Annotated in this window: 42 protein-coding genes; 16 read left to right on the top strand and 26 right to left on the bottom strand. The window is 63.0% G+C overall.

From position 1 onward, the window contains the following. Positions 1–100 precede the first annotated feature (100 nt). Positions 101–1,255: a radical SAM family heme chaperone HemW gene (hemW, locus tag DEVEQU_RS04090; protein WP_126149301.1), complete on the top strand. Its 1,155-nt coding sequence runs from the start codon at positions 101–103 to the stop codon at positions 1,253–1,255. On the opposite strand, the gene DEVEQU_RS04085 is transcribed toward hemW, so the two are convergent. Further along, entirely contained in the window at positions 1,252–2,448 is a 1,197-nt protein-coding gene (locus DEVEQU_RS04085) for a penicillin-binding protein activator (RefSeq protein WP_164550238.1), read from the bottom strand. The genes hemW and DEVEQU_RS04085 overlap by 4 nt on opposite strands. Positions 2,449–2,576: 128 nt before the next feature. Here DEVEQU_RS04085 and rsmI point away from each other — a divergent pair, with 128 nt between their 5' ends. The 4 genes from rsmI (at position 2,577) to DEVEQU_RS04065 (ending at position 5,665) form a co-directional block, all read left to right on the top strand. After that, positions 2,577–3,464 carry a 16S rRNA (cytidine(1402)-2'-O)-methyltransferase gene (gene rsmI / locus DEVEQU_RS04080; protein ID WP_126149299.1) on the top strand — a complete coding sequence of 296 codons (888 nt, stop codon included), beginning with the start codon at positions 2,577–2,579 and terminating at the stop codon, positions 3,462–3,464. Then, positions 3,433–3,819 (top strand): YraN family protein, encoded by a 387-nt coding sequence (locus DEVEQU_RS04075; protein WP_223214096.1) that lies wholly within the window; start codon positions 3,433–3,435, stop codon positions 3,817–3,819. The genes rsmI and DEVEQU_RS04075 overlap by 32 nt, the downstream gene beginning before the upstream one ends. A gap of 8 nt (positions 3,820–3,827) precedes the next feature. Further along, positions 3,828–4,772, top strand: coding sequence for a glutathione synthase (gene gshB / locus DEVEQU_RS04070; protein ID WP_126149297.1), 945 nt, complete (start codon positions 3,828–3,830; stop codon positions 4,770–4,772). Positions 4,773–5,038: 266 nt separating this feature from the next. After that, positions 5,039–5,665 (top strand): MarC family protein, encoded by a 627-nt coding sequence (locus tag DEVEQU_RS04065; RefSeq protein WP_126149296.1) that lies wholly within the window; start codon positions 5,039–5,041, stop codon positions 5,663–5,665. A gap of 2 nt (positions 5,666–5,667) precedes the next feature. Here DEVEQU_RS04065 and DEVEQU_RS04060 read toward each other — a convergent pair whose 3' ends face one another. The 3 genes from DEVEQU_RS04060 to galE all read right to left on the bottom strand — a co-directional run bounded on the left by DEVEQU_RS04060 (position 5,668) and on the right by galE (position 9,103). Beyond that, the gene (locus DEVEQU_RS04060) at positions 5,668–6,831 is read right to left on the bottom strand and encodes an SGNH/GDSL hydrolase family protein (protein ID WP_126149295.1); all 1,164 of its coding nucleotides are present in this window, start codon (positions 6,829–6,831) and stop codon (positions 5,668–5,670) included. Between the two features lie 71 nt (positions 6,832–6,902). Next, a complete protein-coding gene (locus DEVEQU_RS04055) occupies positions 6,903–8,105 on the bottom strand; it encodes a lytic murein transglycosylase (RefSeq protein WP_164550237.1) in 1,203 nt (400 codons plus the stop codon). Positions 8,106–8,116: 11 nt separating this feature from the next. Continuing rightward, positions 8,117–9,103, bottom strand: coding sequence for a UDP-glucose 4-epimerase GalE (gene galE, locus DEVEQU_RS04050; protein ID WP_126149293.1), 987 nt, complete (start codon positions 9,101–9,103; stop codon positions 8,117–8,119). 103 nt (positions 9,104–9,206) lie between these two features. Here galE and galU point away from each other — a divergent pair, with 103 nt between their 5' ends. Continuing rightward, positions 9,207–10,091: a UTP--glucose-1-phosphate uridylyltransferase GalU gene (gene galU, locus DEVEQU_RS04045; protein WP_126149292.1), complete on the top strand. Its 885-nt coding sequence runs from the start codon at positions 9,207–9,209 to the stop codon at positions 10,089–10,091. A 323-nt stretch (positions 10,092–10,414) separates the two neighbouring features. On the opposite strand, the gene DEVEQU_RS04040 is transcribed toward galU, so the two are convergent. The 4 genes from DEVEQU_RS04040 to DEVEQU_RS04025 all read right to left on the bottom strand — a co-directional run bounded on the left by DEVEQU_RS04040 (position 10,415) and on the right by DEVEQU_RS04025 (position 14,236). Continuing rightward, positions 10,415–11,710: an outer membrane beta-barrel protein gene (locus DEVEQU_RS04040; protein WP_126149291.1), complete on the bottom strand. Its 1,296-nt coding sequence runs from the start codon at positions 11,708–11,710 to the stop codon at positions 10,415–10,417. Between the two features lie 91 nt (positions 11,711–11,801). Further along, positions 11,802–12,254 carry an NfeD family protein gene (locus DEVEQU_RS04035; protein WP_126149290.1) on the bottom strand — a complete coding sequence of 151 codons (453 nt, stop codon included), beginning with the start codon at positions 12,252–12,254 and terminating at the stop codon, positions 11,802–11,804. Between the two features lie 15 nt (positions 12,255–12,269). Then, positions 12,270–13,289 (bottom strand): SPFH domain-containing protein, encoded by a 1,020-nt coding sequence (locus DEVEQU_RS04030; RefSeq protein WP_126149289.1) that lies wholly within the window; start codon positions 13,287–13,289, stop codon positions 12,270–12,272. A gap of 110 nt (positions 13,290–13,399) precedes the next feature. Beyond that, positions 13,400–14,236 carry a glycoside hydrolase family 25 protein gene (locus DEVEQU_RS04025; protein WP_126149288.1) on the bottom strand — a complete coding sequence of 279 codons (837 nt, stop codon included), beginning with the start codon at positions 14,234–14,236 and terminating at the stop codon, positions 13,400–13,402. A gap of 186 nt (positions 14,237–14,422) precedes the next feature. On the opposite strand from DEVEQU_RS04025, the gene DEVEQU_RS04020 reads away from it, so the two are divergent. Next, positions 14,423–15,949 (top strand): YifB family Mg chelatase-like AAA ATPase, encoded by a 1,527-nt coding sequence (locus DEVEQU_RS04020; protein ID WP_126149287.1) that lies wholly within the window; start codon positions 14,423–14,425, stop codon positions 15,947–15,949. A gap of 45 nt (positions 15,950–15,994) precedes the next feature. Here DEVEQU_RS04020 and pheT read toward each other — a convergent pair whose 3' ends face one another. The 7 genes from pheT to rpmI all read right to left on the bottom strand — a co-directional run bounded on the left by pheT (position 15,995) and on the right by rpmI (position 22,000). Then, on the bottom strand, positions 15,995–18,418 hold the full coding sequence (gene pheT, locus DEVEQU_RS04015) for a phenylalanine--tRNA ligase subunit beta (RefSeq protein ID WP_126149286.1): 2,424 nt from the start codon (positions 18,416–18,418) through the stop codon (positions 15,995–15,997). 11 nt (positions 18,419–18,429) lie between these two features. After that, positions 18,430–19,470, bottom strand: coding sequence for an ASCH domain-containing protein (locus DEVEQU_RS20255; protein ID WP_126149285.1), 1,041 nt, complete (start codon positions 19,468–19,470; stop codon positions 18,430–18,432). Further along, a complete protein-coding gene (locus tag DEVEQU_RS04005; RefSeq protein ID WP_164550236.1) occupies positions 19,467–19,730 on the bottom strand; it encodes a DUF2442 domain-containing protein in 264 nt (87 codons plus the stop codon). Before DEVEQU_RS04005 ends, DEVEQU_RS20255 begins: the two co-directional genes overlap by 4 nt. Beyond that, positions 19,711–19,947 carry a DUF4160 domain-containing protein gene (locus tag DEVEQU_RS04000; protein ID WP_126149284.1) on the bottom strand — a complete coding sequence of 79 codons (237 nt, stop codon included), beginning with the start codon at positions 19,945–19,947 and terminating at the stop codon, positions 19,711–19,713. Before DEVEQU_RS04000 ends, DEVEQU_RS04005 begins: the two co-directional genes overlap by 20 nt. Before the next feature lies 1 nt (position 19,948). Further along, positions 19,949–21,079: a phenylalanine--tRNA ligase subunit alpha gene (pheS, locus tag DEVEQU_RS03995; protein ID WP_126149283.1), complete on the bottom strand. Its 1,131-nt coding sequence runs from the start codon at positions 21,077–21,079 to the stop codon at positions 19,949–19,951. A 299-nt stretch (positions 21,080–21,378) separates the two neighbouring features. Beyond that, on the bottom strand, positions 21,379–21,780 hold the full coding sequence (gene rplT / locus DEVEQU_RS03990) for a 50S ribosomal protein L20 (protein ID WP_126149282.1): 402 nt from the start codon (positions 21,778–21,780) through the stop codon (positions 21,379–21,381). 19 nt (positions 21,781–21,799) lie between these two features. Further along, positions 21,800–22,000 carry a 50S ribosomal protein L35 gene (gene rpmI, locus DEVEQU_RS03985; protein WP_046105910.1) on the bottom strand — a complete coding sequence of 67 codons (201 nt, stop codon included), beginning with the start codon at positions 21,998–22,000 and terminating at the stop codon, positions 21,800–21,802. 288 nt (positions 22,001–22,288) lie between these two features. On the opposite strand from rpmI, the gene DEVEQU_RS03980 reads away from it, so the two are divergent. Then, positions 22,289–22,600 carry a hypothetical protein gene (locus tag DEVEQU_RS03980; protein ID WP_126149281.1) on the top strand — a complete coding sequence of 104 codons (312 nt, stop codon included), beginning with the start codon at positions 22,289–22,291 and terminating at the stop codon, positions 22,598–22,600. A gap of 49 nt (positions 22,601–22,649) precedes the next feature. On the opposite strand, the gene DEVEQU_RS03975 is transcribed toward DEVEQU_RS03980, so the two are convergent. Further along, on the bottom strand, positions 22,650–23,498 hold the full coding sequence (locus DEVEQU_RS03975; RefSeq protein ID WP_126149280.1) for a glycosyltransferase family 2 protein: 849 nt from the start codon (positions 23,496–23,498) through the stop codon (positions 22,650–22,652). 137 nt (positions 23,499–23,635) lie between these two features. Here DEVEQU_RS03975 and DEVEQU_RS03970 point away from each other — a divergent pair, with 137 nt between their 5' ends. Both DEVEQU_RS03970 and DEVEQU_RS03965 read left to right on the top strand, forming a co-directional pair. Continuing rightward, positions 23,636–24,055, top strand: a complete 420-nt coding sequence (locus DEVEQU_RS03970; protein ID WP_126149279.1) for an Hsp20 family protein — start codon at positions 23,636–23,638, stop codon at positions 24,053–24,055. A gap of 24 nt (positions 24,056–24,079) precedes the next feature. Continuing rightward, on the top strand, positions 24,080–24,364 hold the full coding sequence (locus DEVEQU_RS03965) for a DUF1150 family protein (RefSeq protein ID WP_126149278.1): 285 nt from the start codon (positions 24,080–24,082) through the stop codon (positions 24,362–24,364). A 79-nt stretch (positions 24,365–24,443) separates the two neighbouring features. Here DEVEQU_RS03965 and DEVEQU_RS03960 read toward each other — a convergent pair whose 3' ends face one another. Together DEVEQU_RS03960 and DEVEQU_RS03955 are read right to left on the bottom strand one after the other, a co-directional pair. Then, a complete protein-coding gene (locus DEVEQU_RS03960; protein ID WP_126149277.1) occupies positions 24,444–24,911 on the bottom strand; it encodes a PTS sugar transporter subunit IIA in 468 nt (155 codons plus the stop codon). 48 nt (positions 24,912–24,959) lie between these two features. Then, positions 24,960–25,538 (bottom strand): ribosome hibernation promotion factor, encoded by a 579-nt coding sequence (locus DEVEQU_RS03955; protein ID WP_126149276.1) that lies wholly within the window; start codon positions 25,536–25,538, stop codon positions 24,960–24,962. Between the two features lie 236 nt (positions 25,539–25,774). Between DEVEQU_RS03955 and DEVEQU_RS03950 the strand changes: the two genes are divergently transcribed. Next, positions 25,775–26,098 (top strand): hypothetical protein, encoded by a 324-nt coding sequence (locus tag DEVEQU_RS03950; RefSeq protein WP_126149275.1) that lies wholly within the window; start codon positions 25,775–25,777, stop codon positions 26,096–26,098. Between the two features lie 75 nt (positions 26,099–26,173). On the opposite strand, the gene DEVEQU_RS03945 is transcribed toward DEVEQU_RS03950, so the two are convergent. Together DEVEQU_RS03945 and DEVEQU_RS03940 are read right to left on the bottom strand one after the other, a co-directional pair. Next, a complete protein-coding gene (locus DEVEQU_RS03945; protein WP_126149274.1) occupies positions 26,174–26,740 on the bottom strand; it encodes a NifU family protein in 567 nt (188 codons plus the stop codon). A gap of 304 nt (positions 26,741–27,044) precedes the next feature. Continuing rightward, complete coding sequence (locus DEVEQU_RS03940) at positions 27,045–28,655, bottom strand: glycoside hydrolase family 43 protein (protein ID WP_126149273.1); 1,611 nt, start codon at positions 28,653–28,655, stop codon at positions 27,045–27,047. A gap of 153 nt (positions 28,656–28,808) precedes the next feature. On the opposite strand from DEVEQU_RS03940, the gene DEVEQU_RS03935 reads away from it, so the two are divergent. After that, positions 28,809–29,891: a PAS domain-containing protein gene (locus DEVEQU_RS03935; RefSeq protein ID WP_126149272.1), complete on the top strand. Its 1,083-nt coding sequence runs from the start codon at positions 28,809–28,811 to the stop codon at positions 29,889–29,891. 195 nt (positions 29,892–30,086) lie between these two features. On the opposite strand, the gene xylA is transcribed toward DEVEQU_RS03935, so the two are convergent. The 3 genes from xylA to DEVEQU_RS03920 all read right to left on the bottom strand — a co-directional run bounded on the left by xylA (position 30,087) and on the right by DEVEQU_RS03920 (position 34,476). Beyond that, the gene (gene xylA, locus DEVEQU_RS03930) at positions 30,087–31,394 is read right to left on the bottom strand and encodes a xylose isomerase (RefSeq protein WP_126149271.1); all 1,308 of its coding nucleotides are present in this window, start codon (positions 31,392–31,394) and stop codon (positions 30,087–30,089) included. After that, positions 31,391–32,854, bottom strand: a complete 1,464-nt coding sequence (gene xylB / locus DEVEQU_RS03925) for a xylulokinase (RefSeq protein ID WP_126149270.1) — start codon at positions 32,852–32,854, stop codon at positions 31,391–31,393. Before xylB ends, xylA begins: the two co-directional genes overlap by 4 nt. A 578-nt stretch (positions 32,855–33,432) precedes the next feature. After that, positions 33,433–34,476, bottom strand: coding sequence for a LacI family DNA-binding transcriptional regulator (locus DEVEQU_RS03920; protein ID WP_223214095.1), 1,044 nt, complete (start codon positions 34,474–34,476; stop codon positions 33,433–33,435). A 135-nt stretch (positions 34,477–34,611) separates the two neighbouring features. Between DEVEQU_RS03920 and DEVEQU_RS03915 the strand changes: the two genes are divergently transcribed. Both DEVEQU_RS03915 and DEVEQU_RS03910 read left to right on the top strand, forming a co-directional pair. Next, positions 34,612–35,622, top strand: coding sequence for an aldose epimerase family protein (locus tag DEVEQU_RS03915; RefSeq protein WP_126149269.1), 1,011 nt, complete (start codon positions 34,612–34,614; stop codon positions 35,620–35,622). A gap of 108 nt (positions 35,623–35,730) precedes the next feature. Then, on the top strand, positions 35,731–36,414 hold the full coding sequence (locus DEVEQU_RS03910) for a helix-turn-helix transcriptional regulator (RefSeq protein ID WP_126149268.1): 684 nt from the start codon (positions 35,731–35,733) through the stop codon (positions 36,412–36,414). A 200-nt stretch (positions 36,415–36,614) separates the two neighbouring features. On the opposite strand, the gene pnp is transcribed toward DEVEQU_RS03910, so the two are convergent. The 3 genes from pnp to DEVEQU_RS03895 form a co-directional block, all read right to left on the bottom strand. Beyond that, complete coding sequence (gene pnp, locus DEVEQU_RS03905; RefSeq protein ID WP_126149267.1) at positions 36,615–38,759, bottom strand: polyribonucleotide nucleotidyltransferase; 2,145 nt, start codon at positions 38,757–38,759, stop codon at positions 36,615–36,617. Positions 38,760–39,070: 311 nt separating this feature from the next. Then, positions 39,071–39,340, bottom strand: coding sequence for a 30S ribosomal protein S15 (gene rpsO / locus DEVEQU_RS03900; RefSeq protein ID WP_126149266.1), 270 nt, complete (start codon positions 39,338–39,340; stop codon positions 39,071–39,073). A 144-nt stretch (positions 39,341–39,484) separates the two neighbouring features. Further along, positions 39,485–41,203, bottom strand: coding sequence for a sensor histidine kinase (locus DEVEQU_RS03895; protein WP_126149265.1), 1,719 nt, complete (start codon positions 41,201–41,203; stop codon positions 39,485–39,487). A gap of 112 nt (positions 41,204–41,315) precedes the next feature. Here DEVEQU_RS03895 and miaB point away from each other — a divergent pair, with 112 nt between their 5' ends. Both miaB and DEVEQU_RS03885 read left to right on the top strand, forming a co-directional pair. After that, on the top strand, positions 41,316–42,725 hold the full coding sequence (miaB, locus tag DEVEQU_RS03890; protein ID WP_126149264.1) for a tRNA (N6-isopentenyl adenosine(37)-C2)-methylthiotransferase MiaB: 1,410 nt from the start codon (positions 41,316–41,318) through the stop codon (positions 42,723–42,725). Between the two features lie 16 nt (positions 42,726–42,741). Further along, on the top strand, positions 42,742–44,745 hold the full coding sequence (locus tag DEVEQU_RS03885) for an acyltransferase family protein (protein ID WP_126149263.1): 2,004 nt from the start codon (positions 42,742–42,744) through the stop codon (positions 44,743–44,745). Positions 44,746–45,151: the final 406 nt, after the last annotated feature.

Raw genomic sequence — 45,151 nt, 5'->3', positions numbered from 1 at the left:
GAGGGACCGAGGGAGGGGGTCCATCAGTGGATCACTGAACCACCCCCCACCCCAACCCTCCCCCTCAAGGGGGGAGGGAGCCAGAAAGCGGGGCTTGCCCATGACCAATCCCAACGACCTCTTCGGCGTCTATGTGCATTGGCCCTTCTGCGCCGCCAAATGCCCCTATTGCGACTTTAATTCCCACGTGCATCGCGGCGCCTTTGACGAGGATGCTTTCGTCGAGGGCTATATTCGCGAAATTTCCTATATGGCGGCGCTGTCGCCGGGCCGGCTGGTGCAGTCGGTGTTTTTCGGCGGCGGCACGCCCTCGCTGATGAGCCCCAGGGCCGTCGGCACGATTCTCGACGTCATCGCCAGCAAATGGCAGGTGGCCAACAATGCCGAGATCACGCTGGAGGCCAACCCGACCAGCGTCGAGGTCGACCGCTTCCGCGGCTTCCGCACCGCCGGGATCAATCGGGTGTCGCTGGGGGTTCAGTCGCTGCGCGAAAAGCCGCTGGCCGAGCTGGGCCGCCGCCACAGCGTGGACGAGGCCATCGCCGCCGTGCGCATCGCCCAATCGATATTCGATCGCTCGAGCTTTGATCTCATCTATGCCCGCCCCGGCCAGACGCTGGAAGATTGGGAAGACGAGCTCAAGGAAGCCTTGTGGATGGCGCGCGGCCATATCAGCCTCTACCAGCTGACCATCGAACAGGGCACGCGCTATTTCGACCTGTTCAATGCCGGCAAGCTGAAGATGCCCAACGAGGACCTGGCGGCCGATTTCTACGAGATAACGCAGGAACTGACCGCGCAAGCAGGCATGCCGGCCTATGAGATTTCCAACCATGCGGTGCCCGGCCAGGAAAGCCGGCACAACATGCTTTACTGGCGCTATGGCGAATATGCCGGCATCGGCCCGGGTGCCCATGGACGACTGGTCATCAACCACCAGCGCCACGCCACCGCCACCGAAAAAATGCCGTTCGACTGGCTGTCCCGCGTCAACCAGAACGGCCATGGCATGGTCACTGACGATATCCTCACCTGGGAAGAACAGGGCGATGAATTCCTGGTCATGGGCCTCCGGCTCAAGGAAGGCATTTCCCCCAGCCGCTTTATGGCGCTGTCGGGCCGCGGCATCACCGAAAAGCAGATCGACGCCCTCAAGGGTTATGGCTTCGTCGAGACCCTGCCCAACGGCAATATCCGCGTCACCGAAAAAGGCTTTCCGGTGCTCGACGCCGTAGTGGCCGACTTGGCGGCCTAGAGCTTCGGCCCTTCGACTGTTACCACCCCGCTTGGTCCGATCTGCTTGATCGCCAGCGCATATTCCGAGCGGCCATCGGTGCCGAAGCGGAACAGGCCATCGCGGCCATTGAAGCCGGTGGGATTGGTCATCAGGCTGGGATTATAGGGCGGCGTGGCCAGCGACAGCGTATTCACATTGGCGAGAATCGTCGCCGTATAGGCCAGGGTTGCCAGCGGATGTGGCCGCCCACCGAATCGGGCCTGATAGTCCGGGGTGATGGCATTGAGCCCGGCCTCGTCCACCGCCGGATAAATGGCCCCTCGCAGGCCCGGTGAGGCCAGGATCGCCGGATCGCCCGCCCATTCGGCCGAACCAGCCAGTTGCAGCAGATCCGGCGTTACCCCCGCCTGGGCCAGGGCCTGCCCGAAGGCCGGGGCGGCACTGCGCTCGGGCAGGAACAGCGTGTCGATCATGCCGCGATCGATCAGCGGCTTGGCCTGCGCCACGATTCCGGCAATCTCGCTGGGCGAGGAATACATATAGACCGCATTGGGTGGGGCGCCGGAGGCGGTCGCCTGCTGGCGGAAGGCCAGCGCCTGGGCTTCGCCATAGGGCGTCGTCGGAAAGGCCCCGGCCAGCCCGCGCCGGCCCTGGGCGCGCAGATAGGAGACGGCGCGCTTCATTTCCATGTCAGGGGTGACCGAGAGCAGGTAGATGCCGGGTCCGGCCGACGAAACGGTGTTGGAAAAGCCGATCAGCGGCACGCCCGAGGCCCGCGCCACCGCCCCGGCGGCGCTCACCTGCTCGGCCTGCAGCGGCCCCAGAATCAGCTTGGCCCCCTCCGCCACCGCCGCATTGGCGGCATGGGTAGCGCCGGCGACAGAAGTGCCGCTATCGCGCAGGGTAATGGTGATGTTCTCGCCGATATTGGGATTGGCGTCGATAAAGGCGATGGCGAGGCGCGAGGCATTGGCGAGCGAAGTGCCGATTTGGACCATGCCGGGCTCGCCGGTCAGCGGCAGCAACAGCGTAACCGGCACCGGACCGCGCCCGAACCGGTCGGCCGCGGCATTGGTGCTGGTCGGGATGGGCATGCCGCTCGGGCCGCCATTGCCGCCGCCCTGGGGAGCGGGAAAGGAGAGGGTGCGCGAACCGAATTGCCATTCGCCGGGTGAACAGGAGGCGAGAAGGGCGGCAAGCCCGAAAGCCACCAGCCCGCGTGTCCAGACCTGCCGTCGCCATAGCCTCAGCATCGTTTCGCCCGAAATGCTCACATTGGGTTAACCAAGCTCACGCGATATGGTTAATCAAAAGTCAAAGTTACCGGGAAGTCTGCCGCATGAGTGCCGAAACCAGAGATTATTTCATCGCCGGCACCAAGTTCAGCGCGCCGCCCCTCGCGGCGGGACTCTATGTGGTGGCGACGCCCATCGGCAATCTGCGCGACATTACCCTGCGGGCGCTCGAAACCCTGGCCTCGGCCGATGCTGTCCTCTGCGAGGATACCCGCACCTCGGCGCGCCTGCTCGATCACTATGGCATCAAGGGGCGGCGCCAGGCCCTGCACGAGCACAATGAGCGCGACAAGGCCGCCTCTATCGTGGCCCGCATCGCAGGCGGCGAAGCCATTGCCCTGATCTCGGATGCCGGCACCCCCCTGCTCTCCGATCCAGGCTTTCCGCTGATTCGCGCGCTGGCGGAGGCCAATCTTCCGGTCTTTCCCATTCCCGGCGCATCGGCCCTGCTCTCGGCTTTGGTGGTCGCTGGCCTGCCCACCGATGCCTTTGTCTTTCATGGTTTCCTGCCGCCCAAGGCCGGCGCACGCGCCAATGCGCTATCTCGGCTCAAGGATTCACGTGAAACCATGGTCTTCTACGAATCGCCGCGCCGGCTCGCCGATACGCTCGCGGCCATGGCCGATGTTTTCGGCTCTCGCGCCGCCGCCGTTTCGCTGGAGCTGACCAAGCGCTTCGAGCGCACACGGCGCGGGTCCCTTGCCGACCTCGCCGCGTCATTCGCCGAAGAGGAAACCAAGGGCGAGGCGGTGATCGTCGTTGCTGGTGCCGAGGCCCCCAGCGCCCCGGCTGAAGCTGACTGGCAGGCGGCTTTGGCCACCGAGATGGCCGACCAGCCGCTGCGCGCCGCCGTCGATGCCATCGCCGCCCGTTTCGGGCTCAAGCGCAAGGAGGTCTATGATGCCGCGCTCGCCCTCAAGGCCCAAGGCTGATCGCCGCATCGCCGCCCAACGTTCTGGTCAGCGCGGCGAGGCGCTGGCGGCGCTCTACCTGCAAGCCAGCCTGCACCGCATTCGCGACCGCCGCTTCAAGACGCCGATGGGCGAGATCGACCTCGTGGCCGAGCGCTCCGGCACCATCATCTTCGTCGAAGTGAAAATGCGCAGCCGCGGCGATGCGGAGGAAGAGGCGTTCAAGGCCGTCAATCGCGAGCGCATCGTGCGCGCCGCCCAATATTGGCTGGCGCGGCACCCCGCCGAATCGGGCAAGGATTTCCGCTTCGATGTGATTTTTCTTGCGCGCGGGCGCTGGCCGCGCCATCTCATCAATGCCTTTCCCGCCTTCTGAGTATTGCCATGAGCCTCAAAGTCGCCGTCCAGATGGACCATGTCGCCACCATCAACCCCAAGGGCGACTCCACCTTCGCCATGATGCTGGAGGCACAGGCGCGCGGCCACGAGCTGCTGCATTACACACCCGACAGCCTGGCGTTGCGTGGCCACACGGTGAGTGCCCTGTGCCAGCCGATCACGGTCGTGGATCAGCCAAAGGGCGAGCATTTCACCCTGGGCGAGGCGCGCCGCGTCGATCTCTCCACTCAGGACGTGATCCTCATGCGCCAGGATCCGCCCTTCGACATGAACTACATCACCATCACCCATATCCTCGAGCGCCTGCACCCCAAGACGCTGGTGGTCAATCCGCCGGCCGCGGTGCGCAATGCGCCCGAAAAGATCCTGGTCACCGATTTCCCCGAACTGATGCCGCCGACCTTGGTGACCCGCGACCGCGCCGAGATCCATGCCTTTCGCAAGGAGCATGGCAACATCATCGTCAAGCCACTCTACGGCAATGGCGGCGCCGGCGTGTTCTTCATCCAGGAGGGCGACCACAATCTCGCCAGCCTCCTGGAATTGTTCGAGAGCAATTACCGCGAACCCTTCATGATCCAGAAATACCTGCCCGACGTGCGCAAGGGCGACAAGCGGATCATCATCATCGACGGCGAACCGGTGGCCGGGCTTAACCGCATCCCCGCCGACGGCGAGGCGCGCTCCAACATGCATGTCGGCGGCCGTCCCGAACTCTCGGAACTGACGGCGCGCGAGCGTGAAATCTGTGCCGCCATCGGCCCGGCCCTCAAAGAGCGCGACATGATCTTCGTCGGCATCGACGTGATCGGCGACTACCTCACCGAGATCAACGTCACCTCCCCCACCGGCATCCGCGAAATCAAACGCTTCGGCGGCCCCGACATCGCCGTCATGATCTGGAACGCCATCGAAAAGCGGCGCGGCTGAGGGGCAGTCTCGCCAGCCTTTCTATGGCGTTGTGCGCCGGTTGCCGCCTTATCGTCATCACCCGGCTTGACCGGGTGATCCATTCTTTAGAGCGTTTCACGTTCTGGTTGATGCAGCTTCATCGCGCCCAGCATCCACCTCGGTTTGAATTGATCTAGGTCCCGAGGCGAACCGGATAGCCGGGCGCTGGCGATGCAATAGTGCTCACTGCGCTTGGCGCGGCGGAGCAAATGCCCTAGTCCTTGGCTTTGGGTCCGGGGACGAACATGAACACATTCCTTGTCGCATTCGCCACCTTGTTCGCCACCGTGGGCGTTGCCGATATCGCCTTCATCTTTGCGGCGCTGACCAAGGATAATACGCCGGCGCAGCGGCGGCAGTTCGCCACGCGCGGCGTGCTGGTGGCGCTGGCCATCCTCCTGTTCTTCGCCGTTCTGGGCAATCTCATCCTCGACGTCTTCGGGATCACCATCGCGGCGCTGCGCACGGCGGGCGGCGTGCTGTTGCTGCTTATCGCCATCGACATGGTGTTCGCGCGCCATTCCGGCGGCACCGGCACCACCGATGAGGAAGAGATGGAGGCTCGCCGCAGCCACGATATCTCCGTCTTTCCGCTGGCCATGCCGCTGATGGCGGGACCGGGCGCCATCAGCGCGGTGATTCTGCTGACCACCGGCGCTCAAACCGATCTCGAATTCTGGCTGGTGCTGGCCGCCATCGTCGTCATTCTGGCTTTGGCCTGGCTGACGCTGCTGATCGCCATTCCGATCCAGAAACTGCTGGGGCTGACCGGCCTGTCGGTGGTGTCGCGCGTGGTCGGTATTCTGCTGGCGGCGCTGGCGGTGCAATTCGTCTTCGACGGCATCAAGGCCAGCGGCCTGCTCGGTGGCTGAGCCTATCGCCCACCCGCATTCTGAACAGCTGGAGCATTGGGGTCGATTCCCACGCCGAAGGCGTCGACCCGGCCGATCGGCGCCTGCATGAGCTGTTCGAGGCTGAAGGCCGGGGCGGCGGCGGGGGCGGAATTGGCGGTGATCAGATCGGCCGCCCGCTGCGGTGCGCGGCTCAGCGGCATGACCGCGCCGGCCACTTCCAGCAGCCGCACCTGGCCCAGGCCCTGATAGGGCGGGCGCAGCATGGCGGCGGCATCGGTGCCGGCCAGGGGATCGGCCACGGCCATGGTCACGGTGCCGCCGCGGTAGATATTGCGCAGCGACTGGCTGATATAGAAGGCGAGCTTGTCGGCGCCGGCGGCCGAGAAATGGATGCCGTCATCCTTGCGCATGCGGGCATTCTGCCCGTTCACGTCGGGGCCATAGGACGAATATTTGCCGTCCTCGCCGATGAAGCGGTCATAGATGTCCAAAAACTCCACCCCGCCCGAAAAGGCCGCCATTTTCTGTAGCGCGCTGATCTGGCTCATGGCGGTAGAATATTCGCTGCGCGACATGGGCGGCAGCCCCACCCAGATCACCGGTTTGCGGGCGGCCCGGAGCTGGCTCAAAAACGTATTGAGCCGCGCCTGGTAGGCCGTGGTCCAGCTTTCGCTCAGCGCCGGAAAAGTCTGGCCGTTGACCTTGATCTCCTGCCGGTCATTGACGCCGATAACAACCACCGCCACGTCGAAACTGTCGGCGGCGATCTGGTCTGCTACCGTCTTGTTCCAGTCGAAATAATCGTCGCGCACGAAGCCCGATGAGCTGACCCCCTGCCCGATCACCACGAGATTGGCGTCTTCGGCATAAAAGCGCTCCAGCGCCCGGCTGAGATCGACCGCCATGGAATCGCCGAAGACGGCGAGTCTTGTAGCATTGGGAGCTTTTTCCACCTGCGGCTTGGGCGGCGGCAAGGCTGCGGTGGGCGCCTGCTGGCGCGGCTGGGTCTGCTGTTGCTGCGGCGGTGGCGCCTGCTTGGGCTCCTCGCCGAAGAGCAGGTCGAACAGGGTGCGGCGGCGCTGTTCCTGGGCCACGAGAATACGGTCCTGCGTCTGGGCATAGGCCGCCGACACGTCGAGCGTCACCAGCATCGCCATCATCAGCAGCAGGAAAAACCGCTTCATTGCATCCGTCCGATCTTCTCGTCCGCTTCTACCAGAACCCGGGCAACCGGGCCAAGGCGCTCGCCTTTGCTTTACCGGCTCGCCGCCATCAGCGCCTCATAGCTGGCGCGGGTGATGAACCCGTCGGCCGCCTGCCCCTGGGCCGCCTGGAAGCGCGCATAGGCAGCCTGGCTGACCGGGCCGATGCGGCCATCGACGAGGCCGTCATAATAACCCAGCTGCTTGAGCGCCTGCTGAATACTCTGCCGCTGCGCCAGATTGGGTAGCGTTGCCTGGCGCGGCCAGGGCGCCACGAAAGCGCCGCCGCCCTTGAGTCGATCCGTCAGATGGGCCACGGCCAGCGCATAGCTGTCGGAGAAGTTGTAGCCCTTGAGCACCAGGTAGTTGCCGGTCATCAGGAATTTCGGCCCGTCCTTGCCGGCGGGCACATAGAGGAAGACGGGGATATCGAGATCGGCGAATTGTCGCCCGGACACCCGCGTCACGCCGCGTTCTGCAAAGAAGCGCAATGGCCGCAATTGGTCGCGGGTGGCGAGGAGATAATCGAAGCCCGGAGGGACCGACACCTCAAAACCCCAGTCGAGCCCCGGCTGATAGCCCAGCTTGCGCAGAAAGACGCCGCTGGTGGCCAGGGCGTCGGCCAGCGAATTGTGAAGGTCCAGCCGCCCGTCGCCATCCCCATCGGTGCCATGGGCGACCACATTGGCGGGATTGACCTGCAGATGCCCGATGGCCCCGGCCCAGGAGCCGAGCGGTGACACTCCGCCATTGGCTTCCGCAAGAAGCAAGGCAGCGAAGAAATCCATCTTGTCCTCGGTAAAGCGGGTGCGCCGCTGCCAGGCGACGGTCGCCAGCGAGCGCACGATGGGGCGAATGAGGCTGTCATTGCCCAAGACGCCGCCATAATCGGTCTCGATGCCCCAGATAGCGCCTAATATATAGGGATCGACCCCATACTGGCCGCCGATCCGGGCAAAGAGGTCGCTATTGCGCCCCAAAGCCGTCTTGCCGCGCTCGATGCGCGATGCCGAAACGCGGGCGTCGAGATAGTCCCAGATCGGGGTGGTGAATTCGGGCTGGGTCTCGACCAGATTGGGCACGCGCGGATCGGGCGTCAGCCCCTTGGTCAGCGTGTCGTAGCTGGCTGGGCTGATGCCCTGCCCCCGGGCTTCCTCCTTAAGGCCGGCCAGGAAGTCGGAAAAGCTGTCGACCGGCTGCGCCGCGACCGGCGTCGCCATCAGTAACAGAAACATCAGGACGCCGCGAAGACTCATGCTCATCGCTCCTAGCGATTGCGGGTCATCAAATGCCGTTCCCAGGCATAGGCGGTTTCGACGATTTCCTTGAGGTCGTCATGCTGGGGCACCCAGCCGAGCAGCTTGCGCACCTTTTCGCCGGTGGCGGTGATCGAGGCCGGGTCCCCTGCCCGGCGCGGCCCCTCATCGGCGCGCAGATGCACACCCGAAACCTCGCGCACGGTCTCGACCACTTCGCGCACCGAATAGCCGCGGCCATAGGCGCAATTGAGCGTGGTGCTGTCCCCGCCCTTGCGCAGGTGATTGAGCAGCAGGCCATGGGCGGCAATCAGGTCGGTGACGTGGATATAGTCGCGCACGCAGGTGCCATCGGGCGTTTCGTAATCGGTGCCGAAAATGTCCATCTTGTCGCGCTGGCCGAGCGCGGTCTGGCAGGCCACCTTGATCAGATGCGTCGCCTGCGGCGTCGACTGGCCGGAGCGCTTCTGCGGATCGGCGCCCGCGACGTTGAAGTAGCGCAAGACGCCATAGGTCATGGGATGGGCGGCAGCGACATCGGCCAGCATCCACTCGGTCATCAGCTTGGACCGCCCATAGGGCGACATGGGATTGAGCGGCGTGGTCTCGACCACCGGCGCCAGACCGGTCATGCCGTAGACGGCGGCGGTGGAGGAAAAGATGAAGTGCCTGACCCCGCCTTTCACCGCTGCTTCGATCAGATTGCGCGAGGTGGCGGTATTGTTGGCGTAATATTTGAGCGGATTGGTCACCGATTCCGGCACCACGATCGAGCCGGCGAAATGCACGATTTCCTTGATGTCGTGGCTCTTGATCAGCGCCAGCACGAAATCCACATTGCCGGCATCGCCGGCAACGAAATTGGCACGGCCATCAATGGCCCAGTCGAAGCCGGTCACCAGGTTGTCGAGAACCACGACCTCTTCGCCCCGATCGGCCAGTTCCAGCACCATATGGCTGCCAATATATCCCGCACCGCCGGTAACCAGGACCGCCATCGAACTCTCCAACTCGGTAGAAATGCAAATTCCTGGCAACGATATGTTGGAGATATTGATTTAGCTTTACATCAACGAAATGGCCACCAGGGAGAATTGATCCGTGTCCAAACGCGTCCGTACCGCCGTCTTTCCCGTTGCCGGGCTTGGCACCCGTTTCCTGCCCGCCACCAAGGCAATGCCAAAGGAAATGCTGACGGTGGTGGATCGTCCACTGATTCAATATGCGGTGGACGAGGCGCGCGAAGCCGGCATCGAGCACTTCGTTTTCGTCACCGGCCGCAACAAGGGCGTTATCGAGGACCACTTCGATCGCCAGTTCGAGCTGGAAACCACGCTCGAAACCCGCGGCAAGAACCAGGCGCTGGAGGAATTGCGCAAGGACCTGCCCTCGGCCGGCCGCACCTCCTTTACCCGCCAGCAGGAGCCGCTGGGCCTGGGCCACGCCGTCTGGTGCGCCCGCGATATCGTGGGCGACAATCCCTTTGCCCTGCTGCTGCCCGACATGCTGTTCAAGGGCGAGCCCGGCGTGCTCAAGCAGATGATGGATGCCTATGAAGAGCGCGGCGGCAATGTGATCGCCGTCGAAGAGGTGCCGGAAAGCGAAATCTCCTCCTATGGCGTGGTGGCGCGCGGTGATGGCCCCGATAGCGGTTTTCCCATTACCGGCATGGTCGAAAAGCCCAAACGCGAAGAGGCCCCCTCCAACCTCATCATCTCCGGCCGTTATATTCTGCAGCCAGAGCTGTTTTCACTCCTGGCTGACCAGCCGCGCGGTGCCGGCGGGGAAATCCAGCTGACCGATGCCATGCAGACGCTGATGCACAACCAGCGCTTCACCGGCGTCAAATATCGCGGCCAGAGCTTCGACTGCGGCTCCAAGATCGGCTTTTTGACCGCCAATGTGGTTTATGCGCTGGAGCGCGACGACATCCGTCCCGGCTTCGTGCGCGAATTGCGCAAGCTCGATCTCGAAGACCAGCTCTAAGAGCGTTTTACGCGCCGGCTGATGCGCTCCGGCACCCCCTCCCCCTTGAGGGCTCTGAACTGTCCCGAAGGGCAAATCTCTCCAGCGGAGAGATTTGGATGATGACGCCGGGGTGGGGGTGGTTCAGTGATCCACTGATGGACCCCCCACCCTCATTCCTTCCCCTCAATGGGCAAGGAGGCGAAAGGGCCCAAAGTCTAACTCAGTTTGAAATAATCTAGAGCGCCCTACGCTTCAGGCTTCGCTTGAGTCGGCCGACAAATTCCTGTCGCCTCTCTCACCAGCTGTCACCCCAGACTTCGCCGAGATGACGTCACGCGGTCCTACCTCTGCACGGTCACGCCGAGGCTGACCCTGTGGCTGTCCAGCAGGCCGGTAGTGGAATTGTCGCGCTTGGCGAAAGCATAATCGGCCGAGAGCGCGGTGTGCGAATTGATGCGGTAATCGGCGCCGGCCGAAACGCCCCAGCGATTTTCCGTCTCGCCGCTGCCGGCGGTGAGGGCGCGGCTCCAGTCGGCAGAGGCGCGCAGCCGCAGCCAGCTATTGACCGTATAGTCGATATTGGCGGTGGCCGCATGGGTAATGCGGGCCGTGCCGGTGCTGTCGGCCCCCGGCGGGGTGATCGTGGTCGACAGACCCGCCGACAGCGCCAATGTCGGATCGGGCCGGAAGGTCAGATTGGCCTCGTAGAGCTCGGTGCGGATATCGGCGAGCGCGGCATTGTCGAAGTCATAGTCGCCCACGCCCACGGCAGCGCTGGCCGACAGCACCTCGTTCCATTGCCCGGCAATGCCGCCGCGCACCGTGCGCTCGGTCGCATTGCGATAGATGGTGGTGCCGGTGCCCGGCAGGTCGAACAGCGTGCGGCTGATGCCGCCCTGCCCGTAAATCTCGAAGATCGGGGTGATCTGATAGCCGACGCGCAGGCTGGAATTGGTGGTCCAGGTGTTTTGCGTATCGTTGTTGGTCAGCCCGGTATCGCTGCGCAGGGTGGGGCCGTAGAGGGTGCGCACGGCGCCGGCATTGAGCCCGACATTGAAGAGCCCGAATTGCCGCGTCAGCCCGGCGCCCAGCGTGCCGGTGGTGATCTCGGGCGGCACGACCACGCCCCCGGCCAGGCCCGGGGTGCCGGCCAGTTCCTGGGTCATGCCTATGGCGCCATTGGCAGTGAAGCTGGTGAGACTGTCGAGCGGCGCGGTGACCGAAAAGCCGAGATTGAGCCCGGTAATGTCGGCGTCGCGCCCGCCACCGGGCTTGGCGATTTCGGCACTGCCATTCACAACCACATCGGCACGACGGCCATCATGGGTGGCGGTGAATTGCGGATTGAGGGTGGTGACGAAGGTTTCGCCGACATTGGTCTGCGTGAAGGTGCCCCGCAGCCCCACCGACCAGTCGATATCGAAAGGCGGGTGGCCCGGTTCGGCCGGGACGGCGAATTCGAGCGGCACCGGAGCGGCAGGATAGACGCCGGGGCGCAGGCGCTCTTCCTTGAGGTTCGCCAGCGGATCGGCAAGCGCCGGCGTGGCCAGGGCGGAACCGGCCATCACAGCGACAAAAAGGGAATTGAACAGCCTTCCGGCCACGCCATGCTCCGCCACTGATGCCGGCAGAATCATGAAGATACCGGCCCATGACCCCTCAGGGCCTTTGGGCCGATCCTTTCAGCTTATGGTTAATGAAACCTTGCTGCTTGCCGTTTATGCGCCATCAGGCAACCGGCTCGACCTTGAGCACGGCGCCCTCCGCCGCCACGATGCGCACCCTTTGGCCCACCGGCAGATCGGGCCCGGAAATACGCCAGATACTGTCGCCCAGCGCCAGGCGCCCGAAGCCGCCAGAGATCGGCTGGTCCAACACCCCTTCCACTCCGACATAGCTTTCGGCGCGGCGGTTGAGGAAAGGGTTGTCGGTGCTGGTCTGTCGCCGCCGCTGCCAGCGCACCCAGATGAGGATGCTGACCAGCGACAATGTGCCGAAGATCAGCCATTGCAGCGGCCAGGCCAGCGGCTGGACCATGACGATGAGACCGGTCAGCACCCCGGCAATGCCCATCCAGAGCAGATAGCCGCCGGGGACCACCAGTTCGAGCGCCAAAAGCACCAGCCCGCCGATGATCCAGCTCCAGGAGATATTGGCACCAATGAACTCGACCAGGGTCATGTCGGGCTCCCGCTATCAGGCGTCGCTGCTGGGGCCGGCCGAAAAGCCGGCGCTGGGCGGACGGCTGGTGGAGCGCGCCGCTGGATTCGTCGGCTTTTCACCGCCAAAGGTCTCGCGCGCGATCTCGGCGATACCGCCAATGGCGCCGATGACGCTGGAGGCCTCGACCGGCAGCATCAACAGCTTCTGGTTGGGCGAGGTGGCAATGCCTTCGAGCGCCTTGATATAGTTGTTGGCGACGAAATAGTTGATCGCCTGCACATTGCCCGAGGCAATAGCGTCCGACACCAGCTGGGTCGCCTTGGCTTCAGCCTCGGCGGCGCGTTCGCGCGCTTCGGCGTCGCGGAAGGCGGCTTCCTTGCGGCCCTCGGCTTCAAGCACCTGGGCCTGCTTTTCGCCTTCGGCCTTGAGAATGGCGGCCTGGCGGCGGCCTTCGGCTTCGAGAATAGTGGCGCGCTTCTCGCGTTCCGCCTTCATCTGCCGGCCCATGGACTCCACCAGATCCTTGGGCGGATCGATGTCCTTGATCTCGATGCGGGTGATCTTGATGCCCCAGGGCGAGACGGCGGTGTCGACGACGCGCAGCAGGCGCTCGTTGATTTCGTCGCGATGGCTCAACAGCTCGTCGAGATCCATCGAGCCCATGACCGTACGGATATTGGTCATGGTGAGGTTAAGGACGGCGTTTTCGAGATTGGCGACTTCATAGGCCGCCGCGGCAGCGTCGAGCACCTGATAGAAGGTGACGCCGTTCGCGGTGATCGAGGCGTTGTCGCGGGTGATGACTTCCTGGTGCGGAACGTCGAGCACCTGCTCCATGACATTGATCTTCTTGCCGATCGTGTCGATGAACGGGACAATGATATTGAGGCCGGGCTTGAGGGTGCGCGTATATTTGCCGAAGCGTTCCACAGTATAGTTATAGCCCTGCGGAATGGTCTTGGCGCCGGCGAACAGCACCAATACGAACAACAGGCCCAGCACAAGCAGCGTCAGGCCCAGGCCGTCCAGCACGAAGCCATCAAAAATCGTCATCTCGAAATATCTCCCAGAGCCATAGCGCGACGGCACAATAATCCATTGTGCCGTCGGCTGGATACTCGTCTTTGCTGGGCTTTAATATGGCAGGCAAGCGCTCGCTGCAGCTATTTTGCGAAGGCGCAGCGGCCGGTTGGCGCCAGGGCGGCAATGGCCCGCGGATCGCAGCCGGTGGACAGGAACATCAGCCAGTCGCTCTGGTTGCCGTAGAAGACGTTACGGTCCACTTCGCCGCGCACGCCCGGCACGACCCCGGTCTGGGTATATTGCCAGAAGGTCCAGGGGCGGTTTTCGTAGCGCTCATGCGGTTCGGCGGCAGTCGAGCGCAGCCAGAAAGTATTGGGGAAATATTCGCCGGCCAGAATATCGCGGTGGAAATTCATGTCGGTATAGATGATCGGCAGCTTGCCGGTATGGCGCTCCATGACCTCAAGCATCAGCCGGATCTTTTCCAGCGCATCGGCCTTGGACGGCTTGGCCTTGCAGCTCGAATGGTTGTTCCATTCGAGATCGAGCACCGGCGGCAGGGCACTGGGATCGGCCGGCACGTTCTGGGTGAACCAGGCCGCCTGCTCGGAGGCCAGCGAGCACCAGGTCATGAAGTGGTAGGCGCCGCGCGGCATGCCGGCGTCACGGGCGCGAACCCAGTTCCGCTGGAAATCGGGATCGACATAGTCTTTCCCCTCGGTTGCCTTCATGAAGACGAAATGGATGCCGGCGCCGCGCGCCTTGGCGAAATCGACATTCTCCTGATAGCGGGCCACGTCGATGCCCTGGATGGGCATGGTGCGGGCGCGGTCGACCTTGGCATGGGGGCGATTGTCGCCGGGTATGGCGCCATAAAGACCCCCGCCACTGGCGCAGGCGGCCAAAGCCGCGAGGGCCAGGCTCAGAACGGCGCCACGAACAATGGCGGAGACGGAGCGGGGAAGGGCAATCGCCATGGGCAAAAAGCTCGGTATCAGAGGACTACAATGAGCCTTTGATTCAACATAGACAGGTTAAGACAAGTTTAGGTTAACTATTGTGGCGGTGCGCATGGTTAACACGACATGATCTGTTCGCTTTACGTTCTTGTTAACCTTGTCTGGCTCTGCTAGTTTGTGCTCTTGCTGGGGGCGAAGATCGACATGGTGACCCGTGTTGCGACGATAGCATTTCAGGGCATCGAAGCGGTGCCGGTCGATGTCCAGGCGCAGATTGCGCCGGGTTTTCCCGGCTTCATCCTGGTCGGATTGCCCGATAAGGCGGTGCGCGAAAGCGGCGAGCGGGTGCGCGCGGCCCTTGCCGCCTCTGGCCTGGGCCTGCCACCCAAGCGCATCACCATCAATCTGGCGCCGGCCGACCTGCCCAAGGAAGGCAGCCATTACGATCTGCCCCTCGCCCTGGCGCTGATGGGCGCGCTGGGCGCCATTCCCCAGGATGCGCTCGACAGTTTCATGGCTTTGGGCGAGCTCGGCCTCGATGGCCGGCTGGCCCATGTCGGCGGGGTGCTGCCGGCGGCCATTGCCGCACAGGCCCGGGGGCTGGGCATGATCTGCCCGGCAGCGAGCGGGCCGGAAGCGGCCTGGGCGGGCGAGGATATCGACATCATTGCCGCCGACAGTCTTCTGGCGCTGGCCAATCATTTGACCGGTCATCAGCTGCAGGCGCGGCCGCAGCCCCGCAAGCTGACAGCGGCGCCGGGCGACCTGCCCGATCTGGCCGATGTGCGGGGCCAGGCCATTGCCCGCCGGGCTTTGGAGATCGCCGCCGCCGGCAATCATAATCTGCTGATGATCGGCCCTCCGGGATCAGGCAAATCCATGCTGGCGGCGCGCCTGCCCTCCATCCTGCCACCGCTCTCCCCGCGCGAACTGCTCGATGTGTCGATGATCCAGTCGATCGCTGGCGAGCTTTCCGGCGGTGCCCTGTCCGACCGGCGGCCATTTCGCGCGCCGCACCATTCGGCCTCCATGGCGGCGCTGGTCGGGGGCGGGCTCCGGGTGCGGCCGGGCGAAGCGAGCCTGGCGCATAACGGCGTGCTGTTTCTCGACGAATTGCCTGAGTTTTCGCCCGGCGTGCTCGACAGCCTGCGGCAGCCGCTCGAAAGCGGCGAAACCGTCATCGCGCGCGCCAATGCGCGGGTCTCCTATCCGAGCCGTTTTCAATTGGTAGCGGCGATGAACCCGTGCAAATGCGGATTGGCGGGCACCCCTGGCCATACCTGCAAGCGCGGCGTGGCCTGCGCCGCCGACTATCAGGCGCGCGTCTCGGGGCCCTTTCTCGATCGCATCGATATCCGCATCGACGTCCCTGCCCTGTCGGCGGCCGAGATGATTGCCCCCGCAGGCGAAGCCGAAGCATCGGTCAGCGTGGCGGCGCGGGTGGCGGCGGCCCGCGAGCGACAGCGCCAGCGTTACGAGGCGGCGGGGCATCCGGAAATCCTCACCAATGCCGCGGCGCCGACGGCGCTGGTGGAAAAGCTGATCGAGCCGGATTTCGACAGCCGCAACCTGCTGATGCAGGCGGCCGAAAGGTTCAACCTTTCGGCGCGCGCCTATCACCGGGTGCTCAAGGTGGCCCGCACCCTGGCCGATCTTGCGGGTTCGGAAAAAGTGGCCCGCCCCCATATCGCCGAAGCCCTGAGCTACCGGCTGAATCTGGGCGCGGGTTGAGAAACCTTCGCCGCCACATCCCGTTGCAGCGACGAGGTTTTGGGCTTAGCGACGCAGTTCGCCGCCGGTGGTCTTGGTCACTGCTGCCACGACCGCCGCGGAGACCTTTTCGATCTCCTCGTCGGTCAGGGTCTTGTCCTTGGGCTGCAGCGTCACCTCGATGGCGACCGACTTCTTGCCTTCCCCGACATGGGCGCCTTCGAAGACGTCGAAAATACCGACATCCTTGATCAGCGCCTTGTCGGCACCCTTGGCGGCCTTGAGGATTGCTGCGGCGGTCACGCCCCGATCCATGACGAAGGCGAAATCGCGGGATACCGGCTGGAAAGGGCTGAGCGCGATGGCCGGCTTGGTCTTGGTCGCCTTCTTGCGCGCTTCCGGCAGGGCATCGAGGTCGATCTCGAAGGCAGCGACCGGCCCGTCGATGTCGAGCTCGGCGGCCAAAGCCGGATGCAGTTCGCCGAACCAGCCCAGCGTTACCTTGGGGCCGAGCGCGATGCGGCCGCCGCGGCCCGGATGGCTCCAGCTGGCGGCTTCGGGCAGCACCTGCACCTTGTCGATATCGACGCCGAGCGCATCGAGCACGGCCGCGAGGTCGGCCTTGGCGTCCCAGACACTGACCGCCTCGGCCTTGCCGGACCAGTGGCGTCCCGCCCCGTCGAGCTTGGCCGTGCCGGTGCGCACGCCCGAGGCATAGGTGTGCTGGCCCTCAGGCTTGTCGGAGAGGAAAATCTGCCCCACTTCGAACAGGGCGACGTCGGCAAAACCGCGATTGGCATTGCGGCGCGCGCCCGCGAGGAGGCCCGGCAAAAGCGAGGGGCGCATGTCGGTCATGTCCGAGGCGATGGCATTGGCGAGCTGCCGATCCTCGCTGCCGCCGCCGAACTGAACGGCTGCGGCATGGGCGATGAACGACCAGGTGACCACCTCGTCGAGACCGCGCGCGGCCAGCGCCCGGCGGGCGATGCGGCGGCGGTTCTGGATGGTGGTCAGCATGCGCTGGGCCACGTGGTTGAGGCGCGGCAGCGGCTCGACCGGTACATTGTCGACACCGACCATGCGCATGACCTCCTCGACGAGATCGGCTTTTTGCGTCACGTCGGGGCGCCAGGATGGCACTTTTACGCTGCGCACATCGCCCGAGCCTTCGGCAACGAAGCCGAGGCGGGCCAAAATGGCCTCGATGTCGCTGGACGAGACCTCAAGGCCGGTGAGGCGCTTGACCTCGGCCAGTGGGAAGTCGACCACGGTATTGGCGAAAACGTCCTCGCCCGAGACCACAGGCTCCATGGCTTCGCCGCCCACCAGCTCCAGCATCAGGCGCGTGGCCAATTCAAGACCGGGCTCGGTCAGCGCCGGATCGACATTGCGCTCGAGACGATAGCGGGCGTCGGAGACAATGCCGGTCTTGCGGCCGGCCTGGGCAATGAGATTGGCATCCCAGCTCGCGCATTCCATGAATACATTGATGGTTTCGTCGGTGACGCCCGAGCGGATGCCGCCCATAATGCCGCCAAGGCAGAGCGGGCCCTTGTCGTCGGCAATGACGGTCATGGTCTGGTCGAGCGTATAGACCTTGTTATCGAGCGCATCGAAAGCCTCGTCGCGCGCATTGCGCAACACCATCTGCCCCTCGACCTTGTCTGCGTCATAGGCGTGCAGCGGCCGGCCCCAGCCGAGCGAGACCAGATTGGTGATGTCGACCACGGTGTTGATGGGGCGCAGCCCCACGGCGCGCAGCCGCGCCTGCAGCCAGTCCGGCGACGGGCCATTCTTGATGCCGCGGAAGTAACGGCCGGCAAATTTGCGGATCGCCTTGGGTTCGCCTTCGGCAAACTGATGCGGCAAGGCCGGGATCGGGCTTGGCCCCTTGGAGGGCACCGGCGACATATCGGTCTTTTTCAGCGTGCCGAGGCCGAAGGCGGCGAGATCGCGCGCCACGCCATAGACGCCGGTGGCGTCACCGCGATTGGGGGTGATGGAAATATCGAAGACCACGCCATTGATCCCGGCATAGTCGACATATTTTTCCCCGATTGGCGCATCCTCGGGCAGCTCGATAATGCCGTCATGATCGTTGGAGAGTTCGAGTTCGGCGGCCGAACACAGCATGCCATTGGACGGCGCGCCGCGAATGACCACGCCACCCTTCAGCTCGAAATCCTTGCCCGGAATATAGGTGCCCGGCGCCGCAAAGACGCTCTTGAGGCCCGTCCGGCAATTGGGCGCGCCGCAGACCACGTCGATGAGCTCGCCGGTGCCGGCATCGACCTTGCAGATATTGAGGTGGTCGGAATTGGGATGCGGCTTGGCCTCAACCACATGCGCGACCACGAATTTCTCCAGCGCCTTGCCCTGGCTTTCAATGCCTTCGACCTCAAGACCGATCATGGTCAGGGCCTTGCCGATCTCATCGGCGGAGGCAGTGGTCTCCAGATGTTCCTTGAGCCAGTCGAGGGTGAATTTCATGTTTTTGGACCTTAGCGGAAGTCACTCTTGCTGCCCGTGATGGGCGGCAGGGCGGAGGAGAGTTTGAACAGTTCAACGAGGACATTGGCGAAGCCGCGAGCATCGTCCACGGCTTTATGGGTATGGGCGATGTGGCCATAGAATTCGGATGGCAGCTTGCTCATGCCCCAATCGAGATAGGGTGCACCGCGCAGCGTGCCCGCCATGGTATAAAGGCAGATGCCGCCGCCGCGAAAAATCTGGCGGCCCTTGAACGGGCCGCTGAGGACGCGGGTACAGGCGAATTCGTCCAGGTAATGATCCATCCACAGCCCGTCAAAGATCATCGGCGCAGCGACAAAGACCTTTGGGCCGGGCAGGCTGTCCACCCAGTCGGCAAAACGCGGCATGACGATCGCCGGGTCTTCCGCGCCTGATGTCGCCGCTTTCCAGGCTTCGGGCTGCGTCGCCCACCAATCCATGGTCATCTGGTTCTGGCTGCGGTCGGCGCGGGGCGTCAGCACGGCTTCGAATTCGCCATGGCGCGTGCCGTCGGCCGTGATGGCGACAGAGGCAAAGCTCAGCATGGAATTGTGCAGCGGCGTCGGCCCGTCCGATTCGATATCGGTAACGACAAAGATGGGCGTAGCCACCTTGTTGTAGACCTCGCGCCCGGCCGGCAGCACGGTCACGAGCCGGAACGTCTCGCATACAATGTCCATGTCCGGCGAAAAGCCGCCATTGCGGGCGAAATAGGCCTCGTGCCCGGCGCGCCATTCGGCATAGGGCCCCTCGCCTTCCCGATCGGTGAAACTGGCGGGAATGGCGTCAAACGCCATGGTTTCGACGCTCAGCGTCTCGATCACGCAGGCCTCCTCGCCCGCGCCATTGAGCACGATGTCCCGGCGCCCCACCTGTGGCAGCGGTTCGTTATCGCCGCCGAAATCGCGCAGCGCCCCGCAGGTCGCCGTTTTCTTGCCGGCAAGGACCAGCGCCAGCAGGCTATCGGCCAGCGCGGGGCTGTCGCCGAAGCTGAAGCGGACGGGCTGGGTGGTGGCGGATTGTGACGTCAAGGCGCCGTCGCTCCCGGCGCCTTTTCACCACGCAGCATGCTGGCGATGGATATATCTTCGTCGATTAGAGGCCAGTGTAAACCCATCGGCAGGAGTTCGATGTCGGATCGGGCCGTTTGTGAGGCCGCCGCCAGGCGAGGATACCACCAAAGCGGCGTCGAGACGGTGCGCCCGTCGGCCAGGCGAACATGGAGTTCGCTGTCGTCGCACTGTGCTTCGATCGGACGGCTATCTTCGATTTCAAGCACCAAAGTAGTCATTCCAAGCCTCCAAGAATGCGTTTCTATGCTCACGAACTGCACCGATGATCTCGTTGAGATCACGCGCTGGGAAGCCAAGGTTGACCGCAATGTTGAGGTCGCGCAGCCATATTTTGGCTTCTCGTCCGTCCTTTACAACATGGACATGCGGCGGTTCCCAGCCGTCGGCCGAATAGAAGAAGAAACGATATCCCTTCCACTGCAGCAGCGTCGGCATCTTAGCTGCTGAGCCCCCCAAACAGCGTCGGCAGGTCGAGTGGGCGGAAGCCGTAATGCTCGATCCAGCGCTGGTCGGCATCGAAGAAGGCGCGCAGGTCGGGCATGCCGTATTTCAGCATGGCGATGCGGTCGATGCCGATGCCCCAGGCAAACCCCTGATAGACATCAGGGTCGAGACCTGCATTGCGGATGACGTTCGGATGCACCATGCCGCAACCGAGGATTTCGAGCCAGTCATTGCCCTCGCCGATCTTCACTTCCGAGCCGGAGCGGTCGCATTGCACGTCCACTTCCATGCTGGGTTCGGTGAAGGGGAAGAAGCTGGGGCGGAAGCGCAGGGTGACGCTGGGCACTTCGAAGAAGGCCTTCAAAAACTCTTCCAAGACCCACCGCAGCTGGCCGATATGGCTCGACTTGTCGATGACCAGCCCCTCGACCTGATGGAACATCGGGGTATGGGTCTGGTCACTGTCATTGCGATAGGTGCGGCCGGGCATGACCACGCGGATCGGCGGGTCCATCGCGGGCGTCAGGTAGGACGCGGCCGGCTTTTCGTTGGTCTTTTGCATGACGCGCATCTGCACCGGCGAGGTATGCGTGCGCAGCACCTTCTTCACCCCGTCCGGGCCGGGCTTCATGAAGAACGTGTCGTGCATTTCGCGCGCCGGGTGTCCCTCGGGGAAGTTCAGCGCGGTGAAATTGTAATAGTCGGTTTCGATATCGGGCCCTTCGGCGATGGAAAAACCCATATCCGAGAAGATGGCGGTGATTTCGTCGATGGTCTGCGAAATCGGATGAATGCGGCCGCGCGCGGTCGGAGCAGGGGGCAGCGGCAGGGTGACATCGACAGTCTCGGCCTTGAGCCGGGCTTCGAGCGCCGCGCACTTGAGCTCGGTGCTGCGCGCCTCGATCAGCGCCGCGATCTCGGTCTTGAGGCCATTGATGGCGGGACCGGCCGATTTGCGGTCTTCAGCTGCCATCGCGCCCAAAGTCGCCAGCAGGGCGGAAACCGAGCCCTTCTTGCCAAGGGCCGAAACACGCACCGCATCGAGCGCGGCTTCATTGTCGGCACTGGCAATGGCGGCGGACAATTCGTTGCGCAGGGTTTCGATCTGGGCTTGTAGCGACATCGTGGTTCTCAACTCGGACAGTGTGGCGCGGTTAGAGCATTTTGGGTGGACGGAGTCAGCGGGTGTTGGCACGGCGACAGTGCGGTTACTAGCGGTATCTTGCCACTCCGTCACCACCCGGCTTGACCTTGTGGTCCAGGCGATGCCGGGGCATCCTGTGGATTGCCCGGTCAAGCCGGGCAATGACCACGAATGGAGATGTCTGAGCCGCCTTGAACCGCCGCCAAACAAAAACGCCCCGCGCCGGCCCTTTCGGGCGGCGCAAGGCGCAATTTCGACCTCAGCGGAGCTGGGGGTGCTTAAGCGGTGACGCGGGCGTGGGTAACGGAGTCCACGCTTTCCAGATACGCCAGCGCTGCCTTGGCCTTGACGACCAGGGCGGCGAACGCTTCGGGCTGGGTGATCGCGAGATCGCTCAGCACCTTGCGGTCGACGGCAACCTCAGCCTTGCTGAGGCCGTCGATAAATCGGCCGTAGGTCAGGCCGTGATCGCGCACGGCGGCGTTGATGCGCTGGATCCACAGGGCGCGGAAGTTGCGCTTCTTGACGCGACGATCGCGATACGCGTACTGGCCGGCCTTTTCGACGGCCTGCTTGGCGATGCGGATCGTGGATTTACGACGGCCATAATAGCCCTCGGCGGCCTTCAAGACCTTCTTGTGACGAGCGTGGGCGGTTACGCCACGTTTAACGCGTGCCATTTATCTTTGTCCTTCCAGCTTAGCGGTTGTACGGCATGTACCACTTCACCAGACCCTCGTCGCCCTTGGACAGGATCTTGGTGCCGCGGTTGGTGCGGATGTACTTGGCATTGTGGCTGATCAGGCGGTGGCGCTTGCCGGCAACGCCGGCCTTCACCTTGCCGGTTGCGGTGAAGCTGAAACGCTTCTTGGCACCGGACTTGGTCTTCATCTTGGGCATTTTGCGGGTCCTTTAGATTAGTCTGGATGGATTGAGGCCCATCGCATTCAAGAACCGCCACGGCATGCCTTTTGGCCGGGCGGTCCGGAGAAGTCGGCTCTATAGGGGGAATGACGAGGGAAGGCAAGAGGCGCGTCCCTACGAAATTACGCATTGAATAGTTTCAACGTCGTGGTCACAGATCGTTGTTCAGTCTTTCCGAACGTTAATGGAACTGGCCGGGGGTGTTGTGCGTATTTCTCCCCGAGTTCGACACGATGCGAACCCAGAAATTTCAAGGAGACTAAAATGCGTTTCACCAAGACTCTTGCCCTCGCCGCCGTGATTGCCACCGGTGCCACTGCCGCTTATGCCAGCCCGTTCGATGCCAATGTGTCCTTCGACGCGCTGAACAATGCGAGCTCGGCCACCGTGCTGAAGGTCAACCCGACCCAGGCCAAGTCGCTGGCCATCGACGTTGACACCGCTTCGCTGCAGCAGCTGATCAAGAACAACCGCTATCTGCAGCGCAATATCGAGCAGCAGGGTTATTCCATCGACCAGATCATTGGTATCGATGGCGACCTCGAAGGCTCCAATGTGACCCTCTACGCGCTCTAAGCGCGACCGGCCCATCGGGCGAACAGGGCGACCTTCTGGTCGCCCTTTTTCATGGCCGCCGCGCGGTCAGAAGTTTTGGCTCGATATGATCTTCAAACAGCAGACCCGGCTGCGCTGCCAGCGCCGCGCCATATTCGGCCTCGGCGGCCAGCGACACGTCGAGAAAGCCCAGTAGGCCAGCGACATCGCTCGAGCGCAGCCCATAATGACCCGATTGCAGCCGCCGCACGATCTCGCGTTTCGAGGCGATCATGCCCGCGGCCACATCCTTGCCATTGCTCATCGAGCCATCGCGCTTGATATAGTCGTGCAGCGGCGTGCCCAAATGCATGCTGGTCGGGATGGTGCGATAGAGCTGCAACAGGAACTCGAGATCGGTCATATTGCTCATGGTCGGGTCATAGCGCCCGTCGCCGCGCCGCCGATCCCAGACAATCATCGAATCCATGGAAAGGCTCACCCATTTGTGGTCACCGGGGCTGAGCACCCGATCGGCACCCGCGCCGACAAAGCGCAGATGGGCGAAATCCATGGTCATGACATCGAGCGCAGTGGTGACGATGCCGTGTTCGTCCAGCGCCGCCACCGCCCGCTCCAGCTTTTGCGGTTTCAGCCGGTCGTCGGCATCGAGAATGGCGGCATAGGGTGTTTTCAGCTGCTCCAGCGCGACATTGCGGGCATTTGAGGCGCCGCGGCCGATCCCGCCACTGCCGACGAAGCGCTGGCGCGGATCGCCTAATCCGCGTTCCTCGAGAAAAGCGGCATAGTCGAAGCCGTCATCGGCGATGATCCAGTGCTCCCATTCGGAATGGGTCTGGTCCAGGACGCTCTGCACGGTGGTCGCCAGGGTGTCCTGGGCCTTGTAGGCGGGCGTGATGACGGCAACGGTCTTGTGCATGAATGTCCCTCGGGCATGGCGCGTATCCGGTCTTGAACCGGATAGGCGTCTGACCCATATCTGGACCGTGTTTCCAATGCCAGTCTTTGCGGGTTGGAAGCAATCAGTCGTTGCTTGCTCATCAAGGACGCATGGTTATGTCGCGTATTTCTGTGTTCTCAGCGCCGTTTCTCCTCGGCTTCGACAGTTTCGAGGAGCGCATAGACCGCCTGGCGCGGTCTGCCGATGGCTATCCGCCCTACAATATCGAGCGGAGCATCACTGAAGACGGCACCGAACGCTTCCTCATCTCCATTGCGGTAGCCGGATTTGCGCCGGGTGATCTCGAGGTCGTTGCCGAAGACAACCAGCTCATGGTGCGCGGCCGGCAGAAGGATGAGCCAGGACGCGACTATCTGCATCGCGGGATTGCCGCCCGCCAGTTCCAGCGCAGTTTTCTGCTTGCCGATGGCATGGAAGTGAAAGATGCAACTTTAGGGCATGGCATGCTCGTTGTTACTCTTGAGCGCCCCAAGGCGCCGAGATTCGCCCATCATATTGACATTCGCTCATTGTGAGGACGTTCAGGAAAGGGCTGAAAAATGATGGATAGACGCAATCCCGAAAGCGTGACCCCCGATGAGCATCCGCTCAAGGCGTTGACGCGTGCAGAATTCGCCGCGCTGGGCGGCAGCGCCGTGGCTTATGTAAAGCCGGTCTCCGGCCTCATGCTGTCCGGCATGATCCAGGACACCGAATTCGACGCGAATGGTGAGTATCAGCTGGTGATGTCCGCCGATGGCACCCCGCTCATGGTCTCGGACAGCGCCGATGCGGTGAACGACTGGCTGGGCGACCAGAGCCTGGGCCTCGCCACGCTGCACTGATCGACTTTCGCCGTACCCCGGATACACGAACCCCCGGACGCCTTGGGCATCCGGGGGTTCTGTGTCTATGGCGCCCTGATCAGGCGGCGACGGTGTCTTCGACCGGGCTCGCCAGAATGGCGTAGAGCTCGGCCGGATCTTCGGTCGAACGCAACTGATCGACAATCGACTCGGTGCGCAGGAGGCGCGCCACGCGGGACAGCGCCTTGAGGTGATCGGCGCCCGACCCCACCGGGGCCAGCAGCATCATCACCAGGTCGACCGGCTGGTCATCGACCGAATCGAAGTCGATCGCGGTCTCGAGGCGGGCGAACACGGCGGTCACCCCCTTGAGCCCGCCCATCTTGCCATGGGGAATGGCAATGCCGTTCCCCAATCCAGTCGAACCGATTTCCTCGCGGCTGGTGAGCGCATCGAGAATATCGGCACGCGGCAAGCCGGTGGTTTCGGCTGCCTTTTGTGCAAGAACTTCAAACAGCTGGCGCTTTGTGGTCACGTCCGTGCAGAAAAGCACGGCGTGCTTCGCCAGGATTTCGGCCAATTCCATAAGTCTGCCTTAGGATTTACTCAGCTAGGACGTAGGAGAGGGCGGGTGTCAATTGGCCCCCAAGGCTGGATCGATCCAGCCAATATTTCCATCGGAGCGGCGGTAAACCACATTAAGGCCGCCATGTCCAGCGTGGCGGAACATCACAACCTGGGCACCGGTGAGATCGAGCTCCATCACGGCCTCCTCGACACTGAGCTCACGCAGGCTTTTGGTGGTCTCTGCAATCACCGGGGGCGCATAGTCCTCGTCCAGTTCGTCCAGCGCCTCGCTGGAGCCAAAAACCGTATATTGCGCCAGCTGGCCATCGCCATCGGCACCGTTGGCGCCGCGCCGATGCGACTTGAGCTTGCGATTGTAGCGGCGCAGGCGCTTTTCGATATTAAGGGCCATCACTTCATAAGCCGAGGTGGCATCGCCGCCCTGGGCGCTGGCTTGCAGCGTCGCGCCAGAATCGAGATGCACCACACAGTCGGCGCGGAAGCCGATGCCATCCGGTGTCAGGGTCAGGTGTCCGTCATAGCCGCCATCGAAATACTTTCCGACAACGGAGGCGAAATGGTCCTGCGCCTTGCCGCGCAGTGCATCGCCGACATCCATATTCTTTCCCGAAACGCGTAAGGTCATGGCTTTTTCTTCCTTTCGGTCGTTTGGCATCGACGCGATGGATCCGCAAAGCCGTCTCCCGGCTTGACGGGATCACGTCTGCCGACACTCCTGATGTGGGGTGCCTGCAAAAAGGATGCTAGCCCCACCCGACCGGTGCGGCAATGCGCAACTGTCCCCAACCCGCCAATTCAGGGGGTGACATCGGCGTGAGCGCGGCCTAGCCTTCCCCATCCTGATTTGCGAAAGGCGCGAGCATGGAGGCTCCGGCCCTGGCGGTTGGCGGCAGCGTGCCCGTCGTGTCGCCCTTTATGGTGCTGTTCCTGGTCTTGGCCGTGGCCGGCGCCATGATGCTGGTGGCCGCGCTGATGCTGCGCAATCTGCGCCTCTTGACCCGCCATCGCCTCAACCCCTTCAGCCCCGCCGACATGCAAAGGGCCGCCGATCCGACTCTTTCCACCCGGTCTGCCGGCGCGGTGCCGCTCTGGCGCAGCCCTTATGCGCGGATAGCGCTGGGACTGCTCGTCATTGGGCTGTCCGGCCTTGCCATCCTCCTGATCGTCCATCTCTTTTTTGGCTGACCCACAATAAACGAGAGCCCGATGATTGCTCATCGGGCCCTGGCTTGCTGCAGAACTGAAAAGGGCAGAAGGCGCTTAGACCTGCTGGACGGCCTCGACGCCCGGAACGAAGTGGCGGAGCAGGTTCTCGATGCCGTTCTTGAGCGTGGCGGTCGAGGAGGGGCAGCCCGAGCAGGCACCCTGCATATGGAGGAACACGGTGCCCTCCTTGAAACCCTTGAAGATGATATCGCCGCCATCCATGGCGACGGCCGGTCGCACGCGGGTGGCGAGCAATTCCTTGATGACCTCGACCATTTCCTTGTCTTCGGCCTCGAAGAATTCTTCAACCTCGTCAAAGACGGTGGTCGAGGCGCCGGCGTCGGCGATCACCGGCTTGCCGGAAAGGAAATGATCCATGATCACGCCCAAAATGGCCGGCTTGATATGGGCCCAATTGGTGTCGTCCTTGGTCACCGAGATGAAATCGGAGCCCAGGAAGACGCCGGTGACGCCGGAAATGCCGAACAGGCCGGTGGCCAGCGGCGAAGCGGCTGCCGCCTCGGGCGAGCGGAAATCGCGCGGTTCACCCTCGAGCACATCGCGTCCCGGCAGGAACTTGAGGGTCGCCGGATTGGGCGTGGCTTCGGTCTGGATGAACATGGGAAATCCCGCGTCGTTTGCGATTAGAACGCTTCTAAAATAGACTTTTAAGCGCGCGATGCAAGCTTGAACCGTGCGGACAGACAAAATTGATCGCAGAGGTCAGTTTTTCTGCTCGACACGAGGGGGCAATGCTCGAAGGGCGGCCAGATTTCGTCACCCCAGTTTGCGCTGTGACCTGCGAGCCCCGCGGGGCTCCAGTCGCTGCTTCCTCGAGCTCCATACGAAAACCCCCTCGGCATGCCGCCGAGGGTTGCACTCTGTGGGGTCGCCCGATGTCCTGGCGTGAGGCCCTTTGAGGCTCCTAGACCTCGTATCGGTCCGAAGCATCATGCTGCGGACGATAGATGAAATAGTCGAAATGCGCCGGGCTCGCCGTACCGTTGAGGTCACTGGCCGCGACGCCGACAAAGGCGCCGGTGAAGCTGCCATGGGCCTGGTGGCCGCCGCATTCGTCCGAGAGCAGGCTCGCATCGAGCACCGGGCCGATGGGCTGCAGGTCCTCGCCTTCCATGGCGTAGAAGAACTGCAGCTTCCGGCCGCGAATGGTCAGCGCCAGCTTGACCTTGCCTTCGGGCGGGATCTGCACCGGGGCGGCCGGGAAGCGCAGCTTGCCATCGGGCCAGCTCATTTCCGAGGCCATGATCAGCAATTCGCGCTGCCCATCGGAATGCGCTCCGACAGTGAGATAGAAAAAGTTGTAGCGGCTGTAATAGGCGGTGAGGCCGGCAAAGGTGCGCTCGTCGGTCGGCTTGAAATCGACAAGGGTTTCCGCGTCATAGGAAAAATGGGTCTGCCGGCGCGCCACCAGCGCCTGCTCGAACCAGGAGCCGGGGGATTCGCGGCCGAACAGCGTCAGCTTGCCGTTTTCGGTCTTGAAGATGCGCTCGGTTTCGGGCGTGCGCAGCCACTGGAAATCCTTGTGTAGCCCGTTTTCGAACGTATAAAGCTGCTCGGCCCAGTATTTTTCCTCGTCGCGCGTGCCCGGCACCTCGACATGCAGCGAGGGCACCGGGCCGTTCTTGATATAAAGCCAGTCATCCTCGCCCCAATAGGCCTCCTGAATCGAGGTTTCGCGACCCAGCACGCAGCGCCGTTCCTGCGTGGTTGGGCGACCGCCGAGATGCACCAGATAGGTCTTGCCCTCGGGCGTTTCGACAATATCGCCATGGCCAGCGCGCTGGATGGCGGCGAGCGGGGTGTCCTTACTGGTCAGGATGTGCTTGTCGGGATGGGTTTCATATTGCCCATCGATGGTGCGCGAGCGGGCAAAGGTGCAGGCATGGTCATAGGCCGTGCCGCCTTCGGCGGTGAGCAGATAATACCAGCCGTTCCGCTTATAAAGATGGGGACCTTCGACCAGTTTCAGATCGGTGCCCTGATAGATATTGTTAATCGGGCCGACCAACTTGCCCGCAACGGGATCGAATTCCTGCAGCATGATGCCGGCGAACAGCAGCGGCCTGACGCGATGGTCCCAGGCCATGTTGACGAACCACTTTCTGCCGTCGTCGTCATGGAACAGGCTGGGATCAAAACCCGAGGAATTGGCATAGATCGGGTCCGACCAGGGCCCCTCGATCGTGTCGGCCCAGACGATGTAATTATGCGCGTCCTTGAACGAGCCATCCTTGCGCTTCACATCGGTATAGACCAGCCAGAAACGCTCGCCGTCATGGGTCAGGCAGGGGGCCCAGACGCCGCAGCTATCGGGATCGCCGCGCATGTCGAGCTGGCTGGCGCGGTTGAGCGGGCGCGTCACCAGATCCCAATTGGCCAGGTCCCGTGAGTGATGGATCTGCACGCCCGGGAACCATTCGAAGGTTGAGGTGGCGATGTAATAATCGTCACCCACGCGCAGAATGGACGGGTCCGGATTGAATCCGGGCAGAATCGGATTGGTGATTTGGGGCATGCTGGCTCCTCCCTATGCGACAAAAACGCCGCTTCGAACGTTGTTGTGAGAAATGTGATGCGGTGACGGCTTGAGAGATCGTTCCTGATCTGCAAGCGAGTAACTGCAAGCAAGATCTGCGCACGCTGCGCAGACCAGAAAGAGTGTGCCCCTTTGGACCACCAAATCCGCGAAATCAGCTACTGGAAGAATGTCCGGTCCAAGATGCGTCTGCAGCCCTTCGTGCACGCAGTCGAATCCAGCGCCGTTCCTATCGTCATTGCCGATCCCTTCGAGCCTGATTGTCCGCTCGTCTTTGTCAACAATGCCTTCCTCAAGCTCACCGGCTATAGCGAGGACGAGGTGTTGGGCCGCAATTGCCGGTTCCTGCAGGGGCCCGAGACAAGGGCCGAAGACCGCGAGGCGCTGCGGCAGGCGATCAAGAAGCAAGAGACGATCAGCCAGGAAATCCTCAATTACCGCAGGGACGGCAGCAAATTCTGGAACGAGCTGCACATGGCACCCATGCTCGATGACCGGGGAGAGCTGCTCTATTACATCGCCACCCAGGTGGACGTGACCCACCGCATCGAGCGGCAGCACGATCTCAAACACCAGCTTGACGCCCAGACCGAGGCGCTGCGCGACCAGGCCGAGCGGACCCATCACATGGCCCGGGAAATGACCCATCGGGTGCGCAATTCGCTGGCGCTCATCCAGGCCATGCTGCGCATGCAGCTTTCGAGCCTCGCCGATGAAACTGCCCGCAATGCCCTGATCGGCGCGCTCAGCCGCATCCAGGCCATTGTCGAGATCCAGCGCATCATCGAGCATGGCGATATCGATACGCGCATCGAGATTGGCGAGATCATCGGCTCGATCTGCGAAAAGCTCGACCATATCAGCCGCGCCCATGTCGCCGCATCCGCCGATCCCATCGAGATCGACGAGGATTTGATCACCCCGATCGCGTTGATCGTCTCCGAACTGGTCACCAATGCGCAAAAGCATGCCTATGGGCCGGATCAGGGCGGCATCATCGCCGTCACCGCGCGCAAGAAGAATGGCGGCATCGAGCTCACCATCCGCGACGATGGCGGGGGCGTGCCTGAAGACTTCGACCCGCGCGCCATCAAGGGTTTCGGCATGAAGATGCTGATGCACGAGATCGACCACCTCGGGGCAACATTGCGGGTTGACCGGCTCGACAAGGGCACGGCTTTTGTCGTCGACATTCCGGCGCGGGTAGCGGAATAGGGCTTTCTCCCCATCCACCGGCTGTCATCCCGGCGAAGGCCGGGATCCATCTCCAGATCTCAGGATGGGCCCCGGCCTCTGCCGGGGTGACAATTTGCGTGTGGAAAATCTGGAGCCATTCGAGCCCAGCTCTCATGGCCTTCTCGCCTCAAATCGCGCCACCGGCGCGATTTGCCCTTACGGGACGGCGCGAAGTCAGACGAAGCGGTTGACCAGGTTTTCCAGATATTCCTGGCGGCCGGACTTGGGCTGCGGGTTGATGCCGTCGGCATGAACCTTGGCGGCGATATCCTCGAGGCTGAGCTTGCCGCCGAGAATGTCCTTGCCAAGCCCATTGTCCCAACCGGCATAGCGGTCATCGAGCAGCTTGTCGAACTCGCCGTCTTCGATCAAAGCCACGGCGCCCTTGAGGCCGCGCGCCAGCGTGTCGAGGCCGAGGATATGGCCATGCAGCAGGTCGGCGGGGTCGAGCGACTGGCGGCGCACCTTGGCGTCGAAGTTGAAGCCGCCCTTGCCGAGGCCACCCTGCTTGAGGATGTAATAGAAGGCCAAGGCCATTTCGCCGGCATTGTTGGGGAAGTGGTCGGTGTCCCAGCCGGATTGCAGATCGTTGCGATTGGCGTCGACTGAGCCAAGCTGGCCAAGCGAGGAGGCAACAGCCAGTTCATGCTCGAAAGAGTGACCAGCGAGGAAGGCGTGACCAACCTCGATATTGCACTTCACCTTCTTTTCGAGACCGTATTTCTGCAGGAACCCGTAAACAGTGGCGACGTCGAAATCGTACTGGTGCTTGCTTGGTTCCTGCGGCTTGGGTTCGATCAGGATCTGGCCCTTGAAGCCGATCTTTTCGGCGTGCTCGATCACCAGGGTCAGGAAGCGGGCCATCTGGTCCTGTTCCTGGCCGATCTTGGTGTTGAGCAGCGTTTCATAGCCCTCGCGGCCGCCCCAGAGCACATAGTTCTCGCCGCCCAGTTCATGGGTCAGCTCGAGCACGGTCTTCACCTGGCCGGCGGCATAGGCGAAAACTTCCGGATCGGGATTGGTGGCGGCACCCGCCATATAGCGGCGGTTGGAGAACAGGTTCGCCGTGCCCCAGAGCAGCTTCTTGCCGCTTTCCTGCATCTTGCTTGCGATGATATCGCCGATGACGCGCAGGTTCTTGTTCGATTCAGCCAGCGTTGCGCCTTCGGGGGCCACGTCCACATCGTGGAAGGCGAAGAAGGGTACGTCGATCAGGTTGAAGAATTCAAAGGCCACCTCGGCCTTGAGCTTGGCGCCTTCAAGACCCTTGTCGAACCAGGGACGATCGAAAGTGCGGCCGCCGAACGGGTCGCCGCCTTCCTGCGCAAAAGTGTGCCAATAGGCGATGGCCGGGCGGATATGGTCTTCCATCCGCTTGCCTGCGACCACTTCGTCCTTGTTGTAGTGACGATAGGCCAGCGCGTTGCGGCTCTCCGGACCTTCATACTTGACCTGGCTCAGACCTTCAAAAAAATCACTCACGAACGTGCCTCCTCGATGGCGGGGTAGAGAGCGCGATAGCGCGCATATTGGTCGGAATAGGCACCCGACAGGGTCTTGTCGGGCGCGATTGTGGTCTTGATCGGCGGCATGGACATGACGTCGGCCGGGTTGGCGCCGGTTGCGGCACAGAGGCCGAGCCGAGCCGCGCCCAGCGCGCCGCCGAAATCGCCGTCTTCGGGGAGGGCGATTTCCATGTCGAGATTGGTGGCCAGCATTTTGAGCCAGAGTGCGGACTTGGAACCACCGCCCACCGCCAGCAGGCGATTGATCGAGGTGCCGGCATCAGCCAGCACGCGCTGGCAATCGCGCATGGCGAAGGTCACGCCTTCCATGACGGCCTGGGCCAGTTGCGCCGTGTCGGTGGACTGGGAGAGGCCAGTAAACGAGCCGCGGGCCCCGGCATTATTGTGCGGGGTGCGCTCGCCCGAGAGGTAGGGCAGGAAGATCGCTTCGCCTGGTCCCTTGAACTGGGCTTCGGCTTCGCCCGAAAGCTCGGCCTGCTTCTTGCCGGTGATGCGGCTCAGCCAGTTGAGCGAATCCGTGGCCGAGAGGATGACGCCCATCTGGTGCCAGGTATCAGGAATGGCGTGGCAGAAGGCATGCACCGCGCCTTCGGTATTGGGGCTGAATTTTTCGTTGGAAACGAACAGAACGCCCGAGGTGCCGAGCGACACAAAACCCTCGCCGGGCCGGATCGCGCCGATACCGCAGGCGGCGGCGGCATTGTCGCCGGCGCCACCGGCCACGACGACCGGGCCAGACATGCCCCAACGCGAAACGTATTCATCCTTGAGCTGTGCCGAAACGGCAGAGCCCTCGACCAGTGATGGCATGTGGTCACGGGTCAAACCCGTCACGCCCAACAATTCGTCCGACCAGTCGCGCTTGGCCACGTCCAACCAAAGCGTCCCGGCGGCATCAGACATGTCCTCGACATGCTCGCCGGTCAACAGCAGGCGCACATAGGCCTTGGGCAGCAGCACCTTTCTTATCTGGCGGTAGATGTCTGGCTCGTGTTTTCTGACCCAGGCAATTTTCGGCGCGGTAAAGCCCGGCATGGCGATATTGCCGGCTAGCTGCCGCAGAGTGGGGAGCGCCGCTTCCATTTCGCCGCATTCAGCGGCAGAGCGGCCATCGTTCCAGAGGATGCAGGGGCGCAACACGGCGTCGTTTTCGCCGAGCAGCGTCGCGCCATGCATGTGGCCGGACAGGCCAATGCCCCTGACCGCAGCCAATTCCTTGGGATGGCTGGCCTTGAGCTTGTCGATGGCGCCGAGCGTGGCCGTCCACCAATCGGTCGGGTTCTGCTCCGACCAGCCGGGATGTGGGCGAACCGGCTCTACGGCGGGGGCCGAGGCCTCGCCCAGCGCCTTGCCGGCCGCGTCGATCAGCAGCGCCTTGACGCCGGAAGTGCCGATATCAATGCCCAGAAATGTCATGAGGCACGTACCTCATCTGGCTGCGGCAGAAACATCTCTTACTCCTCCCTCGCCCCGTTTGCGGGGCAGCGCCGAATTTTTGAATGACGCGTTTCTTAGCGCAGATTGTGACCGAGGAAAACGGGAATTTCAACTTGGAGCTGCGCCCAAAGCGCAAAATCTCCCCTGTCGGGGCATTTTAAGCGAGAAGGTCGCGAGAGCTATGCTCGAGTGGCACAAAGGAACGAGGCATCATCGCCCTCAACCCTCGCGCGGCAATTCGATCTCACAAGAGTTTGAGCCTGTTGCACACCCCCACCCAACCTCCCCTGTTAAGGGAAGTGTTTAGTTTGGGCGCATTGATAACCAGTGTCAGGGCTCTTTCGCCTCCCTCCCACTTGAGGGGAGGGAATGAGGGTGGGGGTGCTGAACCATCAGAAAATCCGTTGGTTTCATGGGAGTTTGCTGAAGCTGCAGCACCCCCACCTAACCTCCCCCTGTAGAAGGGGGAGGGACAGCAGGAGCCGAAGCGCCAACGCCTCCTGACGCGCTCAAAGTGAACACCCACTCTCCCGCAAGGGGAGAAGGGAAGACGCAGCTCACCGCAGATTATCCTTCAAGAAAATCCCGATCTCGATCGGATCGGTCACGGCGCTGCGGGCCGTGCCCAGCGCCAATGCCCGTGCTGCCGCGATGGCTTCACGGATTTCGCCATCTGGGTTCTGATCGAGCACCACGTCGATGGCGCCGCTGCGCAGGCCGGCGCGGGTGGGCTCGGTCAATTCGTGGGCGATGACGCGCAGGCTGCGGGCCCGGCCGGACTGTTCCAGCGCCGCCACCAGCCCGGCATTGCCGGCGCCGAAATTATAGAGCCCGGCAAGGTCGGGATTATCCTTGAGAATGGCGCCGACGATCCCGGCGGTCTGGTCGCGTTCGTCATGCCCCTCGAAGGGGCCAAGCATGGTGACCTCGGGGAATTCGGCGCCCAGTGCGGCCCGGAACCCTTCCAGCCGCTCGGCATGGTCGCGCAGGTGCAAAGAGCCGGCGATCAGCGCCACCTTGCCCTTGCCGGAGAGAAACCGCCCCATCAGCGAGGCAGCGGTGCGCCCGGCAGCGACATTGTCGATGCCGATGAAATTGCGCCGCGCCGAACCCGGCAGGTCCGAAACCAGCGTCATCACCGCAATCCCGCGGCGATGGGCAGCGTCGACGGCGGCAATCACCTCGGGCTCCTCGCTGGCGACGATAACGGCGCAGTCGCAATGGCGCGCCTCCAGTCCGTCCAGCCCCTCGGCCAGCCCGGCGCCATCCAGCGGCTTGATGCGGCGGGTGTCGAGGTGAATGCGATCGCCCAGCGCCTGGCCGAATCGGCGGGTAACCGCCTCGGCAAGACTGTCCATGAACTCGTTGGACCCGTCGGGAATGAAGAACACGACGCTGAGATCGCGGGCTCGCGCCATCAGCGACGCATTGAGGTCGCGCGAAAAGCCGATGCGCGCAATGGCCTCCTCAACCTTTTCGGCCGTGGCCGCGCGCACGCCGGGGCGGGCATTGAGCACGCGGTCGACCGTGGCCAGGGACACACCTGCCGCCCGCGCCACATCGTGAACCGTGGCCCGCCGCTTCATCGTCTCTTCGGTCAAACCGTTTCCCCTGCCGGACCGCACAAGTTTGGCGACACACTTGTTTCCAAAGGCGCAAACGTCAAGTGCAGCGTTGCAGGCCGGGGGCAATAAGGCTAGAGCTCCACCCCCAGAGCGGGAAAAGGGGACTCGACAATGGCAATCACGGTTTCAACCTTCGGCGACTTTCGCGGACAGCGGGTCGATCAGTTCCGGCTGGTAAGCGATAGCGGCGTCACCGTCGATATCATCGGCTATGGCGTGGTCGTGCGGGACTGGCGCGTCCCAGTGGCCGGCGGCGAGCGCTCGGTGGTGCTCGGCTTTGACAGCTTTGACGCCTATCCCGCCCATAGCCCGCATTTCGGTTCGCTGGCCGGGCGCGTTGCCAACCGCGTCAAGGACGCGTCCTTCACCCTCGATGGCACCACCTACAAGCTGCCGCCCAATGCCGGCAATCTGCAGCTGCATGGCGGCGAGGACGGGCTGGGCCGCCAGGTCTGGTCGGCCCAGGTGGACAATGCCAATAATGCCGTGCGCTTTACCCATTTCTCGCCCGATGGCGCCATGGGCTATCCCGGCAATGTCAATTTCGCTGCCACCTATAGCCTGCTTGGCAATCGCCTGCGGCTCGAATTGACCGCCACCACCGACCGGGCCACCCCGATCAGCCTGGTGCAGCACCAATATTTCAATCTCGGCACCACCGACACGGTGCTGGACCACACCATCCAGGTCAATTCCAGCGCCTATACCGAACTGGGGGACGATCTCGCCCCCACCGGCGCCATCCTGCCCTCGCGCGGCACCATTTACGATCTGCGCAATCCGCGCACCATGCGTGACGCCAATGGCGCGCCCGTCGATTACGATATGGGCCTTGTGCTCGATACCGGTCGCAGGACTGCCGACCCGATCGCCACGGTGGTGTCGCCGGACAAGGATCTGACGCTCAAGCTGTGGAGCGATCGCCCGGGCGTGCAGGTCTATAACAGCGTCTGGACCGACATTCCGGTGCCCGGGCTCGGTGGCAAGAGCTACAAGAAGCATTCCGGCTTCTGCCTTGAGGATCAGGCGCTGGCCGATGCGGTGCACAACCCGCATTTCCCCAATGTCATCTATTCGCCCGAGCGCCCCTATGGGCATTGGTGCGAAATCGAGATCGCCTGACGCGTCAGCCCGGCTGGATGCCGGGTCACGCTGCTGACGCGGCCTGTCAGGCCAAGAGCCAATGCTCCTGTCATGCCAATGGCAGGAGACAGCAATGGATGGGTTCGCTTGGACAAGACAGAACGCCTGTTTTCGATCATGGACGCCCTGCGCCGACATCGCCGCCCGGTTACCGCGGCGGCGCTTGCCGAGGAACAGGGCGTATCGGTGCGCACCCTCTATCGCGACATCCAGACCCTTATCGGGCTGGGTGCGCCGATCGATGGCGAAGCCGGCGTTGGCTATATGCTGAAGCCCGGCTTCTTCCTGCCACCCCTGATGTTCTCGCCTGAAGAGCTCGAGGCCCTGGTGCTGGGCGCGCGCTGGGTGGAAACCCAGCCCGATGATGGGCTGAGCGTGGCGGCGCGCAATGCGCTGGCCAAGATCGCCACCGCCTCACCCGAAGATCTGCGCGACCGCATCAACGATACCGCGCTCTGGCCGGTGGCCATCTGGGGCGAGCGCCGCCCCATTGCGGTGCTGGGCGATATCCGTCTTGCCATGCGGCAGGAAAAGGCGGTGCAGATCGAATATGAGGACGTCGAAGGCCGCGCCACCAGCCGCACCATCTGGCCGGTGGGCCTGGCCTTTTACGAGGGCAAGCAGACCATTGCCGCCTGGTGCCTGTTGCGCCAGGACTTCCGCAGCTTCCGCACCGATCGCATCGCCAGCCTCACCATCACCGAAGAGCGCTACGGCAAACGCCGCGCCGTCCTCGAACGCGAATGGCGCGCCAGCTGGACGCATGAATAGGCGCTACCTGCTCGCTGCCGCACCGCCAACAAAATGACCACGGCATACGCTTTTCACGCGCGACAAGGCGAGCCTGAGTACATTTCAAAGTGCACGCCGCTCTAAATGCTTTCGCCTCCCTCCCCACAGGGGGAAGGGAGGCGATTGAGCAGTATCGACCAGAACGCGAACGCTCTGGCGCGTGAGCCGAAGCGCTCGCCTTATTCGGCGGCGTCTTCCTTGGCTTCCTTGGCGATTTCCTTGCCGGTGGCCTGATCGAGCACCTTCATGGAGAGGCGAACCTTGCCGCGCTCGTCAAAGCCCAGCAGCTTGACCCAGACCTTGTCGCCTTCCTTGACCACATCGGTGGTCTTGGCAACGCGGGCTTCGGCCAGCTGGGAAATGTGGACCAGACCATCCTTGGCGCCGAAGAAGTTGACGAAGGCGCCGAAATCGGCGGTCTTGACCACGGTGCCCTGATAGATGGCGCCGATCTCGGGCTCGTCGGTGATCGAGCGGATCCACTTGATGGCGGCTTCGATCTGGCTACCGTCGGAGGACGAAACCTTCACCGTGCCGTCATCTTCGATATTGATCTTGGCGCCGGTCTTTTCGACGATCTCACGGATGACCTTGCCGCCGGTGCCGATCACTTCACGGATCTTGTCGGTGGGGATCTTGAGGGTCTCGATGCGGGGCGCGAACTCGCCCACTTCGCCACGCGAGGCCGACAGAGCCTTGCTCATTTCACCCAGGATATGGATGCGGCCGTCCTTGGCCTGAGCCAGGGCGATCTTCATGATCTCTTCGGTGATACCGGCGATCTTGATATCCATCTGCAGGCTGGTGACGCCTTCTTCGGTGCCAGCCACCTTGAAGTCCATGTCGCCCAGGTGATCTTCGTCGCCGAGAATGTCGGAGAGAACGGCGAACTTTTCGCCTTCCAGGATCAGGCCCATGGCAATACCGGCCACCGGACGCTTCATCGGCACGCCGGCATCCATCAGCGCCAGCGAGGTGCCGCACACGGTTGCCATCGAGGAGGAGCCGTTGGACTCGGTGATCTCGGAGACCACGCGGATGGTGTAGGGGAACTCTTCGACCGACGGGCGGATCGGGTTGATGGCGCGCCAGGCGAGCTTGCCGTGACCGATTTCGCGACGGCCGGGCGAACCCATGCGGCCGGCTTCACCGACGGAATATGGCGGGAAGTTGTAGTGCAGCAGGAAGTTTTCCTTCTTGGTGCCCTCGAGCGAGTCGATGAACTGCTCGTCTTCGCCGGTACCGAGCGTGGCAACCACGAGCGCCTGGGTTTCGCCACGCGTGAAGATGGCAGAACCATGGGTGCGCGGCAGCACGCCCACTTCGGCCAGGATCGGACGCACGGTCTTTAGATCGCGGCCGTCGATGCGGCTGCCGGTGTCCAGGATGTTCCAGCGCACGATCTTGGCCTGGAGATTGTGGACTACTTCGCCCAGGGCTTCCTTGGAGATCTCTCCGGCTTCGATCTTGGCGGCGAAAGCCTCCTTGACCTTGGCATTGGCGGCGTCGACCGCAGCATAGCGCTGGGCCTTTTCGGTGATCTGGTAGGCAGCGCGCAGATCGGCTTCGGCAATGGCCAGCACTTCGGCCTCGAGAGCCGAGAAGTCCGGAGCCTGGAAGTCGCGCGGCTCCTTGGCGGCCAGTTCTGCCAGCTTGATGATGGCTTCGATCACCTGGGCCGAGGCCTTGTGACCGAACATCACGGCGCCCAGCATCACCTCTTCGGAGAGCTCCTGGGCTTCCGATTCCACCATCAGCACGGCGTCCTGCGTGCCGGCCATGACCAGGTCGAGCTTGCTGTCGGCGCGGCGATCGACCGGCAGGTTCAGCACATATTCACCATTGACATAGCCGACGCGGGCAGCGCCGATCGGGCCCATGAAGGGAATGCCCGAAATGGTCAGCGCGGCAGAGGCGGCGACCATGGCCAGCACGTCGGGATTGTTCTCCATGTCATGCTGGAGAACGGTGACGACCACCTGGGTCTCGTTCTTGTAGCCATCGGGGAAGAGCGGGCGGATCGGACGGTCGATGAGGCGCGAAACCAGGGTTTCGTTCTCGGTCGGACGGCCTTCGCGCTTGAAATAGCCGCCAGGAATCTTGCCGGCGGCGAAGTATTTTTCCTGGTAGTTCACGGTCAGCGGGAAGAAGTCCTGGCCCGGCTTGGCGGACTTGGCGCTGACGACGGTGGCGAGCAGGACGGTTTCGCCCAGGGTGGCGAGCACGGCGCCATCGGCCTGGCGGGCGATCTTGCCGGTTTCGAGCGTCAGGGGCTGGCCGCCCCAGTTGAGCTCGACCTTATGGTGATCAAACTTGATCGACATGATTTCGTCTTTCCATTCTGCCGGTCGAGCGGGAACGCGGGGAGAGGCCAAGGGCCCACGAACGCGACCGGTGTGCCCGCACCGGACCCGCACCCTATGTACGTAACCGGCTCAAAATCAGGCACTGTTGCTGTCTGGCGAGACAGAACATGGACAAGACAACAAGCGGCTCCGCGGCGGAAGGCGCCAATAATCCTGCCATGCTCCGGCACCGCCGGCCTCATGCGGGGCGCCGCAAACCGGCGCCGACACGTGCCCCAAAAGGGCGTTCGGCGCGGAAGGCATGCTCCCGCGCCGGAAACTTCTTGCGCTTAGCGGCGCAGGCCGAGCTTTTCGATCAGCGTCTTGTAGCGGGCTTCGTCCACCTTCTTGAGGTAGTCGAGGAGGCTACGACGCGTCGACACCAGCTTCAGCAGACCACGACGGGAATGGTTATCCTTGTTGTGGCCCTTGAAGTGCTCGGTGAGATTGGCAATGCGCTCGGAGAGGATGGCAACCTGCACTTCCGGCGAGCCGGTGTCGTTGGCCTTGGTTGCGTATTCCTTGATCAGTTCGCTCTTGCGCTCTGCAGTAATCGACATCGGTTGATCCTTTCACAAAAGAGGATTGTGGCCGCCCCAGCCGGGATGTCGTCCAGGTGGGGCCGAGAAAACCGGGCACTGTATCGGACAAGCCGGGCGCCGGTTGCGGGCTCTATAGGGCAAAAAGCCCCGCAAAGCCAGATATTATTGGTCCATGTCCTCGTCGGGCCGCACAGCGGCGAAGCCGGGGTCGAGCGCGCTGAGGGGAATGCTGAGCGTCCATTCCACCCCGTCGGCATGATCGTGGTGGATCACCGTGGCGCCCAGCGCGCCCCCGACCATGGAGAGCAGCACCGTGGTGCCGAAGCCCGCGCGCCCCGGCGGGGGCAGGGGCTGGGACAAGGTTTCGCGCCAGTCCAGCACCAGCCGCTCGTCGGCGATGCGCCAGTCCAGCCTGATCTGGCCGCCCGGATCGGCAATTGCGCCGTAGCGGGTGGCATTGGTGGCGAGCTCGTGCAGCGCCATGCCTAGGATCTGGGCGCCCTGCGGATTGATGCGGATGGTGGGTCCGCTTACGAGGATGCGCCCATCGGCGGGACGGAACGGGGCCAGCTGCTGATCGACCAGATCGGACAGCTCCACCCCGGCGCGGCCATGGGCCAACAACAGATCGGTGGAGCGCGCCAGGCCCATGATGCGGCGCTCCAGCGCCTGCACATAGGTGGGTACATCGGTGGTGCCGCGGGCGGTCTGCTTGGCCATGGCGGCAATGACGGCCATCTGGTTCTTGGAGCGATGCGCAAGCTCGCGCATGAGAAACCGCACGTCACGCTCGGCAGCCTGCAATTGCGCCGAGGATTCGGCCAGGGTGGTTGATATCTCGGTAATCTCAGCCACCGGATATTGCCCGGCGGTGACGATTTCCCCGCGCCCCAGGCGTCGTGCATCGCTTTGCAGGCCCTGCACGGAACGACGAATGCGCTGGGCGAGGAGGAAAGCGATGAGCGAGGCGACGAGCGCGATGGCGATGCCCCAGGCCGTCAGCTGCAAGACCGATTCTCCCAGCGGCCGGCTGACCTGAGCCGCCGAGGCCCAGGCGACGATGCGCCAGCCGCTGAGGCCGGAGCGCCATTCCGCCGTCACCACGCGCTGGTCGTTGACCACTTCCTCGGTCCAGTCGCTGGCATTAGTGGTGGTCTCGCGGCGCAGCGGCAGGATGTCTCCGATGCGCAGGCCGGCCTCGGAGGTGGCGGCAATGATGGTATTGCCGCGATCCACCAAGGCTGCATGCCAGCCCGCCGGCATTTGCCGCGATTGCAGCGCCGGCACCAGATTGGCGGCATTCTGCGTCAGGGCGAGAAGCACGGTGGAGCCGGCATTGGACACCGGCAGCCAGACATTAAACACATAGGATTGCGCCGTCTGTCCGAAGAACAGGCTCGATACCGTGGCCACGCCGCGCTCGCGCGCCAGAGTGGCGGTTTCGTCGTCGGAAGTTTTGCCCAGCGGCTCGCCATAGCTGACGCGGGTATTGAGCAGCTGGTTCATGTCGGCATCGACGGCGAGCAGATAGGTGCCGGTGCCGGCCAGCGCCTCGACGCCGCGATCGTGAAACTGGGCTAGATCACCCTCGTAAAGCGCGGAATCGCTGGAGAGCACGCGCAGTGTCGTGCCCATGCCGGCGATTTCGCGATCGACCGAATGGCCCATGGCCTGCACGGTGGCATTGGTGAGGGCGCGCACCACCTGGTCCTGCGCGTCATTGGTGCGCATGAGCAGGATCAGCGCCACCGCAAAGGCGGGCAGGAGGATGACGAGGATAAGCGCAAACAGGTAGTGGGCAACGGGCCGGGCGCGCCTTGGAGGGGCGGACTGGCCGGACGCCGGCTCGGCAGGTCGCTCAGGGGCGGCGTTGTCCGCCATTCGCAACCTCCAGTGCAATCGGGCGTGAACTCAATCGTTGAGGGGTAACACGCGACGGCCCATGAAGTTGCAAGGCATGGAAACAGCTTTCCGCCTCTGGTAAAGAGCGCCCATGAGCACCGCAGAAACCGCCTCCCAGACCCGCCCCAAGAAGCTGTTTATCCGCACCTATGGGTGCCAGATGAACGTCTATGACAGCGACCGCATGGCCGATGCGCTGGCGCCGCAAGGCTATGAGCCGACCACGGAGATCGAAGACGCCGATCTCGTGTTGCTCAACACCTGCCATATCCGCGAAAAGGCCTCCGAGAAGGTGTTTTCCGAGCTTGGGCGGCTCAAGGAATTGCAGAGCGAAAAGCGCGCCAGTGGCGGCGATCTGATGATCGGGGTGGCCGGCTGCGTGGCTCAAGCCGAGGGTGAGGAAATCGCCCGCCGCGCCCCGGTGGTCGACATGGTGTTCGGACCGCAGGCCTACCACCGCCTGCCCGACATGCTGGCGCGCGCCGAAAGCCAGCGCCACATGCATCCCAGTCTTAAAAAGCCTGTGATCGACACTGATTTCCCCGAGGAAGACAAGTTCGCCCACCTGCCGGCGGCCAAGAAGGAAGTGACGCTGACCCGCGGCCTCACCGCCTTCCTGACCGTGCAGGAAGGCTGCGACAAATTCTGTTCGTTCTGCGTCGTGCCCTATACGCGCGGCGCCGAGGTCAGCCGTCCGGTGCATCAGGTGCTTGAGGAAGCGCGCCGGCTGGTCGATGCCGGGGTCAAGGAAATCACCCTGCTCGGCCAGAACGTCAACGCCTATCATGGTCTCGATGCCACGGGGCGCCCCGTGGGCCTGGGTGAACTGGCCTATCTCCTGGCCGAAATTTCCGGGCTCGAGCGGCTGCGCTATACCACCAGCCATCCGCGCGACATGGACGACGCATTGATTGCGGCGCATCGCGACCTGCCGCTGCTCATGCCCTATCTGCACCTGCCGGTGCAGTCCGGTTCGGATCGCATCCTCAAGGCCATGAACCGCAAGCACACATCAGCCGAATATCTGGCGCTGATCGACAAGATCAAGGCAGCGCGGCCCGACATGGCGCTATCAGGCGATTTCATTGTCGGCTTTCCCGGTGAAAACGACCAGGACTTCGAGGATACGCTGAGCATCATCCGCGAGACCGGCTATGCCTCGGCCTATTCGTTCAAATATTCGACCCGCCCCGGCACGCCCGGCGCCAGCCTCGGCGACCAGGTGGCCGAAGAGGTCAAGACCGAGCGGCTCTATCGGCTGCAGGAACTGGTCAATGCCCAGACCACCGCCTTCCACGCCTCCTGTGTCGGCAAGACCATGCCGGTCTTGATCGAACGCGTCGGCCGCATGCAAGGCCAGGTCGGCGGCCGCTCCCCCTATCTGCAGGCCGTGCATCTCGACGGCCCAACCAGCCTGATCGGCGCCATCCACCAGGTCGAAATCATCGGCACCAGCACCAATTCGCTGGTCGGCCGATTGAAACAGGCCGTGGCAGCGTAAGCGCGAGGCGCCGGAAATTTCGACCCCCGCCTTCAAAACTGCCCGGTCCTATGTCGCGGAAATAGATTTTTTGCGCGCCGTTTCGGTGCTGGTAGTGTTGATCTGCCATTTGCAGATCAACATCCTGCCCGGCGGTTTCGTCGGCGTAGACGTGTTTTTCGTCATATCCGGCTATGTGGTGGCGTTGTCCCTGCTACATCGCAGCTTCAAGGGCATCGCCGATTTCATTTTCGGCTTTTATGCGCGGCGGTTTCTCCGCATTTTCCCGGCATTGATCCTGTGCGTGTCGGTCACGGCCCTGCTGACCGTGCTGTTCGTGCCGCAATCCTGGCTGAGCCAGGCTGTCTATGCCACAGGCCGCTATGCGCTGTTCGGCTTCAGCAACCTCGCCCTCATCTGGTTCGATGACGGCTACTTCTCGCCACGCAGCGATTTCAACCCATTTACCCACACGTGGTCATTGGGGGTGGAAGAGCAGTTTTACCTGATCTTCCCCTTGATGTTCCTTGCCCTCATCGCGCCCTGGGTGTTGCGGGGCCGGAAGGCTCTGCCGGGCCTCGCAGTGCTCGCCATCGCCTCGGTAGCGTCACTGGTTTACGCTTGGCATCTGGGCAATGCCGATGCGCGCGCCGCTTACTACCTGCTGGCGTCCCGCTGGTGGGAGCTAGCTTCAGGCGTCATGCTGGCGGTGTTGCATGCCAGCTACCCCAATTGGCGCATGGCCGGCCGGTGGCGTGGAGCCCTTGCGATTGCGGGCCTGGTCCTGATCGGGTTTGCCACGCTTTACGCCGATCCCGCACACTTTCCCTACCCTTGGGCATTGGTGCCCGTGACCGGGGCGGTATTGTTCCTGCATGGCGTGGCGGGCGACAGGCCGGTGGGGGACAAGATCGGTGCGTTGCTGAGCCAGCCTGTCGCCCTTTACATCGGCCGTATCTCTTATTCACTCTACCTCTGGCACTGGCCAATGATCGTGCTGTTCCGCTGGACGGTCGGGATCGATGGGCCGCTGGAGATTGCCGCCGCTATAGCGCTCAGTTTTGCGGCGGCCTCTGCCTCCTATCATTTTTTAGAGACCCCGATCCGTCGGCTCGGGCACAGACAATTCCGCTTCTTCAATATCGCTGTGGTCGGCGCCGGTCTGGCCTCCATTGCCCTGGCCCTCTTCACCTATTCAGCGCTTTTCGCGCATCGCGATGCGCTGACCCTCAGCGTCACCAAAGACCAGCAGGCCTGGTATCCCTATGCCTATGATCGCCCGAGCGAGTATACGGGACCAACCTTTGCCGGCCGGACCTTGTTCGCGGTGGGCGACAGTCATCTCGGCGCCTATGAGGCCATGCTCCATTGGACCACAAAGGACCTCAAAATGGAGCTTTGGGCCCGTGGCATCGATGATTGCCAGCTGGCGCGGCTCTACTATCCGATCAACGGCTCCGACCATTGCCAGGCCCTGGTCGAGAACATCCTGAGTGGGATCGAGGCCAAGGCAAAGCCCGGCGATATCGTGTTTTTCCCGACACTTCGGGGGCACCGTCTGGTCGATCAATGGTTCCATTTCGACCTTGAAGACGTTCGCGGCTACAATGCCAGCGAGGGCTTTGCCGAAAGCCTGCGTTTCGCGGTGGACCAGAATCTGCCCTATTTCGAGCGGCTGGCGTCCAAGGGCCTGATTATCCTCCTGGACCTGCCCAAACCCACCATGATGACCGTGCCCTATCGCTGCGCCGATTGGTTCAATAGGTCCAATCCGATCTGCGCGGCTGGCGACACGGTGCCACGCAGTCTCATGCTGGAGCTGCGCCAGCCCATGATCGCAGCGCTCGATATGGTCGCGCAGCGCGTCCCGGCGCTGCATCTGTGGGACCCGTTCCCGCTGCTCTGTCCCGAGGACCCGTGCGGTGTCTATGATGCGACAGGACCGCTCTTCATGGACGGCGACCATATCAGCGGGCATGGCAACCAGGTGCTGCTCCCGGCTTTCCGGGCCGAAATCGTCAGCCTTTTGCAAAGCCATTAAATCACGTCAAACTGAGTTGGACTCTGAGCGCTGTCGCATCAGTCCTTGGGTGGAGGGCTATCGCATATAGCCATCACGCCTCTAGAATGCGGTGGCGGGGTTCTGGCGCGACAGATGCAAAGCACACCACGCCGCCCTCGGGTCGAGGCCGAGGGCGGAACGGTGGATGGGATGCGTCATGCCAATACCAAGCGCCAAGTCGCGCTTTCGTCTCAAGGGCAGGGCTATCGCATATGGGTTTGAGGGTGTTGCACACCCCCTCCCAACCTCCCCCGTCAAGGGGGAGGAGCCGCATCGAGTTCTGGGTGAGATGTTGCCAAAAGCGCCGCCCGAACTCCCTCCCCCTTTGCGGGGAGGGCTGGGGGTGGGGGATGAGAGCCCGGTGCCAATTCGCCATATACGATAG

Source organism: Devosia equisanguinis, from assembly GCF_900631955.1.
Taxonomy (GTDB): Bacteria; Pseudomonadota; Alphaproteobacteria; order Rhizobiales; family Devosiaceae; genus Devosia; species Devosia equisanguinis.
The sequence above is the reverse complement of the archived record's forward strand: the minus strand, read 5'-3'. Positions and strand labels throughout refer to the sequence as shown.

What these genes read in the sequence shown, in the direction of transcription:
- DEVEQU_RS04020 (WP_126149287.1), top strand. Translation starts at nt 14,423, where the DNA reads ATGGTGACCCGTGTTGCGACGATAGCATTTCAGGGCATCGAAGCGGTG.
- DEVEQU_RS04065 (WP_126149296.1), top strand. Translation starts at nt 5,039, where the DNA reads ATGAACACATTCCTTGTCGCATTCGCCACCTTGTTCGCCACCGTGGGC.
- DEVEQU_RS03970 (WP_126149279.1), top strand. Translation starts at nt 23,636, where the DNA reads ATGTCGCGTATTTCTGTGTTCTCAGCGCCGTTTCTCCTCGGCTTCGAC.
- pheS (WP_126149283.1), bottom strand. Translation starts at nt 21,079, where the DNA reads ATGTCGCTACAAGCCCAGATCGAAACCCTGCGCAACGAATTGTCCGCC.
- rsmI (WP_126149299.1), top strand. Translation starts at nt 2,577, where the DNA reads ATGAGTGCCGAAACCAGAGATTATTTCATCGCCGGCACCAAGTTCAGC.
- DEVEQU_RS03895 (WP_126149265.1), bottom strand. Translation starts at nt 41,203, where the DNA reads ATGGCGGACAACGCCGCCCCTGAGCGACCTGCCGAGCCGGCGTCCGGC.
- DEVEQU_RS04075 (WP_223214096.1), top strand. Translation starts at nt 3,433, where the DNA reads ATGCCGCGCTCGCCCTCAAGGCCCAAGGCTGATCGCCGCATCGCCGCC.
- DEVEQU_RS04035 (WP_126149290.1), bottom strand. Translation starts at nt 12,254, where the DNA reads ATGACCCTGGTCGAGTTCATTGGTGCCAATATCTCCTGGAGCTGGATC.
- DEVEQU_RS04030 (WP_126149289.1), bottom strand. Translation starts at nt 13,289, where the DNA reads ATGACGATTTTTGATGGCTTCGTGCTGGACGGCCTGGGCCTGACGCTG.
- miaB (WP_126149264.1), top strand. Translation starts at nt 41,316, where the DNA reads ATGAGCACCGCAGAAACCGCCTCCCAGACCCGCCCCAAGAAGCTGTTT.
- DEVEQU_RS03945 (WP_126149274.1), bottom strand. Translation starts at nt 26,740, where the DNA reads ATGTTCATCCAGACCGAAGCCACGCCCAATCCGGCGACCCTCAAGTTC.
- DEVEQU_RS03975 (WP_126149280.1), bottom strand. Translation starts at nt 23,498, where the DNA reads ATGCACAAGACCGTTGCCGTCATCACGCCCGCCTACAAGGCCCAGGAC.
- rpmI (WP_046105910.1), bottom strand. Translation starts at nt 22,000, where the DNA reads ATGCCCAAGATGAAGACCAAGTCCGGTGCCAAGAAGCGTTTCAGCTTC.
- DEVEQU_RS04060 (WP_126149295.1), bottom strand. Translation starts at nt 6,831, where the DNA reads ATGAAGCGGTTTTTCCTGCTGCTGATGATGGCGATGCTGGTGACGCTC.
- DEVEQU_RS03940 (WP_126149273.1), bottom strand. Translation starts at nt 28,655, where the DNA reads ATGCCCCAAATCACCAATCCGATTCTGCCCGGATTCAATCCGGACCCG.
- DEVEQU_RS04025 (WP_126149288.1), bottom strand. Translation starts at nt 14,236, where the DNA reads ATGGCGATTGCCCTTCCCCGCTCCGTCTCCGCCATTGTTCGTGGCGCC.
- DEVEQU_RS04005 (WP_164550236.1), bottom strand. Translation starts at nt 19,730, where the DNA reads ATGACTACTTTGGTGCTTGAAATCGAAGATAGCCGTCCGATCGAAGCA.
- DEVEQU_RS03950 (WP_126149275.1), top strand. Translation starts at nt 25,775, where the DNA reads ATGGAGGCTCCGGCCCTGGCGGTTGGCGGCAGCGTGCCCGTCGTGTCG.
- galE (WP_126149293.1), bottom strand. Translation starts at nt 9,103, where the DNA reads ATGGCGGTCCTGGTTACCGGCGGTGCGGGATATATTGGCAGCCATATG.
- DEVEQU_RS04000 (WP_126149284.1), bottom strand. Translation starts at nt 19,947, where the DNA reads ATGCCGACGCTGCTGCAGTGGAAGGGATATCGTTTCTTCTTCTATTCG.
- rpsO (WP_126149266.1), bottom strand. Translation starts at nt 39,340, where the DNA reads ATGTCGATTACTGCAGAGCGCAAGAGCGAACTGATCAAGGAATACGCA.
- pnp (WP_126149267.1), bottom strand. Translation starts at nt 38,759, where the DNA reads ATGTCGATCAAGTTTGATCACCATAAGGTCGAGCTCAACTGGGGCGGC.
- DEVEQU_RS03955 (WP_126149276.1), bottom strand. Translation starts at nt 25,538, where the DNA reads ATGACCTTACGCGTTTCGGGAAAGAATATGGATGTCGGCGATGCACTG.
- rplT (WP_126149282.1), bottom strand. Translation starts at nt 21,780, where the DNA reads ATGGCACGCGTTAAACGTGGCGTAACCGCCCACGCTCGTCACAAGAAG.
- DEVEQU_RS03965 (WP_126149278.1), top strand. Translation starts at nt 24,080, where the DNA reads ATGATGGATAGACGCAATCCCGAAAGCGTGACCCCCGATGAGCATCCG.
- xylB (WP_126149270.1), bottom strand. Translation starts at nt 32,854, where the DNA reads ATGACATTTCTGGGCATTGATATCGGCACTTCCGGCGTCAAGGCGCTG.
- hemW (WP_126149301.1), top strand. Translation starts at nt 101, where the DNA reads ATGACCAATCCCAACGACCTCTTCGGCGTCTATGTGCATTGGCCCTTC.
- DEVEQU_RS03915 (WP_126149269.1), top strand. Translation starts at nt 34,612, where the DNA reads ATGGCAATCACGGTTTCAACCTTCGGCGACTTTCGCGGACAGCGGGTC.
- gshB (WP_126149297.1), top strand. Translation starts at nt 3,828, where the DNA reads ATGAGCCTCAAAGTCGCCGTCCAGATGGACCATGTCGCCACCATCAAC.
- DEVEQU_RS04040 (WP_126149291.1), bottom strand. Translation starts at nt 11,710, where the DNA reads ATGATTCTGCCGGCATCAGTGGCGGAGCATGGCGTGGCCGGAAGGCTG.
- DEVEQU_RS04055 (WP_164550237.1), bottom strand. Translation starts at nt 8,105, where the DNA reads ATGAGTCTTCGCGGCGTCCTGATGTTTCTGTTACTGATGGCGACGCCG.
- DEVEQU_RS03980 (WP_126149281.1), top strand. Translation starts at nt 22,289, where the DNA reads ATGCGTTTCACCAAGACTCTTGCCCTCGCCGCCGTGATTGCCACCGGT.
- pheT (WP_126149286.1), bottom strand. Translation starts at nt 18,418, where the DNA reads ATGAAATTCACCCTCGACTGGCTCAAGGAACATCTGGAGACCACTGCC.
- DEVEQU_RS03960 (WP_126149277.1), bottom strand. Translation starts at nt 24,911, where the DNA reads ATGGAATTGGCCGAAATCCTGGCGAAGCACGCCGTGCTTTTCTGCACG.